This window comes from Pseudomonas sp. NPDC089401 (assembly GCF_044749485.1).
In the GTDB taxonomy this organism is placed as follows: Bacteria; Pseudomonadota; Gammaproteobacteria; order Pseudomonadales; family Pseudomonadaceae; genus Aquipseudomonas.
In genome coordinates, this window is record NZ_JBIVIA010000013.1 from 1 (window position 1) to 57,412 (window position 57,412).

The following is a 57,412-nucleotide window of genomic DNA, read 5'->3' on the forward strand; positions in this document are numbered from 1 at the left end:
TGACCCGCTTCGACAAGCTCGCGAAAAGTTATGCCGCCATGGTCTCACTGGCTTGCTCCATGCGGTGTTTGCGACATCTCTTTTCGTACAGAGCCAGCCTCGTCATCCCACGTTGTCTGAGTGCTTTCCGATCACTACGGTTTGGATATCTTGCCTGCTGCTTTACAGGCCTTCCGATCAGCTTCAGCGTTCGCCCCAAGCTCCTCGGCAAGAAGATCAATTAGCCCACGGACGGACGGAAGCAATCCGCGTTTGGAGGGGTAGACAGCATGAATTAACCCGCTAGGAGGTCGATACGCCGGCAACACCTCCACTAGCATGCCAGCCTCTAGATCATGTCTCACCATAACCTCTGGCATCTGGACGATCCCGACACCCTGGACCGCAGCTCGATGTAATGCATCTAGGTCAGCGGTGACAAAGCGTGGTGTATGAGGTACCTCTACTCGATCCCCAAAGGGATCGATAAAGGCCCAGCGGTGGTCGCGGTTGGCTGGAGCCAGGTCCATGCTCGGTAGACCAATCAGATCGCCTGGCGCTTCCAATTCAATGTCTTCAACCAGTGAAGGCTTCGCCACAAGCTTCTGGTAGCTTTCGCCGAAGACTTTAAGGAATAGGTTTTCGTCTTGAAGTGGTGGAAAGCGCACTCGCAAGGCAATGTCGAAGCCCTCCCCCAGAACGTCTACTCTCCGGTTCGTGCTCTCTACTTGGATCTGCACCTTCGGATGGGCAACCATGAATTTCGCCATGGCATCACTCACGCCCATAGCTGCTAACGCAGGCGGACAGCTGACGCGTATCAAACCATGAGGCTCGGACCGCGACTCCTCGATGACCTTCTCGGCAGCATCTGCCTCAACGAGCATGGCGACGCAGTGGCGATAGTAGTCCTGGCCAATCTCAGTTACGGTGAATTTGCGGGTGGACCGCTGGATCAGACGTACACCCAGCCGCTCCTCGAGGGCCAGAACTCGACGGCTTAGCTTGGACTTTGGGATGCCAATCTTTCTGGCGGCCGCGGCAAAACCTTTGTGTTCAACCACTTGGGCAAAGAAGTACAGCTCATTGAAATCGAACACTGGTGTGATCCGGGCAGGAAAGGACGGTCTCATTATTACATAGACGTCCTCACTGCCCTGAAAGAAGCGATTCCAAAACCTAATTGTCCAGCTAGCTATCCGGGATGGGCAGGTAGCAACCTGCGAAAAACCTTAGCGATAGAGGTTTTTCCGCAGTTGTTGCGTTCAACGATCAGCGTTGTGCGCTCTTCAAGACCTAGACTCACATTCTGGAGCAGCTTGAAATTCTCAATCTCGACTCGTTCGATCCGCATGATTTCCCTGCCCTGAAAGCGCTTGGCCATCACTGTAGATCGAAGCTTGTCGTAGTCAAAAAAATGAGTATCCCACCTCACTTCCTACCCGCCTTTCGGGCGCTACGAGGGTAACTGAATACATTCAGCCAACAGTCCCGAAAAACAGAAAGTCCGCTAGGTCAGTGCGTTCAGCGAGTAGATTTGACAATCCCAAGGCCACAACATTGGCTTTGACACATTCATAAAAGTCATTAATAGCGGCAAGAATATCCGTTTGTATCATGCCTGAAGGTCCGAGATCATCGGTGTCATTGCTGCTTAAGGGTCGATTCAATCATGTCTCGGCAGCAACAGTTCAACGCATCCGTGATTAGTTTCCTACAAGAGGCCATCCCCTGATGATCGCCCAGCTCTCGGCCAATGCACCTGCGCCAGACTATTCCGCTTTCCTCGACGCCCTGCGTGCCGCCGGCTTCCGAGGCCAGTTCAGTGCCGATTACGCCACTCGTACGGTGCTTGCGACCGATAACTCGATCTACCAGCGCCTGCCCCAGGCTGCGGTGTTTCCGTTGGACGCAGACGACGTAGCGCGAGTCGCCGCGCTAATGGCCGAGCCACGCTTCCAGCAGATCAAGCTGACCCCGCGGGGCGGCGGCACAGGTACCAACGGCCAGTCGCTGACCGACGGCATCGTTGTCGATCTGTCGCGGCATATGAACAAGATCCTCGAAATAAACGTTGAGGAACGCTGGGTGCGGGTCCAGGCCGGTACTGTCAAGGACCAGCTCAACGCCGCGCTCAAGCCCCACGGGCTGTTCTTCGCCCCGGAATTATCGACCTCCAACCGCGCCACCGTCGGCGGCATGATCAACACAGACGCCAGTGGTCAGGGCAGTTGCACATACGGCAAGACGCGCGACCACGTGCTGGAACTTGACACCGTACTGCTCGGCGGCGAACGCCTGCACAGCCAGCCGATCGACGACGCGGCGCTGGACAAGGCTTGCGCGCGCGCAGACCGCGTGGGTGCCATTTACCGTATGGCACGTGAAATTCAGGAAACCAAAGCTGATCTGATCGAGACCATCTTTCCGAAACTCAACCGTTGCCTGACCGGCTACGACTTGGCGCACTTGCGAGATGACCAGGGCCGTTTCAACCTCAACAGCGTACTGTGCGGTGCCGAGGGCTCGCTAGGCTACGTGGTCGAAGCCAAGCTGAATGTGTTGCCGATTCCGAAATACGCCGTACTGGTGAACGTGCGCTACGCCAGCTTCATGGACGCGCTGCGTGACGCTAATGCGCTCATGGCCAAAAAGCCGCTATCGATCGAGACGGTGGATTCGCGAGTACTGTTGTTGGCGATGAAGGACATCGTCTGGCACAGCGTCGCCGAATACTTCCCGGAGAATCCCGAGCGCGCGACCCTGGGTATCAACCTGGTGGAATTCTGCGGTGACGATCCGTCCGAAGTGAATGCGCAGGTGGCGGCGTTCGTCGGGCACCTCCAATCTGACAACAGCGTCGAGCGCCTCGGCCACACCCTAGCCGAAGGCGCCGAGGCGGTCACTCGCGTGTACACCATGCGCAAGCGCTCGGTAGGCCTGTTAGGCAACGTCGACGGCGAAGTGCGCCCACAGCCCTTCGTAGAAGACACCGCAGTGCCACCGGAGCAACTGGCCGACTACATCGCCGAGTTCCGCGCGCTGCTCGACGGCTACGGCCTGACCTACGGCATGTTCGGCCACGTCGATGCGGGTGTGCTACACGTTCGCCCGGCACTGGACATGAAGGACCCGGCGCAAGCCGCGCTGGTCAAACCGATCTCCGACGCGGTGGCGGCGCTGACCCACAAGTACGGGGGTCTCCTCTGGGGCGAACATGGCAAGGGCCTGCGCTCAGAGTATGTACCGGACTTCTTTGGCGAACTGTACCCTTCTCTTCAGGCGCTGAAGGGCGCGTTCGACCCACACAACCAACTCAACCCAGGCAAGATTTGCACTCCACAAGATAGTGCAGAAAGCCTCATCAAGGTCAACGAAGCGCCTATGCGTGGAGACCTAGATCGAACCATCGATGAGCGCGTATGGCAGAGTTTTGGAAGCGCGGTGCACTGCAACGGGAATGGAGCCTGCTACAACTACGACCCCAACGATGCTATGTGCCCATCATGGAAAGCTACCCGGGAGCGCCAACACTCTCCGAAAGGTCGTGCATCGCTGATCCGTGAATGGCTGCGCCTCCAGGGCGCTGCGGATATCGACGTTCTTGCGGCAGCACGTAACAAGGTCTCCTGGCTTAAAGGATTACCAGCACGACTGCGCAACAATGCTGGACGCGACCGCGGTGAAGAAGATTTTTCTCACGAAGTCTACGACGCTATGGCTGGCTGCCTGGCATGTAAGTCGTGCGCCGGACAGTGTCCGATCAAAGTCAACGTACCCGACTTCCGCTCGCGGTTCTTGGAGCTTTATCACGGTCGATATCAGCGTCCGGTGCGTGATTATCTGATTGGCTCGCTTGAGTTCACCATTCCATACATGGCCTACACACCAAGGCTGTACAACGCGGTGATGGGTTCCAAATTCGTCAGCCGCCTGCTAGAGAAGCAGGTTGGCATGGTCGACAGCCCGCTGATCAGCCGATTCAACTTCCAGGCAACACTGACTCGCTGCGGCGTGCGCGCTGCCAGCGTGCGCATGCTGAGCAAGCTGACCTTGGAAGAGCGCGAGCGTAGCATCGTGTTGGTGCAGGATGCCTTCACCCGCTATTTCGAGACGCCGCTGCTGGCTGCGTTCATCGAGCTGGCCCACCGCCTGGGTCACCAAGTGTTCCTGGCGCCGTACAACGCCAACGGCAAGCCGCTGCACGTGCAAGGCTTCCTCGGTGCCTTCGCCAAGGCGGCTATCCGTAACGCCACCCAGCTTAAAACCCTGGCCGACTGTGGCGTGCCGCTGGTGGGCTTGGACCCGGCGATGACCCTGGTTTACCGACAGGAGTACAAGAAGGTGCCTGGCCTGGAGGAGAGCCCGCAGGTGTTGCTGCCACAGGAGTGGTTGGTGAATGTGCTACCGGAGCAGGCACCGACCAAGCCAGGCAGTTTCCGCCTGATGGCGCATTGCACCGAGAAGACCAACGTGCCGGCCAGTACCCGGAAGTGGGAACAGGTGTTCGCTCGGTTGGGGCTGAAGTTGGTGACCGAGGCGACGGGCTGCTGCGGTATGTCCGGGACTTACGGGCACGAAGCGCGCAATCAGGAGACTTCGCGGACCATCTTCGAGCAGTCCTGGGCGACCAAGCTGGACAAGGAAGAGGAGGCGCTTGCGACCGGGTACTCATGCCGCAGTCAGGTCAAGCGGATGACGGACAAAAAACTAAGACATCCGCTGGAAGTGGTGCTGGAGGTTACCGAAGCCTGACTATTCGTGTCCGGTACTTGGACTACCAATGACCAGGAAGAGCAGTTATCTGCGTAGAGTCGGATGCGGTCCTATCGAAGGACAGCTTCCGACCCCAAGCACACACCGCCCAAAGCTGAGTTGTCAGCGCCATCGCCGCCAGCCGGAAACCAAAGGATTACCACTAAACTCCTTCACACTTGCGAAAGCCGAGCTTGCCGGGGCCGGCCCCAATATCCAGCGTTCGCCGTGGGTCGGATGCTTTCAGTAGGGGGATGTGGGCGTAGGATGGTGGCTTTCCCATCAGTTCAGAAAGAGCCGCCCCTTATGAATGAATCCATGCGGACAACCGTAAAATGCCAAGACCCCGTTGATGGTTCTGGGGATGCCATCATTGACCTCCCGGACGATATCCTCGAACGCATGGGTGTCAAAATTGGTGATTCCCTAAGCATAGAACTGATAGGCGGGAGCTTAGTGCTAAAGCCAATTCGCGATGCAAACGCCCAGCCCTAAGGCAGCTATCGCCCCATTCACAGAGTCAGCTGCCCTCAAGGCGGACTCCTGCCAAAGGTATTCCCGCCTACCTCAGCGCTTCGCACCAAGGAGAGCAAGTGCAATTCCTCCCAGCACAATCAGGGAGGCGGCCACCATTCGAGCAGAAAGTGGCTCGCTGAGCAGTACCACTCCCGCAATCGAGGCAAGCACTGGAACGCTCAGCTGTAGCGTTGCGGCTGTCTGCGCGCGAATCCGTTTCACGACCGCATACCACACGACGTAGCCTGCCCCGGAGGCAAGAACTCCTGAAGCAACAGCGTAAATGGCCCCCGTCGGAGTAATATGCAGGCTTGCCTTAGCAAGTCCTATAGCCGCGACAACTACCATTGGTGGCAGGCTGCGCAGGAAGTTTCCTGCGGTATCCTGGGCAGGGCTTTCTGAGCGTTTGCCCAGCACCGAGTAGCATCCCCAGGCAATGCCGGAAACGGCCATGAACAGCGCGCTTTCAAGATCCGGCGCACTGCCTCCTGGGGCGAGCAGGACTACCAGGCCAGAGAACGCCATCAGCATTCCCAGCACCACCCAAATTTGAAGCTTCTCCCCTCCTCTCATGCCCAGAGCGAACATCGTCATCTGCACCGCGCCAAACAAGATCAGTGCACCTCCGCCTGCGTCTAGTTGCACATAGGCTAGCGAGAAGAGGTAGGCATACACGAAGAGATAAAAACCACCCCGCCAAGTTCCACTGGAGGAACTGGTTTTCGATGGTTTGAAATAGAGCGGCAGAAGAACAAGTGCACCGCCCAGCAAGCGAATAACGGTGAAAGAGTCAGCGTCGATATCGCCGCTCCTCAGCGCCAAACGACAAAAGACAGAGTTTGCTGCAAAGGCGATCAAGCTGAAGATCGTCGCGGCAATCAACAGCCATGACTGTTCGTTTGTCTTCTGCACGCTATTTGCACCTCTCATATAAGTGCCGCCCCCATTATTTTTCAGTGTAGTAAAGCCGATGAGTCAGAAGCCTCGATTCGCAATTAGCAGTACTCCTGCTATCAGAAATGCAATACCAATCAACGGCATAAGTAGGTCCTGAGTGGCGATGCGGCCGGCGCCAAACGCGTCGACCAGCAAGGCGACGAGCACTTGGCTTGCAATCAAAACTGACGCCGTTGTTGCAGGCCCCAGACGCTGATAGCCAAGGAGACTGGCAAATACACAAAACGATCCCAGTACGCCTGGCAACAAGTGCCAGTATCGGAGCCCATTTAAGGCTTCACTGATGCCAGATAGTCCAGACCTGCCAACGAGCAGTAGCAGGAGAAGCATAAAGCCGACTGCTGAGTTGATTAACAGCGCAATGAGGGCAGTGGATACTCCCCCCATGATTTGCACCATCAGCAAGTTTTGCGCGACTAAAGCTGCACCTGCCGCAATGAGTAACCCCAAGATTATGTAGGTCATGGCATTGAGATCAACGGTTAGCCGGCAGGACGAGTGTCCAGCTTCAATTGGAGGAAGGTCAGATCTAGCCAAGTGCCAAATTTCACCCCCACCTCTTTCAATGTACCAGCATGCTCAAATCCAAGCCGTTCATGCAGACGAATCGAGGCAACGTTTTCCGCCTCTATGCCTGCCACCATGACATGCTTACCAATGCTGCGTGCCCTTTCTATGAGAGCAATCAGCAGGTGCTTGCCGATTCCATTGCCACGTTGATCAGCACGAACATAGATGGAGTGCTCAACGGTATGACGGTAGCCATCCCACGCCCTCCAATCACCAAAGGATGCGTAGCCCAAAACGCTGTTATCAGGATCGATGGCTACCAATACCGGGTAGCCTGCTCTCGCTCGATCACCAGCCCAAGCCCGGCGGTTGTCAGCATCTGCCTTTACGTCATTCCAGATGGCAGTAGAGTGCTCCACCGCCTCGTTGTAGATGGCAGTGATCCCCTCAATATGGCTTTCTGCTGCGTTTACAATTTCCATGGCAAACCCTCAGTCTACGGCGTCACTATGATGGATAGACTGTGACACCATAGTAGACGCCTTGGCAATATATTTTACTCGCAGAACCGAACAAAGTCCGACAGATTGCTCATGGAATCTGGTAATGCGCGGTCAACCCGGCTCAACGCCGTTGTGGCGGCATCCCTATCGTACTACTATAGTGTCACACCTACCTTCTGAAGCGAATTCCTTGATGAGTAATGACATTGACCTGCAAATTGGCGATAGGGTGAGGATCGAGCGAGAAAGCCGTGGATGGTCCCTAACAGACCTGGCAGCCAAGGCTGGTGTATCGAGGGCGATGATCTACAAGGTAGAGCGTGGAGAAAGCAGTCCAACAGCCAACCTGCTAGGGAAGCTTTCCGGCGCCTTCGGCCTGAGTATGTCTACACTCATGGCGCGCGCGGAACTGCGCCAAGGCAGGCTACTCCGAGCAGCAGATCAACCGCTTTGGATTGACCCCGATACCGGATACGAGCGCAGGCATGTCTCTCCACGCTCCGAAATGCCGCTGGATCTCGTTCAAGTGAAGCTACCGGCGGGTAAGCAAGTACCGATGCCGGCATCCGCCTATGCGTTTTCACGGCAGCTGATATGGGTAATTAAAGGAGAGCTAGTGTTTACGGAGGGCACCGTGCAACACCGCATGAGCGAGGGTGACTGCCTAGAGTTAGGTCCGCCCACAGATTGCACATTTTTCAACGACAGTGGTGAGCTATGTGTGTACGCGGTCGTCGTTCTTAAAGCCGCCTGATTGCTATCAATCTCTACACGCATGCAACGTGCGGGGCGCCCCCGGGTACACATAGGTATTGAACGCCCCCTCGTCATACCCCTTGTTGAACAGGTTCCTCACATCCAGGTTCAAGCGCACGTGCTCGTTGACCTTGTAGAGGCTCAGCAGGTCGACCACGCTGTAGCGCTCCATGATGCCAACCCCCAGCCCCAGCCCCTTGGCCAGCCCGTCCTGGAACTCGTAGGTATTGAGCAGGCTGAAGCTGTTGCGCGGGATGTTCGCCAGGCGGGTGCCGGTGGGGATGCTGTTGTCCTTGGTGACCTCGGCGTCGACGTAGGCATAGCCGCCGATCATCCGCCATTCCGGCGTCAGGTTGCCGGCGATGTCGATGTCCAGGCCGCGGCTACACACTTACCGGCAGCGACGCTGTAGGTATCGCTCGAGTCGTTCGGGTCACGGGTCAGCACGTTTTCCCTTGACGATGTGGTAGATCGCCGCGTCCACGCTCAGCTGACGGTCCAGCGCCTCCCATTTCACGCCCAGCTCGTATGACTTGCCTTTTTCCGGGTCGAACTCACTGCCTTGCAGGCTGGCACCGCTGTTGGGCTTGAACGAACGCGCGGTTTTGGCGTAGACGGCAACGGTGTCGGTCAGGTCGTAGATCAAGCCGAAGCGTGGGGTGATGCCGTTTTCACCGTTGTTGAAGTCACCGGCATTGTTGAGCTTGTTGTCCTAGTCATGCTCGAAGCGCTCAGTGCGGAGCCCGGCGAAGGCTTTCAGGTGCTCGGTGAGGGCCACCTGATCCTGGATGAAGGCCGCCCAGGTCTTGAGATTTTCCTTGTCGTGGGTGGTGGTGCGGTTCAAGGCAGGACGCGGCTCTCCCAGCACCGGGTCGAAGATGTCGATCGGGTAGGCGCCGGCACCTGCGGCCGAACGCTGGATGATCAAGTTGTAGTCGTAGTCTTAGTATTCGATGCCGGTCAGCAGGGTGTGGGCGAAGCACAGTGCGGCTTCGCCGCACCGAACACTGCGATCTCCCGGGCCAATGCCACTTCAGTTCCGGCGCGCATGTCCATCGGCTCGGTGGCCAGCCAGATGGCATTGATGCGGATCATTGAGCGAAAGCCCGAATGAATTGCGCGCAGCCCTCGGGATCCAAGGCTGGCCACTTCACCGAGATCAATTGCCCGGCCATAGGCAATTCAATTATCACTGACGTTTCGGCGAGCCGTTTAGGTGCAGCCTCCAGCGGGACTAATGCCGGCAGCGAAGTTGTTGCGGTATGGTCTCGATAGAGCGGCAGCCATTTGCGGATGACGTTGGCATTGATGCCGTGGCTGATGGCGACACGGGACACCGTTGCGCCAGGTTGCAGGCATTCCTGAACGACCTGGGCTTTGAATGGTTTTGGATAGGCGGTTCGTTGGCGAATGGAAATCCTGGCGATAAGGGTGATCGCGTCCGCTTAAAAATACGCGGACACCATCGCCCTTAATGCTGGAGTTCGGAAGGTGAGTTCGCCGGACGCTTACCCTTCGGGAGCCAAGGCTCTGTCTGGCTACTCCTGAGATGCGTACTTCAATAATTTCTCAAATGAGAGCGGCATATTTATCGTTCATTTGGGTAGCACACCTAAATCACTTAGTTTCTACGGCACTTCTCATAGATGGACGCTTTCTAGCTGGGAGGATGCCTGAGACTCCATGACAGCGGTTGGTGAAATTAAATCTGCATTCGAGAACAAGCTACGGGTGAGGCTGTACGCTGTAATCATCATATAAATTGCGATAGGCAATCCAACCACAATGCTTGCCAGCTGAATCGCTGTTAAACCACCCGCCACGATAAGGCTGCCCGCAATCGCGCCCTCCAACACACACCACATTACCCGGTTCCATTTCGGTGAATTAATCGCCCCGGATGAGTTGAGTGTGGAAATCACCTGAGTGCCCGCATCAGCGGCCGTGACGAAGTGAACGGCGAGCAAGAAGCAGATCGCAAGGCTCAAGATCCCACCTATAAAAGGGCCGTCCAACCTGCCGAGGAAGGTGAACATCGCAGTGGTGGTTTCTCGGCGAGTTTCCTCTAGGATTGGGCCACCTTGAAAAGGACCTGCGACGGCTTGCTCTGCAACTGGAAGGCTGGCGTAAGCATGACGTGCCTGTTGCTCATCCTTCAGGGCGGTTCCACCGAATACAGACATCCAGATCAGGGTTACCAAGGTAGGCACTATCAATGCCCCACCAATCAGTTCACGGACAGTGCGCCCGCGCGAAATACGGGCGATGAACAGCCCTACGAATGGCCCCCAGGTCATCCACCACGGCCAGTAGAACGCCGTCCAAGTCTTCTGCCATGGAGTATTAGCCTGAGCATCGGTCCAGAAACTCAGGCCCACGATGTGCTGAAGGTAGTCACCGGTCGTTTCGAACATCAGGTTCATGATGTAGTTGGTCGGCCCCAGCGCCAGAACAATTCCCATCAGAGCAAGCGAGAGCCACATGTTCAGCGTGCACATGCGCTTCATGCCCTTAGAAACGCCAACCAGCAGCGATACAGAGGCGACGAGTGTTACGACCACGATGATGCCAAGCTTGAATGAAAGGCTGACTGGGAAGCCAAACACGTGGTTCAGGCCCATGTTGATCTGCTCGACCCCCAGCCCCAGTGCCTGGGAAACACCAAAAGCGGTCACCACAGCACCGATGATGTCGACTGTGTGCCCGATAGGGCCATAGATTCGATTGCCAATCAGTGGATAAAGAATCGACCTCAGCGCCAGCGGCAAGCCTTCACGGTAAGCGAAGTAAGCCAATCCCAGGCCGATGATGGTGAAGATTGCCCACGGGTGCAGTCCCCAGTGCAGCATCGTAATGCGCATGGACACGGTGGCGGCTTCGTCGGTGAAGCCCGGCACAAAAGGGTTATTGGCGTAGTGAAGTACAGGTTCGGCCACCGACCAGAAGATCAGACCAACACCCATCCCGGCACTGAAAAGCATGGAGATCCAGGCAGGGAAGCTGAACTCCGGCTTTTCCTCTGGCCGCCCAAGCTTCAAGGAGCCGTATCGGCTGAAGCCGATGACAATCAGCACACCCAACACACCGCTCACGAGTGCGAGATAAAACCATTTGAAGTTATCAAGGATGGCATCCGAAGCGGTTTTGAAAACCCCGGCAGCTTCTACTCCATAGGTGGCGCAGAAGGCGACGAAAGCCATGACGATAGAAAGCGACCACAAGGTCACGGTCGGGTTCAGGCCCTTTAACAGGCCTTGTTTTGCACGCATCGGCTATATCCTTCTTATTTTTGAAGCGCTGGTAAGCCCAGCTCGGCGTATTCGATGACAGCTATTTACGAATGAAAAAAGGCCGGTGCTAGGCGCAAGCCATGCACCAGCCAACAACCAGGTAATTAGCACCTGGAGGACAACGCAGACGTCTCCTTAGGAATTTCATATTGACTGGCGCCCACGCCTTCATAGCTGGGCGCCGCTTAAGAGTTAGAGGTCGACCACCAGATCTGATGTCGGCCGGCTGCAACACAGTAAACGCAGCCCTTTGTCGATCTCCCGCTGGCGGATACCGCCGTTGTGCTTCATCTCGACAGTGCCCTCAAGAATGGCTGTCTTGCAGGTTCCGCATACGCCTTGGCTGCAAGACGAGGGAACCACTGCCCCTGCCTTCTTAGCGGCGCTAAGCACGGTCTGGTCGGGAGTCATGGTGAACTCTTTTCCAGATCGGGCGAGTCGAACGGTGAAAGTGTCTTGTGCAACGCCGGGTGCTGCCGGCTCGGCGAGCGCCTCGACAACCTCCTCGGCATTGATATCAAAGCTTTCCTGGTGATAACGCTTGAGGTCGAACCCGGCAGTACCCAGCAGGTTTTTCAAGGCGTCCATGTAGCCCTTAGGCCCACAGGTAAACACCTCCCGATCTTTGAAGTCGGGGATCAACCTTTGCAGTCCTTCGACCGAAAGTCGGCCGACGGGCCCCGTCCAATCGGGCTCATCGCCCAACCCTTCGCAGAAGAAAACGGTGCGAAGGCTTGGCATGGAGCGCTCAAGCCGCGCCAGCTCATCCCGGAAGATGATGTCTTTCGGCGTACGAGCACTGTGGACAAATACAATATCCAGGTCAGCTTGAAGATCAGCTGCTGCACGGGTCATCGCCATTACCGGCGTCACGCCTGAACCTGCCGAGAGGTACAGCAGTTTCTTCGCCGGTGCGGCGACCGGAGTGAAAATCCCCGCTGGCCCAGATGCCGCAAGAGCATCCCCAGCACGAAGGTTATCGTGCAACCAATTAGAGACCGCGCCTCCCGGTACACGCTTAACCGTGATGGAGAACGTGAACGGCCTTGTAGGCGTCGACGACAAGGTGTAGCAGCGGGAGACGCTCTGACCTTCAATCACAGGGGAGATGGTCAGGAATTGCCCTGGCTCATAAGCCAGAGCGTGATAGTCCGGACAATGGAAGATGAAAGTCTTCACGTCGTGCGTTTCATCCACAACGTTGAGGCATTCAATCCGCTTGCTTTCGCCGCTTGCCCACTGCACACCGAAGGCAGCCCAATGGTCAGTGTCGGCAAAACGCTGATCAGCCCGGAGGCTAGCAATATTCTCGACCATACCCATCACCGTCAAATCCCGTTAGCTGCGAGACGAGTGGAATACCAGCGAGCAAACTGGTCCACGTACGGCTCAGTGAATTCTGAATAAGGACCAGGCACGAAGCCAGGATCTTGGGTACCGCTGTGAGTAATGGCAACCAGGCTTGCATCCTGCTGCGTGGTAGCAATCCACACCTCGGTCAGGCGTTGCAGATCGTAATCCACACCTTCTACAGCATCCTTGTGCACCAGCCACTTGGTTCGCACCATGGTGCGATCCGGCGACAGAGGGAAAATCCAGCTGATCATCGCGTGGTCGCTCATCACATGGGACCAGGCATTGTTGCCCCACATGTGCGTATCACCAAGGTCACGACGAGTCAGGTTACCGAGCAGCTTGGTACAGGCCACTTTGGTATCCAGCGTCTGCGATTCACCACTACCGGCAATGATCATGCGCTGAGTGCGGAATTGCGTAGGCGCATCGTCTGCCAGCTGCTCGTATGTTTCATAGAGCAACCCTTCGCTCTCCCAGTTAGCTTCGATGCCAGCTTTGCGAACCTGATAGGCATCGTAAGAGGCGCGCTGCTCTTCGTTCATCTCTTCAAGGCTGACGCCCAGGTCTTCCGACTGATAGGAGACGATCAGCTCAGGATGAGTACCTTCGCAGTGATAGCACTCGCGGTTGTTCTCCATTACCAGCTTCCAGTTACCGTTCTCGACGTAATCGAGTTCGTAGGCAATCTTGGTGTTGGTAAGGTCGAACGGTTCAAAGCGTGGACGCATGACTTCAGCCATGACGTTGATATCTTCAGGCGGGTTGTCGCTCAGGCACACAAACACGTGAGTACCGATGACTTCGCAGTGCACGGGGATCAGGCTGCGACACTCAGGGTCGAATGCCTTACCCATGTGCTTGGCATGCTTGAGGCTGCCATCCAGGTCATAGGTCCACTGGTGGTATGGGCACACCAGCATGCCGACCGTTGATTTACCCGCCTCTTTCAAGCGAGCACCACGGTGACGACATACGTTTCGGAAGGCGCGCACCTGCTCGTCGTCATCCCGCACGACGATGATCGAGGCTTTGCCAATGTCAACGGTGTAGACATCGCCAGGCTCTTCCACGTCAGCGGTGACGGCAACAAGAATCCAGTGGTTATGGAAGAAGACGTTGAGGTCGTTTTCAAATACGTCCTGGCGACTGTAGAGTTCGCCAGGCATACCGAAACCAGGCTTGCGCGAATCCAGCAATTCGCGATGCGATTTGATAGGGGAAGTGCTCATTATAATCCTCACGGGCTCTTATTTTTAGTTCGCCAGGAACGACTAAATTATTCGAGCCCAAGAGAGTTAAGTCAAAGCACTATTTTTCCAAAATGCATAACCTAAGGTTATTCACGAACAAGTTGATTTGTGACTGGCACTGCTTTGCTCTGCAACCACTGGACAATCGCAGTGACGTTAGGAGTGACCGTGTGACCGTTGGGGAGAACAAGATAGTAGGATTCATTGGGCCGAACGACGAACGGCTCCAGCTTTACCAATGCGCCACTGTCGATGTAGTGATCTACCATTCGCCCCCAGCCCAATGCAATCCCATAGCCATTCAAAGCCCCATGAATCACATCGGTATACAGGCTGCTGCGCAAATTAATGTTCAATCGCCCAGAAGGCATCCCCAGCTCTTTAAACCAGCTCGGCCAGGTTACCCACCCTTCGGAGGTCGAGTCGGCGTCCAGCAAGCCCGCTTTAGCTAGCTCCTCAAGGGTGGAAGGCATAGGGTTTCGCGCAAGCCAAGCAGGGGAGCAGACCGGGAACACCTCTTCCTCAAAAAGCAAAATAGACTCACCATCAGGCCAGTGGCCGTTGCCGAACCGGATGTCCATATCATAGTCAGGGGCACGCAAGCCGCCCGAAAACATCTGAGTAGACAGGCGCAACCTCACATGGGGCAAAGCGTCAACCAAGGTGTTGATGCGCGGCATGATCCGGAATTGTGAAACCGGCGCCGTAGAGGCCAGCACGATCTCTTCTTTCTCGCTCCCTTGGACAACCTGATCGAAGCCACTGGCGATATTTTGCAGCGCATCAGAAATGATCGCAAAAAGCGTTTCCCCCGCCTCGGTCAGGTAGATATTGCGGTGCATGCGCTGAAACAGCTGCACCCCGACATTGTCCTCCAAGACCTTGATTTGCTTACTGACCGCGGCTTGCGAAACGCCCAACTCCTTGCCGGCCAAGGTGAAGCTGTTCAGGCGCGCGACCGATTCAAATTGCAACAACGCCGTCATGGACGGGATGATGCGCCGATACCCTTTTTGCTTAGCGCCAGACTCTTGATTGTTCATTGTTGTCTCGACAAGGGATGCCCTAACTCGCCAGACCAGCTCGCACCAAATGACAATGATTCACATTTACCGGTATCGAGCGGATCCATTCCGCTTATGATGAAATCAGTTTTTGACTGTTCTGGATATAGAAATAACCATCAGCAGCGATGGAAATGTGAATCTTTGAGTCGAGAACTTCACCAACTATAACCCCAAGGTTATTTAGGGATAACCCCAAGTTCTTCAAACTCGCATCGGAAATTTCGGACACCACTTGAAGACCTAAACGTTATATTTTTAGACCTCAATGTACAATTCCACTAGCCTTTTGTGGCCTAGAGTAAATTACGTAAAAGGTCAGTCAAGTTCACCTCCATCACGAGACGAAGCCCTCTTACTTACCCAGCCACCTATCAATCAAGTGCACCCATCGCACAACATTGCTTCACTCTGTAATAGCTCCTAAAAATGGAGCAGCCTGCCAGTCGTGTAACCTGTTTCATACCAGGGAGGGTTACGCTTGCTGATGACAAATATAATAAAGAGGGTCGTATGAGTGATAACAACGAAATCCTTTCGGTAAAGCACATCTATAAGGTTTTCGGGCCCGCCCCTAAAACCGCGATGGATATGCTCCGCCAAGGTGCAAATAAAGACGAAATCTTCAAGAAAACCGGGCATGTGGTTGGCGTATTTGACGCCACCTTTTCGGTCAAGCGCGGAGAAATTTTCGTAATCATGGGCCTGTCCGGCTCAGGAAAATCCACCATGGTACGGCTCTTCAATCGCTTGATTGAGCCAACCTCTGGCAGCATCCATCTGAATGGACGCGAGATCACTGGCCTCTCTGATAAAGCCCTCCTCGACGTACGTCGCAAAGGGATGGCAATGGTATTCCAGTCGTTTGCCCTGATGCCGCACATGAGCGTGCTGGAAAACACCGCGTTCGGCCTTGAGATCTCAGGCGTGCCCGCTAGCGAACGCCACGCTCGGGCACGAGAGGCATTGAGCCAGGTCGGGCTCGCTGCCCATGAGAATAGTTATCCCCATCAGCTTTCCGGCGGGATGCAGCAACGGGTAGGCCTGGCCCGGGCGCTGGCGAACGACCCCGATATCCTGCTGATGGACGAAGCCTTCTCGGCGCTTGACCCGCTGATCCGCTGCGAGATGCAAGGCGAGTTGATCAAGCTGCAAGCCGAGCAACAACGCACCATCATCTTCATTTCCCATGACATCGAAGAAGCCATCCGGATCGGCCATCGGATCGCGATCATGGAAGGCGGGCGCGTCGTGCAAATTGGCACTCCCCAGGAATTGATCAGTCAGCCCGCCAATGAGTACGTCCGCACCTTCTTCAAGGGGTTCGACAGCTCTCGGATCCTGCGAGCAGGCGATATCGCCAAGCTCGATCCAAAAACCGTGTGCCGAGTAAACGGCAAGGCGCCACAGCTCAACTCTGGCGTGCCCTTCAATTACCTGGTTGATGAACACAACCAGCTGCTGGGCGTAGTCGAGAGTCATAGCGTTATCGAAGATCGCTGCCGAGTGCACGAGCAACAACCCATCTACACCGATACCCCGCTACACGAAGTGTTGAGCCTTGCAGCCAACCTCCCTTACCCAGTACCCGTCCTCGATCGAAACGGAGCGCTGGCAGGGACTCTGTCCAAGAGCCAATTACTCCAGACCCTGAGTCGTAACTGAGCCCCTGTCAGCATGCGATGCGTGTACTGAAAAACAAAAAAGGTAAGCCGCGATGTCTGAGTTCAGCCTTCTTGATCCGTTTCAATCCGCGACCATCCCCCTGGGTGACTGGGTGCAAAGCACCCTCAACTACATGGTCCACAATTTCCGCGATGTGTTCCGCGCGATCCGCTGGCCAATCGACCAAGTGCTCAACAGCATTGAGTGGACGCTGCAAAGCATCCCGCCAAGCATCGGAATCTTGCTTTCTGCACTGCTTGGTTGGCAGCTGGCTGGCAAGCGAATGGCTGCCCTGTGCTTTGTAACCTTGACCTTGCTAGGGCTTATCGGCGTGTGGTCTGAGTCGATGACTACACTCGCATTGGTCCTGACGTCAGTTTTCTTCTGCGCGGTGATTGGTATCCCACTGGGAATTCTCAGCGCTCGTAGCAATAGAACTGAACGCATCGTTCGGCCTGTTCTGGATGCGATGCAGACATTGCCAGCATTCGTTTACCTGGTTCCAGTGGTGATGCTGTTCGGGATCGGCAACGTGCCAGGAGTGCTGGTGACGATCGTGTTTGCCCTCCCCCCGCTCGTACGTTTGACCAACCTAGGTATCCGGCAAGTCGCTGAGGAAAAAATCGAGGCTGCTCGTGCCTTCGGATGCACTCCGTGGCAGATGCTGGTGCGAGTCCAATTGCCGTTGGCGACATCGACAATCATGGCCGGCGTTAACCAGACACTGATGCTTTCACTCTCGATGGTCGTAATTGCCTCGATGATTTCCGTAGGCGGCCTCGGTCAGATGGTTCTGCGCGGGATTGGCCGGCTGGACATGGGTGTAGCTACTGTTGGGGGAATCGGCTTGGTGCTCCTCGCGGTGTTCCTTGATCGCCTGACACAGGCCATGGGTGAACGCAGTAGCAGCGACCCAAGCCGGCGCTGGTATCACACCGGCCCAATCGGCGTGGTTCTGCGAGTTGTTGGCGCAGGCCCGGCTTCAACTCCTCGCACGACCGCCTGAAAAAATCACAGATTCGATCAGTTGAACCGCAACAACAATCATAAAAAGGTATACGACGATGTCTCAGATCACCCTCCCCCGAGCATTCCTGAAGAGCCTCGCAGTCTGTGCAATCAGCTTCGCTTCGGTCTACGCCAATGCCTCCTATGAAAAACCGGGCGACGGCGTGACCGTCAGGCCGTCGTACCCGCTGGCCATGGAAGAGCGCGTACTCGGTGAAGTGGTCATCGCCGGCTTGAAAGAACTGGGCTACGAGGTAAAAACGCCGAACGAAACCGAGATCCCGACCATGCTGTTGTCGGTCAGCTACGGGGACGCAGACTACACGGTAAACCTGTGGGAAAAGCTACACGCGAGCTTCTACAAACGCGCAGGCGGCGACGACACCATGGTACGCGTGGGCGACATGGTGCCAGGACTGGTGCAGGGCTACATGATCGACAAGAAAACGGCTGAGGCGCACAACATCAAGTACCTCACCGACATGAAGAAGCCGGAAATCGCCAAGCTGTTCGACACCGACAATGATGGCAAGGCTGACCTCACGGGCTGCAACCCAGGCTGGGGGTGTGAGCTAGTCATTGAGCACCACCTCAAAGCCTATGGTCTTAATGGCTCCATCAATCATGTGCGCGGGTCCTACACCGCCCTGATCGCTGACACTATTGCCCGCTTCAATGAAGGTCAGCCTGTTTTCTACTATGCCTGGCTGCCACAGTGGGTAGGTGGAATTCTCGTCGAAGGCCGCGACGTGGTATGGCTGGAAGTGCCCAACACCGACCTTCCAGATGGCGACAAAAATGCCGCAGATACCACTTACGACGGGAAGAATCTTGGTTTCGCCAAGGACAAGGTTGAGGCGGCCATCAACAAAGACTTCGCGACCAAGAACCCCGCCTTGGTCAAATTCCTTTCCCAAGTCCAGATCCCAGCTGGTGACGTATCCGCAGAGAATTTCAAGCTGCACGAGGGCGAAGACAAGATTGTAGACATCCAGCGCCACGCCAAGGACTGGATTGCTGCACATCGACAAACCTTTGATGGATGGTTGGAGGCTGCGCGCAAAGGCGCGGCTGTCTCTGATCGCTAACCTGCGTGAATCAAGGCTTAGATCATTCGTCGGGTGCTCCCTACACAAGGTGTATGGGGCGCCTAAGGAATTGTTAGCGGGGGTATCCATGATGAGTTCGCCGTTTTCGATAGCTTCTGATGCACGCCGTATTGATCCTTCCAGACAGCGCGCTGCTCTACTTAAACGTGATGGTTCAGTTGACGATAACGACCGGGTTGAAATCGGCCCCACTCCCCTGGCATTTGCTGAATGGGAAGCTCTGGGACTGCAAACGCCCCATCTCCCAACCATGCGCGAATACCGGCTGCGACGCTTACAAGAAGAGTTGGTAAAGAAAGATCTGGCAGGGATTCTGTTGTTCGACCCGCTCAATATTCGCTACGCCACCGATACGACCAACATGCAGCTGTGGACCACCCATAACCCAGCGCGGGCCTGCTTCGTCAGCGCCAACGGCCATGTTGTGCTTTGGGACTTCCATGGGTGCGGGCATTTATCTGCACACCTGCCGCTGGTGAGCGAACTGCGCAGTGGTGCATCGTTCTTCTACTTCGAAACCGGTGAACATACCGAACAGCACGCCAAGCGCTTCGCGGCGCAAATTGACGAATTGATGCGTGTCCACGCGGGCAACAACCGTCGATTGGCTGTGGACCGAATCGAGGTTTCTGGCTTGCGGGCACTGGATGCCTTGGGTGTCGAAGTGCACAGCGGACAGGAAGTGACAGAGTTCGCACGAGTGATTAAGGGCCCGGACGAGATTTTGGCCATGCGCTGTGCAGTTGCGTCATGCGAGGCATCGATCGCTGAAATGCGCCAGGTCATGCGCCACGGTGCTACTGAAAACGACGTATGGGCAGCACTTCACGCGGGCAACATTCGCCGTGGTGGCGAATGGATCGAAACCCGCATCCTCAGTTCCGGACCTCGTACCAACCCTTGGTATCAAGAGTCTGGCCCCCGCGTCCTGAGCGATGGGGATCTGCTTTCTTTCGATACCGATCTGATCGGCGTTTACGGCTTCTGCGTAGACATGTCTCGCAGCTGGATTTGCGGCGAACGACAGCCTACTGCGGAGCAAAAACGTCTGTACCGCATTGCGCATGAACACATCACTTTCAACACCCAACTGGTACGTCCGGGTATCAGCTTCGCGGAACTCACCGCCAATGGGCACCGGCTGCCTGAGTCCTGCCGACAGCAGCGCTACGGCGTCATGTTCCATGGCGTCGGCCTATGCGATGAATACCCCTGCATCCGCTATCCAGAAGACTTCGAGTCTCATGGATACGCCGGCGTGCTTGAGCCCGGCATGGCGCTTTGTGTTGAAGCGTATATCGGTGAGGTGGGCGGGCGTGACGGCATCAAACTTGAGAATCAGCTCCTCGTTACCGAGACCGGTTGCGAGGTGCTGACTCATTACCCGTTTGAAGACAGCTTCCTGAAGGACTGAATTCAAATGGCTAGACCTTTGACGAAGGAGAAGTAAGTCATGAGTGCAAGCAACAGAGGCGTCGTGTATCTGGGCGCAGGTAAAGTCGAGGTTCAGCACATCGACTATCCGAAAATGCAGGATCCGCGCGGTAAGAAGATCGAGCACGGCGTCATCTTGAAAGTGGTTTCCACCAACATCTGTGGCTCCGACCAGCATATGGTCCGTGGCCGCACCACCGCTCAAGTTGGTTTGGTCCTGGGTCACGAAATCACTGGCGAAGTGATCGAAAAAGGTCGTGACGTTGAGCATCTGCAAATTGGCGACTTGGTTTCGGTGCCATTTAACGTCGCTTGCGGTCGCTGCCGCTCTTGCAAAGAGATGCACACTGGCGTGTGCCTCACCGTCAACCCTGCCCGAGCCGGCGGCGCCTATGGCTATGTCGACATGGGCGACTGGACCGGTGGCCAAGCCGAATACGTGCTGGTGCCCTACGCGGACTTCAACCTGTTGAAACTGCCGAACCGCGACAAGGCCATGGAGAAGATCCGTGACCTCACCTGCCTCTCCGATATCCTCCCGACCGGATACCACGGTGCCGTAACCGCGGGCGTTGGTCCCGGCAGCACCGTCTATGTGGCTGGTGCCGGTCCTGTTGGCCTGGCCGCAGCCGCCTCCGCGCGACTGCTGGGCGCCGCCTGCGTGATTGTCGGAGACCTCAACCCTGCCCGTTTGGCGCATGCCAAGGCCCAAGGCTTTGAAGTCGTCGATCTGTCCAAGGATACCCCTCTGCACGAACAAATTATCGATATCTTGGGTGAGCCGGAAGTTGACTGCGCCGTTGACGCGGTCGGTTTCGAAGCCCGTGGCCACGGCCACGAAGGTGCCAAGCACGAGGCTCCGGCCACCGTGCTCAACTCTTTGATGCAAGTAACCCGAGTCGCGGGCAAAATTGGTATTCCAGGGCTTTATGTGACCGAAGACCCAGGCGCTCATGATGCAGCTGCAAAGATCGGTGCGTTGAGTATCCGCTTTGGCTTGGGCTGGGCAAAATCGCACAGTTTCCACACCGGCCAGACCCCAGTCATGAAATACAACCGCGCATTGATGCAAGCCATCATGTGGGACCGTATTAACATTGCCGAGATCGTTGGTGTCCAAGTCATCAGTCTGGACCAAGCTCCCGAAGGTTACGGCGAATTTGATGCCGGGGTGCCGAAGAAGTTTGTCATCGACCCGCATAAAACGTTTAGCGCAGTGTAACTAGCCATCGGCGTACCACTCTCTTCGCCCTTCAGTGAGATGGGTGGTACACCGTAGTATTGACCAGACCATCTGCACTTGACGCGCGGCGGTTCGGCTATTCCCTGCGGGTAGATAAGCCTGTAGTCATGGTTTTTGAGATTTCATGACGACGTTTAGTATCCCACACTAAAATCTGCTCTGAGGATTTAACAATGATCCAACGTATCAACCCCGGAAAGCGGGCAAGCCAAATGATTCTGGTAGACGGTCGTATCGAAACCTCAGGCATTGTTGCCCAAGATCTAGATGGGAATATTTCGGAGCAAACGCGCTGTGTCCTGGGCCAGCTCGATGACTGGTTGGCTCAGATTGGCGCAACTAAAGCCGACCTGACGCGCATCCAAATTTGGCTCGCAGATATGAGCGAGGTTGAGAGCATGAACGAAATATACGATGTGTGGGTGGGCGACCAGCCCCCAGTACGCGCTTGCGTCGGAGCCCAACTAGCCCTCCCCGGTTATCGGATTGAAATCCAAGCGTTTGGTTGATTCACAAAAAAGCACCACAGAATTTCAACGTCCATTGAAGTCTAAAAATCTTGTTAATTATGAATTACCATTACTGAAACGCTTGATCGAGAAAATCCCCCCTACGACTACCAGCACCGAACCAACGATCAGAAAACCATCCAAAGCTTCCCTGAACCATACGACACCGATCAGCGAAGCGAATATCAATAGTGAATAATTGAAGGGCTGTAGAATGACCGCCGTCGTATATTTAAGGGCTTGAAGCAAGAGTAGTTGTGCGGCCACCCCTGTAACACAGAGAGTGAGCAACAGCCCCCACTCATGCGTAGTAGGCATTATCCACTGCGGCAAACCGGTTAAGGTCGAGGCTACGGCTCCCCAAAATCCCATGTAGAGCATGTTGGTGCCAAAGGAGTCAGTCTGACTGATCTTCCGCGACAAGATGTTGAACATAGCGAACATAAACGCGGCCAGCAAAGGGATCAGCGATGCCACGCTGAACACGCCCATGCCTGGCTGGAGGATGATCAGCGTCCCGATAAATCCAATCACCGCAGCAATAGTCTGACGTAGGGTGACATGCTCTCGCAGTACAAGACCGGCCAGGACCATTGTCAACAATGGAAAAATTGCATAAATCGCATGGGTTTCTGCAAGCCCCAGATAATGCAATGCCAGCCCGAACACGGCTATCTCAAACACGCCCAGCAAAGCTCGGACTATCTGAAGCATCGGATGAGCACTCTTGATCGCCCTCCTCATCTCACCCTTCATCGACACGAATACGATCGCGAAGAGCAAGAAAAACCAATACCGGACCATGACCAGCTGAGCAATTGGCAGGTCCTGGACCAGAGTTTTCGTAACACCGTCTTGCGCCGCGAAGATGAACATCGAGAGTAGGCACAGGCCGATCCCAATACGGATGCCTCTCCCCTGAGATGTCGCGCTGATGCTTCGATCCACAATGCTTTCCTGTATTTATTGTTATTGAACATCCGAATGGACATTGCATTTTTACATTGGCGATAGGCACAAAGTATACAAAAATTACGCCAAACTCTTAGCTGTCATATTTGTTGTCCGTAACGTTATATTTCGCTCTTTCAGCGGATGCGATAGTTGCCAAAAACAACACCCCAAGAAGAGTCACATGTACAGAAATACCTCGACACCCGCCGACGACAACGGTTGTGGGTGGTTTCACCTGAGCCCTCCTCGTACCGTAGAGCAAGCCCATAGCGGGCGTACTGAAGCACGTTGGGTTGTTCTGGGCGCGGGATTCACTGGTCTTGCCGCAGCGAGGCAATTGGCAATCCGCTACCCCGATGATCTGGTTGTTCTGGTTGAGGCTCAGCAAGTCGGGTTCGGCGCTTCCGGTCGAAATTCAGGCTTCGCAATCGACTTACCTCACGACATTGGCGCTCCTGACTACATCGGCGACCTTCCTACGGCCCGCATGAACCTGAAGCTAAACCTCCGTGCCCAAGCTATCCTCAAGATTTTGATTGAGCAGCACGGCATCGATTGTCAAATGCGACCAGATGGAAAATACCAGGCCGCGATTGAGCCCAAGGGACTAGCCGTTCTGGACGCATACCGCAGTGGTCTGGATAAGCTCGGCCAGCCCTATGAGATGATTGATGGTCCTGATGTCGCCGATCACTTAGGTACAGATTTCTACCGCAAAGCTCTCTTCACACCGGGAACATTGCTGCTTCAGCCAGCAGCTCTCGCTAAAGGGCTTGCCGAAAGCCTGCCTGATAATGTGATTCTGTATGAGAACACGGTGATCACCCATCTTGAGCAAGGACAGCGCACGACGCTGAAGCATAAGAACGGTGAAATCATCGCGGATCAGCTGCTGCTTACCAACAATGCCTTCGCAAGCCACTTCGGTTTTCTAACTGGTCGACTTCTGCCGATCTTCACCTATGCGAGCATGACCCGCCCCTTGACCCAAGAGGAGCAAACGCGTCTTGGGGGCAAGAGAACCTGGGGTATCATCCCGGCAGACCCATTCGGGAGCACCCTTCGCCGGACGCCCGACCAGCGCCTGCTGGTTCGGAACAGTTTTAGCTTCAACGCTGACGGTCGCGCACACCAGCGCTACCTTGATCGTGCCGGTCGACAGCACCGTGCTTCTTTCGAACGGCGGTTTCCCATGCTCGCAGGCATGCCCTTCGAGTACACCTGGGGTGGCTCAATGTGCTTGTCGCGTAACCATCTCTCGCACTTCGGAAGCTTGGCGCCGAACATCCACGCAGCGTTGTGCTGCAACGGCCTTGGCATAACCCGCGGAACGGCTACAGGCACACTGCTCGCTGACTGGTTAGCAGGCGAGAGTGATGAACTGATCGACTTCCTACTCAACTCTGACGGTCCCAACCGAAACCCGCCTGAGCCTTTCCTCAGCATCGGTGTAAATGCGAACCTCCGCTGGGGCCAGATGCGCGCTGGTAAAGAAAGCTAAGTACCCTAGCACTCACATGTTTCGCTTTGGATGAACCCTGGCGGGACATGTGAATGATGCTCTAGGGATGATCCAAAGCCTTCTTCCAGCATTTTTCCGGATCTTAGATTCCGAGGTTTGACATCGATCCGGACCGGCACTTTTCCAGGTTCGACTTCGACACCGTGATCCTGCGCGCCGGCTACAATTTGGAGAAGCGGATGGGATCCGCGCAATATCGCTTGTACGGCAACGCCACCAGTATCGATAATCCGATGGCATCGGCGGCACCGCCTTCTTCGAGCATCCCTGGATAAACTACAAGTTTTTCCCCGCGCACCAGCTCCAGATTGGCCAAACCGACATATCCCTCGGCTTGGGCAACTACCTCGGCAACACCTTATTCGAGATCCTCAGCAACGTAATCGGTCTAGAGGACAGCCAGTACTCAGCCTCAAGGACGTTGGTAGCGTTCGACCGCTATGACTTCAGCGCGGCCTACTATCCAATTACCGCGCAATAGGGCCGCGGCACCAGTCAGGGCGGCCGCTTGGCTTGGCGCTACTCTCCTCGACCTTACACAGCAATGACACAGATCGCGATGGCCAGCGCTTGGCTACTGCGCTTCATACGTGGCCCGCTCGGTACCCAGACAATGGCGGCTCACCGCCAGATGATCCGAGAAATCCTGGGGTCGATCTGGGTTGCTTTTGAGTGGCTGCACGGGCGCAGTGACTCTTACATCGGTGACTTCACACAGAGCTTGGGCGGGGGCAGTAGTAACCGCTAGGAGAACCAGGTCTACAGCAATGTGGGCTACTACTTCTGATAACTCATAAAAAATGGCGCGTTTTCAATTTGAAGACGCGCCCAAAGTGACACAACAAGAGCAGATAATTTAGGTACTAGGCTGCACTTGCCTGAGCAAGGTCAAGCGAGCGTGTTTCCGGAGCCATCAGCCAGGTAAAGAACAGACCGACCATCGAGATTCCGAAAGCAGCAATCATGGTGTTAGCAATACCGATAGAGGAAAGAGACATCGGCACAAGATAAGTACCAATCGCCGCACCGATACGCGACAGCGATGTTGCCAATCCAACCGCGGAACCACGAACCTCAGTAGGGAACAATTCATTGGGATAGACGTACTGGAGCACCTGAGCGCCACCGATGAACAAGGCGTAGCTACCGAACAGAGCGAGAGTTACCAAGCCTGCACCATCCGGATAAAGGCCAAGTAGCAGCAATGCCAATCCAGACCAAAGGAAGCTGTGGATGAGCATATTGCGACGGCCCATCGGGTTGATCAGCTTCACCCCAAGCAGGCAGCCGAAGACAAAGATAATGGTAATAGCCACCGCACCCCAGGCAGCCAAGTCTCCGGTGAGGCCCATGGCAGAGAGGATTTTAGGTGCAAAGGCATAGATTGCGAATTGCGGGATAATCGAACAAGTCCAGAAGATACTTACGAAGAAGATGCGCTTGCCATAGTGCGAGTGGAACAACGACGAGACCGAAACGCGACGCTCACTGACGGGTTCTGGCAGATCCGCAACAGAGAACTTGTCGCCATACACCTTCTTGATCACCTGGTCTGCCTCAGCGACTCGGCCTTTACTCAGCAACCAACGTGCGGACTCCGGGGTACCGGCGCGCATAATCAGGAAGAGTACCGCCGGTACGACTGCACTGGCCAAAGCCCAACGCCAAGCCTCCGGTCCCATGGCGCGAAGGATGAACTCACCCGCGACGTAAGCGACTGCCGCACCGACAAACCACATCATCACCAAACTGGCCAAAATTGAGCCGCGTTGCTTTTTCGGCAAGAATTCAGCGAGCAATGACGTCGCTAGTGGGTGGTCCGCACCAATAGCCACACCGAGCATCAAGCGCAGCACAATCAGGGCCGCAGCGGAGTTCACCCAAAATTGACCCAGGGAGAATACAGCCAAAGCAACCAGCACCAGCACGTAGAGCGTTTTCCGGCCCAGTTTGTCGGTGAAAAGACCACCTACGAACCCACCGAAGAACATGCCGACCAAGGAAGCCGCGGCAACCATGCCTTCTTCAAAGACACTTAGCTGAAGTGATTGGCTCAACTGAACTAGGACGACACCAATAATGCTAAGAATGTATCCATCCAAGAATGGCGCGCCTGAGGAGTAGACGGCAAGCTTCTTGTGGAAACTGTTGAGGGGGGCATCTTCTAACGAAATTTTTTGTTTATTTGACATTATTTTGCTGTCTCTTTTGCTGCTCGATGCTAAATAACTCACCTGAAGCTGACATTCCTGCACACTGGCACGCAAGCCCGAAACCTGGTGAATTATCGTATTGTTTTTGTATGACCTAGCTATTCGAACAAATGGCGCGAGTGTCCCTAGACCTCACTTCATTTATGCGAATGAATACAGCAATCCATGCCCATCGGCTCTCTGACGATCCTTAGTACATCGTACTCTCGTGATGAAACGAGCGGTCGCTGCGCTTGCCGAGCAAAATCCTAAGACGCGTTCAGATTAAGCTCGCATGAGTTTAAGAAATAGAAGGATTACCTCAAAGAATGCGAAATCTCGGCTATTTTACTCTGTCCGAATTACGATATTTTTGCCCTCCCCTCACAATGCCCATAGGCAAGCGGCTATGCGCCGCTTGCCTATGCTTCACTCAGCTTTTGCGGGCAACCCAAGCATTGAAGCGTTCCTGCAACTCCTCACCGTGATCGATCCAGAAATCGCTGCTGACGGCCATCGATTGCGCCATGTTTGCAGGCGCAGTGTTGAGCTGCGCCGCCAGCGCTGGATCAAGCAAGCTAGCAGTATGCAAATTGACTGAGCCGTATCCCAGCTGAGTGGTGTGCTTTTCCTGATTCTCTGGGCGAAGGGTGAATGCGATGAAGTCTTCCGCGAGGTCCTTGTTTTTGCTTCCCCGCGGTACGGCCCAGTAGTCGATAGCGTAAATGCTTCCATTCCAGATCGGCTTGATGTGCGCGCCAGACTGCTGGGCGGCATAGATCCGGCCGTTGAAGGCTGTGGTCATTACCACGTCTTTGCTGGCTAGGAACTGCATGGGCTGAGCACCGGCCTCCCACCACTGAATGTATGGCTTGATCTCATCCAGCTTATTGAAAGCCCTATCTACACCTTCGGGGGTGGAGAGAACCTTATAGATCTCCTCGCGAGGAACTCCGTCAGCCATCAGTGCAGCCTCAAGGGTGAACTTCGGCCCTTTGCGTAGAGCGCGCTTCCCCGGAAATTTCTTGATGTCCCAGAAATCTTGCCAGCCATTGGGGGTTACAGACAACGCGTCAGTGTTGTAGGCCATAGCCATCGACCATACCAACAATCCCGCGCCGCAGTCAGACAGTGTGCCTGGCACGAAGTCTTCCTCCTTGCCAAGTCGCGCTTGATCCAAGGGTTCGAATAGGCCCTCCTCGCATCCACGGACAAGGTCATCACCCTCTACCTGAACGACATCCCAGTTCACGCTGTTGGTGTCGACCATGACCTTGATGCGCCCCATCTCGCCATTGTATTCCCCGGCTATGAGCTTGACCTGATGAGCCGCCTCAAACGGCTGATAGAACACCTCGGTTTGCACCGTCTTACTGACTCCTCCATAAGAGATGACTGTCATCTCTGTAGCCGCTGCGTGTGCGGTCAGGAGGCAGGTGATTGCACCAGCGACAAATCCATTGTTCATAAAACCCTCTTTATTTATTGGTTTTGTTAAGAAGCGTTCTGCGTGCAACGTACTGCATGAAGAAAAAAGCGAGCACCGAACCGGTGAGGCAAATGCTCGCTGGATCCATAGGGATCAAAACTTTGGTCAGCGCGAAGCTGATGTGGGTGCATCCGCTCGGATGAGCGATCTGCGTTTAAGCTCATGCCAAAAATCGTCAGGAATCTCGCGCTCAAATGTCGAGATATTCTCCTTGAGCTGCTGGACGCTGCGCACACCAGGAATAATGCTTGCCACAGAGGGATGTGCGGCGATGAATTGCAACGCTGCCGATTTGAGTGGAACATCAAAGTCAATACATACGGCCTCGATGCGTCGCACATGCTCCAGCACATCAGCGTCGGCAGGTGCATAATTGTACCGCGCACCAGGAACCGCGCCCGTGGCCAGAATCCCGCTGTTGTAGCCTCCGCCCACGATGACCGAGACACCTTGTGCTTCACACTGGGGAAGAAAGTCGTTCAAGGCATCTTGCTCGATGAGCGTGTAGCGCCCTGCCAGCAGAAGACAGTCAAAATCGACGCGGCGGATGGCCTCATGAGCAACATCGCTCTCATTGACGCCGATCCCAATTGACTTCACAACACCCTGTTCACGAAGCTCAAGCAGTGCCCTACCAGCCCCCTTCATGGCGTAATCGAATACCTCGGGCTGCTGGCTGCCATGGGTGTAAACATCGACTTCATGAATGAGCGCAACATCAATGCGCTCTAGGCCCGTTCGCTGAAGACTATCTTCGATCGATCTCATCGTACCGTCGTAGGAGTAGTCAAATCTCCACTCGAAAGGTAGCCCTTTTATCCAGCAACCGAAGTCGATCGCTTCCCGTCGACGGGGGGTCAGCAACCGACCTACCTTGGTGGCCAGTACAAATTGGTCACGAGGCTTCCAACGCAGTCCTTGTCCTAAGCGCGCCTCGCTCAAACCATGGCCATAGCTCGGTGCGGTATCAAAAAATCGAATGCCCGCGTCCCAGGTAGCCTGGACCAGTCCCGCCGCGGCATCCTCACTGATAGGTGCCATGAAGTTGCCCAACTGGGCCGCCCCAAACCCCATCACACTGGTCTGAATGCCTGAACGAGACCACGTTCGTTGCTGCGAAGCTTGCATGGATGACGTTCCTTTCAAGAGGCCCGACCGAAGCCGGGCGTTAGTGAAACTGGTCTTCAGATGCTCAAGCACAGGTATTTGATTTCGAGGTAGTCCTCGATACCGTACTTGGAACCTTCGCGGCCCAGGCCCGAGGCTTTGATGCCGCCGAATGGCGCGACTTCGTTGGAGATCAGGCCGGTGTTGATACCGACCATGCCGTATTCCAGGGCCTCGGCGACACGGAACACACGGCTCATGTCACGGGCATAGAAGTACGAAGCTAGGCCGAATTCGGTGTCATTGGACATGGCAATAACTTCGGCTTCGTCTTTGAAGCGGAACAGTGGCGCCAGCGGACCGAAGGTTTCATCCTTGGCAACGGCGGCGGTGTTCGGGACGTTGACCAGGATAGTGGGCTCGAAGAAGTGGCCTTCGATCAGCTGTCCACCTGCAAGCACCTTAGCGCCCTTCGAGACGGCATCATCGATGTGCTCCTGGACTTTGGCGACAGCCTTGCCGTCGATCAACGGGCCAGTGGTGGTGCCATCTTGCAGACCGTTACCAATCTTCAACTTGGCAACCGCAGCGGCCAGCTTCTCGGCGAATGCGTCGTAAACACCGTCCTGCACATAGATACGGTTGGCGCAGACGCAGGTCTGACCGTTATTACGGAATTTGGAAATCATCGCGCCCTCCACCGCCTTGTCCAAATCGGCGTCGTCGAACACGATGAACGGGGCGTTGCCGCCCAGCTCCAGAGAAACCTTCTTGATGTCCTTGGCACACTCCTGCATCAGCTGGCGACCGATATCGGTCGAGCCGGTGAAGGACAGTTTGCGTACCAGGGAGTTGCCAGTCAGCTCGCCGCCGACTTCGCCAGCGCTGCCGGTAACGACGCTCAGCACGCCAGCCGGGATGCCGGCACGGTTGGCCAGCTCGACCAGGGCCAGGGCGGAGTACGGGGTTTGCGAGGCAGGCTTGAGCACCATGGTGCAGCCAGCGGCCAGGGCCGGTCCAGCTTTACGGGTGATCATGGCGGCCGGGAAGTTCCACGGGGTGATGGCCGCGGTGACGCCGATCGGCTGCTTGATGACGATCAGGCGCTTGTCTGGCTGGTGGCCCGGGATGGTGTCGCCGTAGACGCGCTTGGCTTCTTCGGCGAACCACTCGATGAACGAGGCGGCGTAGGCGATTTCGCCCTTGGCTTCGGCCAGTGGCTTGCCTTGCTCGGTGGTCATCAGGCGAGCCAGGTCGTCCTGGTTCTCGATCATCAGTTCGAACCAGCGACGCAGCTTGGCCGAACGCTCCTTGGCGGTCAGTGCACGCCAGGCCGGCAGGGCCTTGTCGGCGGCTTCGATGGCGCGGCGGGTTTCCGCGGTGCCCATCTTCGGCACGGTACCGATGACTTCACCCGTGGCCGGGTTCGTCACACGGATTACCAAGCTGCTATCAGCATCAAGCCATTGGCCATCAATGAAAGCTTGCTGGCGGAACAATTGTGAGTCTTTCAGTTGCATATCCAACTCCTTAGATGGCAGCGCTACGTTCGCGCAGATCCATGTTCAGAATGCGGTCGTTCTCGCTGTAATCCACCGGGCAGTCGATCACGTGTACACCTGGGGTATTGATGCAGTGCTCGAGAAGTGGCAGCAAGGCTTCTGCGCTTTCCACGCGGTGGCCGTTGGCACCGTAGGATTCGGCGTACTTGACGAAGTCCGGGTTGCCGTAGTCCAGGCCAAAATCGGCGAAGCCCATGTTGGCCTGCTTCCAGCGAATCATGCCGTAGCCGTCGTCACGCAGGATCACTACAGTGACGTGCATGTTCAGACGGACTGCGGTTTCCAGTTCCTGGCTGTTCATCATGAAGCCGCCGTCGCCGCATACGGAGATCACTGCGCGATCCGGGTACACCAGATGAGCAGCCATTGCCGATGGCAGACCGGCGCCCATGGTCGCCAGGGCGTTGTCGAGCAGCACGGTGTTCGGCTTGTGCGCCTTGTAGTTACGGGCGAACCAGATCTTGTAGATACCGTTGTCCAGGGCCACGATGCCTTCGGACGGCAATGCGCGGCGGATGTCGGCGACCAAGCGCTGCGGGTACACCGGGAAGCGGTTGTCGTCGGCGCCTTCGGCGATCTGCGCTTCGTTGGCTTCACGGATCGCCATCAGGCGGGTGAAGTCCCAGTGCGCGGTGTCGTTCAGCGCTTCGCTGATCTGCCACACGGCGTTGGCGATGTCGCCGATCACTTCCACCTGCGGGAAGTACACGGCATCGACTTCGGCGGAGCGGAAGCTGATGTGGATGACTTCGGTGCCGCCACGGACCATGAAGAACGGCGGCTTCTCGATCACGTCGTGGCCAATGTTGATGATCAGGTCGGCAGCTTCGACAGCGCGGTGGACGAAGTCACCGGACGACAGCGCAGCGTTGCCGAGGAAGCGCGGATGGCGCTCGTCGACCACACCTTTACCCATCTGGGTAGTGATGAACGGGATACCGGTCTTGTCGATTAACTGCTGAAGGACCTTGGCGGTCATCTTGCGGTTGGCACCGGCGCCGATCACCAAGATTGGGTTTCGTGCCGCGAGTAGTTTCTCAACAGCAGCTTCAATCGACTTGTGCTCAGCCAGTGGGCGGCGGTGCAGGCTACGCGGAACCGGTAGAGCATCGGTCTGCTCGGCGGCGATGTCTTCAGGCAGCTCCAGATGCACGGCACCCGGCTTCTCTTCTTCCGCCAGACGGAACGCTTCGCGCATGCGCGCCGGGATGTTGTCGGCCGAGGCGAACTGGTGAGTGTACTTGGTGATGGGGTCCATCATGCCGCACACGTCGATGATCTGGAAACGGCCCTGCTTGGACTTCTTGATCGGCTTCTGGCCGGTGATCATCATCATCGGCATGCCGCCCAGGTAGGCGTAGGCGCTCGCGGTTACCAGGTTGGTCGCGCCAGGACCCAGAGTCGACAGACTGACGCCGGTCTTGCCGGTCAGGCGGCCGTATGTGGCGGCCATGAAGCCCGCGGACTGCTCGTGGCGGGTCAGAACCAGCTTGATCTTCGACTTGCGCAGGGATTCCAGCAGGTCGAGGTTTTCCTCACCGGGAATGCCGAACACATACTCGACACCTTCGTTTTCCAGGCATTGCACAACGACATCGGCGGCCTTGGCCATTTTTCTTGTAACCTCAAATTCAGAGTATTAGGCGCAGCAGAACCCGCGGGGCCGCAAGCGGCCCCGTGGGTGGTCTTCGGGTAAAGGTGGGCTATCAGGCCAGTTGGTACGTGGTTTTAACGCGAGTGAAGAATTGGCGAGCGTGAGTACCTTGCTCGCGGGAGCCGAGGCTCGAAGCGCCATTACCACCAAACGGGACATGGTAGTCCACGCCAGCGGTTGGCAGGTTAACCATGACCATGCCTGCCGAGCTGTTACGTTTGAAGTGCTCCGCATAACGCAGCGAAGTGGTCACAATCCCGGCGGAAAGGCCAAACTGGGTATCCTCAGCGGCGGCAAATGCCTCCTCATAATCGCGGACCTTCAACACGCTCAGTACTGGTCCGAAGATTTCTTCGCGATAAATGCGCATTTCGGGGGTTACTTCGGTGAACAGTGCAGGCGTGAAGAGATAGGCACCCGCCTCATTCTCGATGCGCTCGCCACCACAGACCAACTTGGCGCCCTGCTCACGGCCGCTGGCTACGTAAGACAGGTTCTGCTCCAACTGGCGACCATCCACGACTGGACCGATGTCGGTGGAGGGTTGCAATGCATCCCCTACTTTCAGGGCACGGGTACGCTCAGCGAGGCGAGCCACGAAAGCATCATGAATGCCCTCGGTCACGATAACGCGAGAGCTGGCAGTGCAACGTTGACCAGTGCTGAAGAACGAACCATTCAGCGCGACGTCCACGGCTTGTTCCAGATCCGCATCATCAAGCACGATCAGTGGGTTCTTGCCGCCCATCTCCAGCTGAACTTTCTTCATGCCTTCAGCAGCAAGTTTGGCGATCTGGCGACCCGTGTTTTCCGAGCCGGTGAAACTGATGCCATCGACTTCAGAAGAACGAATAATGGTATCGCCGACGCTGCGGCCAGGGCCGATCAACATGTTGAAAACGCCAGCTGGCAAGCCCGAGCGACTGATGATTTCGGCCAGGGCCCAGGCCGAAGATGGAACCAGCTCAGCAGGCTTGAATACCACACAGTTGCCGAAGCACAGTGCCGGCGCGATCTTCCATGCCGGAATGGCGATCGGGAAGTTCCAAGGAGCGATGATGCCAATCACACCCAGAGGCTGAGTGAACACGTCAATGCCTACGTCCTGACGCACCGACTGGTACTTTTCACCGTCGGCGCGAAGGGCTTCCTGAGCGTAAAACTTGAACGAGCGGCCAGCGCGGTCAACTTCACCAAGTGCTTCGCGAACGATCTTGCCTTCTTCGCGGGCCAGCAGAGCAGCAAGTTCTTCACGGCGAGCGAGGATTTCGGTACCGATAAAGTCCAGAGCATCCGCACGTTGCTGAGGGTTGCTGCGAGCCCATGCTGGCTGAGCGCGGCGTGCAGCAGCAATGGCCTGCTCGGTCAGGTGCTGGTCAGCGCGCTCAAAGCGCTCTACCACTTCACCTGGATTGGACGGGTTGCGGTTTTCGAGAATGTCAGCGCCGCTACCCAGGGCAACGAAAGCGCCGTCAACGAAGCTGCTTTTAGTGGCAATGGTCATGCGGTACGGATCCTTTTCTCAGTGGTGTGACGGGCAACAAAATCAGTAATGTTGTCGACGGCGCGATCCATCAACTGCTGCATGGCATCCTCACTGCTCCAGGCAATGTGCGGATTGAGAATGAAATCATCGCGGTCGATCAACTGGAATAGAGGGTTGCTCGGGTGCAGCGGCTCGACTTCAACCACATCCAAGGCAACGCCACCCAAACGGCCATTTTGCAATGCATCGATCAAAGCGGCTTCGTTTACGATGCCACCCCGCCCGGTGTTGATGAGCAGCGCATCAGGCTTCATCAACGCGAGCTTGTCAGCGTCGATCAAGTTATAGGTTTCAGGCGTCAATGGCGCATTGATTGACAGGACATCACAGCTTTTGAGTAGGCTTTCCAGCGAGCGATTCTCAGGCCCAGGACGTTTGCCGCCTCGGTCTTCAAACAACACTTCCATGCCAAAAGCACGCGCCAGCTCGGCCAGGCGGATGGCAATAGGACCGCTGCCAATGATCGCCATCTGTTTGCCTCGCACATCACGGATGCGGTGGTCGAAATAGATGTTTTTGTACTCGGCCTGCCCTGCATGCACTTTACGCATAAGCCGGCTGAAAGCCGCCGGACGACGGAACAGCTCTAGCATCATCGCCATGCTGTGTTCGGCCACCGTGTTCGCAGCATACCCAGGGACGCTGGACACCTCGATGCCGTGAGCATCGCAGTAATCGACGTCGACAATGTCGCGGCCAGTTAATGCCAACGAAATCATCTTCAGTTTCGGCAATTGACGCAGGTGCTCCTCACGAAGCGGTACGCTGCAAGTCAGTGCAACCGTGGCATCTTTCAGGTGCTCGAGCACCTGGTCAGGATGGGTGTATGCAAACTGCTCCCAGGTATGTTCGCAGTCAGGGCGTTTCAGACGCGTCGAGGCCGCAAGACCCTCGTCGTCGAGAAAGACAATGTGTTCGCTCATAATCCTATTACTTATTTTTTCTGGGCGGGAACGTAGCCGGCCGGTGCCATGGCAACCAGTTGGCGAGTGATGAAACCTGCGTCCTGATCGTGGTCTTCAAGGGACTCCTTTCGCACCAGAGCGTCGCGCACCATATGTGCACCAAAGAAGCGGAAAGGCTCAGGCGGCAGTAGTTTCATCTTCTGATTGACCAAGCCACAGTTGGCCCACTCATCGTTCGCGTGGGTAGCCAGCGACTTGATGATGCGGCTGGCGAAGACCGTGGTGGCAACACCGTTACCCGAGAAGCCGATGCCATAGCTCACCGTCTGGTGGTGGTCCAGATAGCCGAAGTTCGGCAGGCCTTTCATGGCGCGGTCGATCGGGCCGGTCCAGCTGCTGACCACCGGCACGTCAGCCAGCTGTGGGTACAGGCGGCGCAGCTCGGCGGCGACCTTGTCAGCGGCGGGCGACGGCTTTTCATAGAGGTTGCCGATTCGCCCGGCGTAGGCGAACTGGCCCAGCGGCTTGCCGAACACCACACGGCCATCCGGGGTGTTGCGCCAGTAGTTGAGTACGGTGCGCGAATCAGTCATGCACTCGCCGCCGCTGAAGCCGATGGCGTCAAGCTTGGCCTTTACCGGCGCGGTGGCCACCATGTCACTGGACATGATCGCGATCATGCGACGCAGCTCGGGGAACTGAGCACCCCAAGCATTCAGAGCCAAGACAACGTGGTTAGCTTTCACGCGTCCCATAGCGGTATGCACCACCGGGTTTTTGCCGCGCTCCAGGTGAGTGAACGGTGATTTCTCAAAAATCTTCACCCCGAGCTTCAGCGCCACTCGGCGCAGGCCGCGAGCCAGCATGGCTGGCTGCACCGTGGCAGCATTAGGGTCGTAGATACCACCCAAGACGAGTGGCGAGCCAACGCGACCGCGAATGGTCTCGCGATCCAGCTCCTGGAATGGGTTCACATTGAGCTTTTGAAGGCCGTCAGTCAGAACTTTCCAAGAGCCCATTTGGCGCTGGTTAGTGGCTGTCCACAACCAACCATCTTTACGGTACTGAGCATCGATACCGTGCTCCTGGCAGAAGCTACCAATTTCGTCGATGGCAGACTCAGCAGCTTCACAGATACGCCGAGCTTCTACATCGCCGCAGATGGTGCGCACGGACAGATACTTGCCCCACCAGTTCGTGGCAACGCCGCCGTTACGTCCACTCGCGCCAGAACCGCAACGGTCGCGCTCGACAATAACGATAGTTTTTTCCGGGTGCGCCTGTTTCAGGCGGATGGCCGACCACAGGCCAAGGAAACCGCCACCGACGATACAGACGTCAGCTTGAATTGAATCCTGCAAAGCAGGGGCCAGATCGCTGTCCAGGTCGAGTGCCTGGGCATACCAGAATCCACGGTACATAGTATTGGTGCCTTTGCGTAAGAGCATGTTGGTTTTTGCAACATAATGCTCACCCTAGGGGCACTCTCGCTGTAACAAGCATGACAATTGATAGTAGAAGCACGCCTAGGGACTACCTTTTGTCCCGTTTTTTCTACTTGCTGAGATTGATATGATATTCCGGACCCTGCACTCCATCTAAAATGTAGGCAATCACGATGAGGTGAGGTATTCGTCCATGGTTCACCAAGAGCACTATGACGCTCCGCTCGAGGCGGATATCAAGCTGCCGGTCAAGCCCGAACTGAGGGTAGGCTTTGTGCTGCTGAACCAGTTCACCTTGGTACCGGTTGCCGGGCTGGTTGACTCGCTGCGCTTCGCAGCAGACAAGTCCTTCCGCAGCCAGCAACTGTTTTGCCAATGGGATTGGATGACGCTGAATGATCAGCCCATCACCGCCAGCTGCGGCATGCCAATCCATCCGACCAAGCCCCTAAACATGTTCGCCCAGTACGACTACATCGTCATTGCTGGAGGGCTGCTTGGAGAAACCAGGAATCCGCCCGACTGGCTGCTCGACGCGCTACGTAGTGTGAACGCTGCGCACATACCGATCATCGCCCTGTGCTCCGGCTCATTCGTGTTGGGAAAAGCAGGGCTATTAGACGGCCGTCGCTGTGCAGTTCACTTCACGTTGAGAGACGAGTTCAAGGAGCGGTTCCCCGCCTCAACAATGGTCATCGACAAGAGCTACGTCGATGATCGAGGAATCATCACCTGTCCCGGCGGCACCGCCATCGACTTGGCAGCGAACCTGATCAGACGTCACTGCGGCGCTGTGCGCGCCCAGAAAGGCCTTGAGTACCTGCTGGTCGAGGAGCGCCGAGAAGATGAGAGAGCGGCAGCAGCTAGTGAAAGCGTGTATCAGAACGACAGAGTTCAACGCGCCATCGAGTTTATGCGAGCACATCTGGACGCGTCGATGACCCTCCAAACGGTTGCGGAAGCGGTAGGGACTCACCCACGGCAACTCCACCGCGAGTTTGTCGCCAACACGCAGGAGCCACCTGCCAACTATTGGCGCAAATTACGCCTTGAGCATGCGCGCCGCTTGCTCGTGAATACCAGCCAGAACATCACCACCATCGCACTGGCCTGCGGCTTTTCCGATGCGTCACACTTTATTCTTTGGTTCCGCAAGCTATATGGGGAGACTCCCTACACCTTCCGCAAACGACGCCATGAGGTGGAGCGCTTTGACTGGCACGGAGACAGCGCAGGCTTGGATCCAGACCTGTAGCCAATGAAAAAGCCGCCGCAACCTGAGTTGCGGCGGCTTTTTTGTATTTCGAGCCTAGGACTAGAGCTGCCCGAACGCTTGAATCTCAATCCGATAGCCAGGCGCGGCAAGCGGCGCACCGACGCAAGCCCGCACAGGCGGAGCTTCGCCCACCCAGGCGTCATAAACCTCGTTCATGCGATCGAACTCAGCCATATCCGCCAGCCAGATCTGCATACGCGACAGATTGGCCTTGGTAGCACCCACCTGGGCCAACCACGCCTCCAGCTGACTCAAAACACAGCGGGTCTGCTCAGTGATATCGCCGTCGAGATTCTGTGCCACGATGCCGGAAGTCTCAATCCGGCCACCGATAACAACCAGCTGACTGGCACGCTTACCTGGGTTAATACGCTCAATCATGTACCAGCTCCTTAGAACAGGACGTAGGTCTTGCGCAGCGTCTCGTGGATGTTCCAGACGCCTTCACAGTTTTCCGGGAACAGCACAGCATCACCAGCACGCAACTCAACAGGCTCACCGCCGTCGGGGGTGAAGGTGCAGGAGCCGCTTACAATGTGGCTAAACTCACGGTTTTTCAGGTGACGACGGAAAACACCTGGGCTGCTTTCCCACACACCAATTGCTGCATTAACAGCTTCATCAGTCTGATGCTGACCAGTCGCTGCATGGGCGATTACGTCGCCGATTGGCAGCTTTGCCGGAGCCATCTCACCCAGCGGGGACTCAGCAGCTTGACGCACGACAGTAAGAACTTGGCTCATGAAAAAATCTCCGTTTGATTGAAATGTCTGGATCAGCGCGCGCCGGCGCAAACATCCAGAGAAGATGCTTGTTGCAGGTCGAGTTTCGCGGTCTCTGGAGCAAGCCACCACGACGCCAGAGCGCCGAACAGGGAAATCGCAGCAGCAGCCAGCATGGTGGGACCAATGCCGAGTGATGCCAGAGAAATAGGTACAAGGTACGTACCGGCAGCAGCGCCGATACGTGAAAGTGAAGTAGCCAGGCCAACACCAGAGGCGCGAATCTCGGTCGGGAAAAGCTCGTTGGGATACACGTATTGCAAGACCTGCGCACCGCCGATCACAAATGCATAAGCGCCGAACAAGAACAGGACTATCGCCGGAGCTGCATCAGGGAAGAAACCCAGTACTGCTAGCGCAACCCCCGACCAGAAGAGGCTATGTATGACCATAGGCCGGCGCCCCATGCTGTTGATGACACGTGTTGCCGCAAGACAGCCGACCACAAACAAGACGGTGATGGCGATCGAGCCCACACTTGCCATGTCATCCGAGAGTTTCAGCGCCTGCAAGACTTTCGGTGCAAAGGCGTAGATTGCGAACAACGGCACAATCGAGCAGGTCCAGAACAAGGTCACGAAAACCATGCGCTTGCCGTACCCAGAATGGAACAACGAAGCAACAGACACCTTCTTCTTGCTGGCCGGCTCCGGCAGATCACGCGACGAGTAATCCGGACCGTAGATCCCTTTAATGATCTCGTCCGCCTCAGCAATACGGCCCTTGCTAATCAACCAGCGCGGCGACTCTGGGGTAAGCATACGCGGTATAAACAGGAGCAGCCCTGGCACAGCGGCACTGGCCAGCACCCAGCGCCACGCATCGGCGCCACCTAGGCGCAGAAGCATCTCCCCTACCCCATAAGCTACCGCGGCCCCTACGAACCAACTCACAACCATACTCGCCAGCAAAGGACCTCGAGCCTTCCGCGGAAGGAACTCGGCGAGCAAGGAGGTGGCAATAGGCAGGTCCGCCCCAACCACCACACCGATCAACAACCTGAACAAGAACAGCATCCAGGCAGAATCCACCCAGAACTGGGCAATCGAAATCACTATGATCACGGCGATGTCGATCACGTAGAGCAACTTGCGACCGTAACGGTCAGTAAACCAACCGCCTAGAAAACCGCCGAAGAACAGTCCAATCAGCGCAGCGGAGGCGATCAGACCCTCCCAGAACAGATTGATCTGCAAGGCAGAAGACAGGTGCGACATGATCACACCGATGATGCTCAGGACATACCCGTCCAGGAACGGACTGCCAGAGGTAGAAAACGCCAATTTCTTATGGAAGCCATTAAGGGAAGCGTCTTCAATGGATCGTTTACAACTCGACATTGAAGTTTCCTTTTATATTTGTTATTGCAGTAACGCCCAGCTAATCACTGTGACGCAAGGTCCAATATTACAAGTTTACGGGCACGCCAAAGTTGCGCGCTGACGATTGTCGCGTGCTTGCTCTGTACAACTCCCTCTCCTAAATCAGTCACTTAGAGCTGCGACCATGCGTCGCGCGCCACCTGTGAATCACTATGTCACTCCTGCACGCATACCCATATAACAATTATGACAAGTAGTCGTATGAATCCCCTGGCGCTCGAAAAACCAAGGCCGCACACCCAGCTCGTCAGCAGCCCTGCCCGATCATCACATGAGATGTCCCAAACGTTATAGGGCCTTGATCAACAAGGGTGAGAGAGTGCGCGCATACGGAGACGCGCACAGCCTGCATTTGATGCTTTCCGTACAATGTTGCCCTAACGCGTTGCGTGTCCCGACTCACTCAGAGCGCGCAGCGGTAGGGTGCGTGCTTGTCTGTATATATGAACAATAAGCTGGAGTTCCCATGGCCTTCAAAAGAACCATTCACGCGGTCGACACCCACGCTGGCACCCCAATGCGTGTGATTACTGGCGGCGTCCCGCACATTCCTGGCGACACCGTATACGCCAAGATGAAATGGCTGGAAGAGAATGATGACCAGTTGCGTAAACTGATGCTGCGCGAACCGCGCGGCTATCCAGCACACTGCTGCAACATTATCGTGCCGCCCTGCCATCCTGAGGCTGACGCTGGCTATGTCATCATGGAGCAGATCGAGTATCCAGTGATGTCTGGCGGCAACACCATCTCGGTAGTGACCGTGCTGCTTGAGATGGGCATGCTGCCGATGACCGAGCCGGTGACCGAGCTTACACTCGAAGCCCCCGCCGGCCTGATCCGAATCAAAGCCCAGTGCGAGAACGGCAAGGTCAAAGGCGTTACTTTCCAGAACGTCCCCGCCTTCGCTGCTCATCTCGATGCCGTCATCGACGTACCCCACTTGGGTAAAGTCCGCGTCGACGTCGGTTGGGGTGGCATGTTCTATGTCATCGCCGATGTACGTCAGTTCAAAGGCCTGGAACTCAAACCTGAGCACGGCGGTGAAATCGCCCGCGTTTCGTCGATGATCCGCGAGGCCGCCATTGAGCAGTTGCCGGTCGCTCACCCAGACTATCCTGGCGTAGGCATCACCATCTCTCAATTGTCCGGCCCGTCCGACGATCCAAAAGCTGATTGGAAAAACACCGTCACCATGTCCTCTGGCACCTTCTCGTGGGACGACCCTGCCACGTGGACTGGCGCATTGGACCGCTGCCCATGCGGCACTGGCACCAGCGCCAAGATGGCGACCCTGCACGCTAAAGGTGAACTGCCGCTGAACCAGGATTTCCGCCACCAAGGCATCCTCGGCAATATCTACACCGGCCGCCTGATCCAAGAAACTACTATTGGCCAGCACAAGGCCGTGGTACCGACCGTTACCGGCACCAGCTGGATTTATGGCCTGAACACCTTCGTGCTGGATCACGACGATCCATTCACCGAAGGCTTCACCATCGGGGATATCTGGGCTTGACCTGATGGGTGGCGTCGACTGACGCGCTCGAAGACAAGGCTTCCGATTGCGTGGATCAATCGGGAGCTTTTTTTTGGCCAATAATAATTTCCAAAGGGTCAATCATGAACATAAAAAACAAGCTGACCTTAGCGTTCGCGGGCATCGCCTGCCTGCCAGTCGTGCTGGTTGCGGTCATCGTGCTGATGAACATCCGCACACAGGCGCAAAACAACTTCATGGATAGTACCTCCCGTGAGATGCGCCAAATTGAAAACGCCATGGCGATTTTCTTTGATGGCATCTCGCAGAACGTGAATGACTTCGCCAGCAATCCCCAGGTAATCGGCGCTAGCCCATTGAAGAATTACACGTCGGCCGAAGCACGCAGCATCTCGCTATCCCCTGATCACCAGCGTCTGATGCAGGTACTCGGGCAGTTTGCCCATTCACATCCCAGTACCGCATATCTGTCCTATGGACGTGATGACGGCACCTTCGCAACATGGCCTGAAGACCCTCAGCGGCACAGCTATGACCCCCGGCAGCGTCCGTGGTACCAGCTTGCGATGTCTCAACCCGGGAAAACACTCCGCTCCAACGCCTATTATTGGCCAGCCGACAAAGCCATCCTGCTCAGTACCGTTCGCACCATCAGCGACGACCAAGGCAACCCCAAGGGAGTGTTCGCCTTGGACGTCTCCATCAATCAACTCACGGATATCATCCGCAAAATCAAGCTGGGCAAGACCGGATACCTGATGCTCATCGAGGGTAATGGCAACGTATTGGTCGACCCGACCAACGATGAGCACAATTTCAAGCCACTCGGTAACCTGGGCCCCGGCTACGCGGAATTGGTAGGACTCGATGGGCTTGGGAAAGTCCAATTGGGCGGGCGCAATTTCATGGCCAACAGCTGGCGGTCCGAAGCATTAGGCTGGCAATTCGTCGGTCTGATCGAGGAAGACGAAGTCAAGGCAACTGCTAGACAGCTCACCTGGTTGGTCGTAGCGATTGTGGTCATCCTTTCGATCGTATTCGCTGCACTGGGAGCATGGTTCGCTAACCTGATTGTTCGCCCCATCCTGACAGTTTCAGGCGGCCTGGCAGATATCGCACAGGGTGAAGGCGACCTCACCCGCGATCTCAAGGTTCAAGGGCGGGATGAGACGGCAACACTGGCCCGCTGGTTCAACCAGTTCCTTGGAGCAATCCGCCTGCTGATACAGCGCATAAGCAATGCATCTTCCCTGCTGGACCAAGCATCATCATCCGCCACCCAAACTGCGGCTGAAATGAATCATGCCGCAGGGCGACAGCGCGAATCAGTAGAGCTGGTGTCTACTGCCTTCAATGAAATGGTGGCTACCGCCAATGAGGTCGCTCGGTCCTGCTCTGAAGCCGCAAACTCCGCCGATGATGGTCAGCGACAAGTACATGATGGCCAGAGCCGCATCGAGGAAGCCACCAGCAGCGTATCTCGGCTTAGCGAAACATTGCGCGACTCGACGATCGCTATGCAGCAGCTCGAACGCGACAGCCAAAACATCAATACCATCTTAGGAACCATCGGCGCCATTGCTGAGCAGACCAATCTACTCGCACTGAATGCCGCTATCGAGGCCGCCCGTGCAGGGGATCAGGGAAGAGGCTTTGCAGTGGTTGCCGATGAGGTACGCGCCCTTGCACGGCGCACAGGAGAATGCACCGGGGAAATAGACTCGTTACTCAGCGGCCTTGGGCGACGAACTCAGGATGTGACTCGACAAATGCAAACGTGCCTGAGCATTTCCGATACCAGCGTCGCAAATATCCGGCAGGCGCGTGAGAGCTTCGAATCAATACGTTTCTCAGTGGATCAGATCCGCGACCAGAATACGCAGATAGCAACGGCTGCGGAGGAGCAGCATCAGGTGGCTGAGGGCATCAATCGACACATCACACAGATCCATGAGGACGCATGCCTAGTCGAGCAGCTCGCTGGTGATGCCAAGACTGGATCTGAGCGCTTATCCGATGTATCCACTGAACTTCAAGGACTGGTAGGCCGCTTCCGCCAGTAATTCTCAACAGGGAGGAATGCGCGAGCGTTCCTCCCAAACGGTCCAAGTCACCTTATGGTTTCTGTGATTCCAGCTTCGAGCGGGTCAGCAGCGCATCCAAAACCACTTCGCACGCTGCCCCCCAACTGGCACTAACAGGCTGATGCATCAGCACCTCTAGACCGGCATAGGTAAACGTACCAGGAGTGGCAATCGATTGCCCAAGTTCGCTCAAGGACTGCTCAGGGTGGTACTGCGCCCTGGCGATACAGTCTTGCAAATTGCCTAGCACAAGCGTTCTCGCATCTTGCGCAGAGAGGCCCTTTTCACTCAGCCACTGCTGCAAATCGTGAAGCAAGAAGTAGAACCAGCCATTCATGCATGCCGCAACCGTTGCCAGCTCGAATGATGACTCATCGTTAACCACCACCAATTGCCCAAGCGGCTTCAATAGCTCCTCAGCTCGAGGGTCAGGCGGGCAAATGACAATAGTGGATTGATTGAACAGCGCGGCATAAGACAGCATGACACGCACACAGCTGGCACCTGGGAATGCTTCGGATAGCTGCTCTAGAGAGATACCAGCCAATAAGGAAACAAGATGCTGCCCTTCACGGAATGAAACCTGAGCAGCCAACTCGTTAAGCGTTCGAGGCCGGACCCCCACAATGACGGTATCCGCTCCATCCACCACCGCCTGGTTGCTATCCATGATGCGGCAGTCACACTCATCTTCGAGCAGAGCGGCGCGCTCGGCGTTTCTAGAGGACAATAGGATGGTGCCGGAATAGCCACTACGACGCAGCCCTCTCACCAGCTTATCGGCAAGCTCTCCGACACCCAAGATACCCAAGACGCTCATGATTATCCCTCTACCATTCTGATCAGTTGCAAACTGACCGCGGTGCATAAAGGGGCTTTGACCAATAAATGCGCTGCGGCGTCATGCTTTCACTATGTCACCGTACAACCTTTGGGCATATAACGAGCGGGACGAGTAGTGGTAATTTCTATATCAATTCAAGGGCTGCGTGCCAAGCCGCCCGAGTTAGAGCACTTTGGGTGAGCACGACCTGATCTGGCTCACCCGAAGCCTGACGCGAGCCCGGCTACTTCGCGACAACCCGCAAGCTTGGTAACTCTTTGGCGTTGACCATCGCCTCTGCCAGCCGCCGGAACGTCACCACACCCAGAGCCTTACCATTTGGAGATACAACCGTCACATCTCCGTCAGGTGCCGACACGAGCATACGAACGGCCTCCTCCACCGTTGTTCCGGCGGCAATAGTAGCGCCGGTAGAAGCAGCCCCCGCTCGAACAGGAGTCATGACCGCTTCAACTTGGAGTACCCTTCCCCGGTTCACTTCCTTCACGAAATTGGCAACATAGTCGTCAGCGGGACGGAGGACAATGTCCTGGCTTGTGCCCTGCTGAATGACTTGACCGTCTCGCAAAATCGCAATCTGATCCCCCAGACGCAATGCTTCATCCAGGTCATGGGTGATGAACACAATCGTCTTTTTGATCTCCTTCTGGAGATCAAGCAGAACCGTCTGCATGTCCATACGAATCAGCGGGTCAAGCGCCGAGTAGGCTTCATCCATAAGGAGAACCGGTGCATCGTTTGCCAACGCTCGAGCCAGACCAACACGCTGCTGCATACCCCCGGACAACTGGTTCGGGTACTTCTTCTCGAATCCTTTGAGGCCTACGCGCTCAATCCAGCGCATGGCAATTTCTGTGCTTTTTGCACGTGGCAGCTTTTGGATATCGAGGCCGTAGACGGTGTTTTCCAGCACATTTCGATGAGGCAGCAAAGCAAACTTTTGGAAAACCATGGCCGTCTGCTGCCGACGAAAATCTTGCAACTGGTTGGGATTCATCTTCACCACATCGTCACCATTGACCAGCACTTCGCCAGACGTCGGATCAATCAAACAGTTGATGTGGCGAATCAAGGTCGACTTACCAGACCCGGATAATCCCATGATGACCTGAATACAGCCGGCCGGCATTTCCAGGTTAATGTCGCGCAAGCCGAGCACATGCCCATGCCGTTCCATCAACTCGGTCTTGGTCATACCCGACTTTACGGCGTCGATGTGGGTCGCGGCATGCGGGCCGAAGATTTTGTAGAGATTACGGATTTTGATACCGTCGAATTTTTGCTCAGCCATGGACCACCTCCAGGTGTTTCTGAAGTCGTTGCCCGTATGCCTGGCTGACTCGATCGAAAATGATGGCAATACCCACGATGGCAAGGCCGTTGAAAATCCCAAGGGTGAAGTATTGATTGGCGATGGCTTTCAACACTGGTTGACCAAGCCCCTGTACACCGATCATCGAAGCGATGACCACCATAGCCAGCGCCATCATGATCGTCTGGTTGATACCGGCCATGATGGTGGGCAGTGCCAATGGAAGCTGAACGTTCTTGAGCTTCTGCCAGTTAGATGAACCGAACGCGTCTGCGGCCTCTAGTACATCCTTGTCGACTAAGCGAATCCCGAGGTTAGTCATTCGGATCATCGGCGGGATCGCGTAAATGACCACCGCGATCAAGCCTGGGACCCTGCCGATGCCGAGCAACATCACCACTGGGATCAGGTAGACAAAACTCGGCATGGTTTGCATCACGTCCAGTACCGGATTGATTACCCTCTGAATACGCTCTGACCGCGCCATCAGGATCCCGATGGGCAAACCGATGATGATCGACAACACCGTACACACGAAGATCATGGAGATGGTACGCATCGAGTCATCCCACATGCCGAAATATCCGATTGCCAGCAATGCGACGAGTGCTCCGATTACTACCTTGATGCTTCTGCTAGCCGCCCAAGCGATGCCCAATATGATGAGCACAATGATTGGCCACGGCGTCTGAGTCATAAACTTCTCAGAAATAAGCAAAAACTTTTGTAGCGGCGCGAAAAAACCCTCAATGGTTTCGCCATGACTACGCGTGAACGTTCTGAAGCCTTCATCAATTACTTGCTTCATGCTACGCAGAGCGTCTTCGTCCATTTGAGGAAAATCTTGAAACCAAGTCATATGCTTACCTATACCAGTTTACCAGGCTCTTTTTTGTTGTTCCCGGTTGCAGGGAGCGGCGCCATCAGGCGCCACACCGGTCAGCGATTACAAAGCGGACTTAACTTTCTCAGCCGCGTCTGCATCTACCCACTTAGTCCAGATATCAGGATTTTTCTTGAGGAACTGTTTGGCACCGTCTTCACCCGTTGCCTGATTATCCGCCATCCACGCAAGCATTTTGCTGACGGTCGCGTTAGGCCATGAGCGAGTCTTCAGATAATTGTAAGCAGAGCCAGCTCGATCAGCAAACGACTTGGTTACAATTGTGTTGACTTCATCTGCTGGCCATTCATTAGGCTTGGGATCGGCGCACTTCTCGACTTTGTTGCAACGGTTCCACTCAGCTTCGTCATATGGCGCACCGCTGGGCAGACGCACCATCTGGTATTTTCCGAGCAACGAGGTCGGATCCCAGTAGTAACCAATCCACCCTTTCTTACGCTCGTAAGCATGAATCAGAGAACCATCATGCCCAGCCGCGGAACCTGTATCCACCAAATTGAACCCAGCCTCTTTGCCTTTATAGGCCTTGTAGTACTGGCTTGCGATGATCGTCCCACCCCACCCCTGCTGACCAGCAGACCAGGCGCCTTTGGATGGATCCTCAGGATCAGGGAACAGTTCGGGATGCTTAAACGCATCAGCAATTGTCTTAATGTCAGGATGTTCATCGACGATGAATTTGGGGACATAGATGCCTTGCACCCCGCCTTCAGTGAACGCTTTGCTCGCGATGAGCAGCTTGCCCTCTTCAATATTCTTTTGGGTAATTGGCGGGCGCAAGCTCGTCCACGACTCGGGAGCCACGTCTGGTTTACCCTTCTCAGCCATCGATGTCAGTGTAGGGACGGTGTCACCTAGGACAATGCTCGCGTCGCACTCGTAGCCGTTCTGGAGAATAAATTTGTCCACCTCCGCGAGCAGCTCAGCTGAGGCCCAGTTCATGCTTGCGATCGTCACAGCTCCACAGTCCGCCGCGTGGGCTGCGGGTGACATCGCCGCAAAGCCAATCATAAAGGGCGTCGCTAAAAGAAGCTTCTTAAACCCGACCTGACTAACGCCAGCTTGGGAGACTACCATTCTCACACTGCTCATTCGCGACCACCCTCATTATTGATTTTATACTTGAGCTTATCTATCGGCACACAGATGCCCCAAGCTCAACTAGAGAGCAAGGTAATTATCTGTTAAACAGCGGCCGAATGCGCCGTTACTGCAAATTTTGAAACACAGAAACCTTCTCTCGCAGATGGCGAAAGATTGACTTGTAAATTTGATCAGCTGAGCTGGAGCGCAGCATCACCAACGAATGCTCGGAGCACTCGGAATGAAGGACACTGGGCTCAGGCAAATAAAAGGCAGGGAGGCCGTCCGTTCTAACGGAGCAACCTTGGGAACAATCGTCAGCCTGGTATTCTTGTAGTTTCATGGCGATCGACTCTTCGAGACGTAGATTGATTCTGGGGTCGGGCACAACGAACGTCTATAAAGAAAAGGACGATTAACAGCAGAATTCTACATTTCAGGAGCCGGCGGAGAGCCTGACACCAACACCCTCTTCCATGGGATCAGCCACTAGGAGAGGTGGAGAAGTTCGGGAAGCCAAGGCTCCGCCAGCTCCATGGTCCTAGCTGTAAGCTGTCTGGATAGGATAGACGACTCCCGATCAAGACACCCATCTCAGGGGTGCTTCCTTTTGATCAACCCAATCGTAGGAGATGAGAGGGATTCGAAGGCTGAAGGGGGGGCGGCAATTCTTTAAGGCCCTGTTATGAAGCAGAATAAGCCTACCGATGACGACCCACCCTCCGTTGCGGAGCTGTTTCAGCCTCAGCTCAGATCTCCTTCCAAGATAATCAACTCGCGGCTTGCTGCTCGGAGCGCGAAGCTTTTCGCTTCGGCATAAGCTGGATCTTCGTAGCAAGCTTTAGCGTCGGCGTAACTGGGGAATTCGACGACGAGCACCCGGCCGTCCGCCTTGACCTCTAGCTTGGCGTCCGGCGACAAAGTCTTGATCTTGGCGCCGTACCGTTCAGCGATAGGAGTCCAAAGCCGCCCGTATTCCTGCTGCGCCTCGGGGTCAGCAACAGCAGATCCGAAAATAACCCAGTAGCCCTTCATCCTTATCTCCTATGAATGTGTTGCCACGCCCTTCAGTGCCAGATGCCATCGAAGAGTCGCGGCTTGGAACGATTAGATAAAGCTGCCCACGGCGAGTAAAAGTAGCAGCCCGATGATGACCCTTCGGGCCACCTCTTCGTCTACCCGCTTTGCGATTCGAGAGCCTAGCCATACTCCAAGAACTAGTACAGGCAAGCTCATGAGACCGAGGTGAATAGACTCTCTCCCGAATAGATCCAGCGCCCAGAATGCGGGCAACGCTGCAACGTCCATCGCCAGGAATGCTGCAATGATCGACGCGCGCCCGGCCTCCAGCGCCAAGGGAGACCCAAGGAAAAAGACTATAACTGGGGGCCCACCCAAGCCCAGGGCGCCATTCAGGACACCTGCACCTGTACCTGTTGCCGCTGTTTCCATAAAAGACGGCATTCTTCGGAGCTTGAACCCCGTAATCATCGTAAGACAGCAAGCGATGATTAAGACGGCTAACACGACCTTAACGTAGTCCCCAGGGATTTTGACCAGGAGGTAGGCACCCAGGGGGGTCGCAATAATGGAAGTGATCACAAGCACACGTATGGAAGACCAATGGACTTGGCCCCAGATCGATGGCAAGAGCTTCACACCTGCGGCTATCTCAAGCACGAACATCGCCGGCACGATGGTCGACAGCGGCAACACGAAAGACAGTGACATGATCGCGAGTAACGTAAAGCCGAAGCCTGAAAAGCCGCGAGCGACCGCCGCTACAAACACGCAGCAAAGGGCGTATGCGGTGATTGAAGGTGAGACAAGTAGGAACTCAGATAACATGGGCGGTGCAACCTCTATATCCTTTGACGACTGCTACATTGAGGCGCTCAAGCTTGATTTCGTCAGGCGATACGAAGCTGCCACCGTGCTAGCCATTGTGCGGTCCGTCGTTTGTGCAGGATAGGAAGGAAGTGACTCAATACATGAGAATAATGCTGCCCGCCATCTCCCGCATGGGCATGCGCATAGCCGATTACCAGAGCTTTTGGTAAGCGATGCGATACCTCGTCGGCCCGAGCCAGTGTCAGCCCCGGAACAGGCCTTGAGACCCAATGCTGCTGAACTGAACCAACGTATGCCCATTCAGGGACAGGACAGCACCAGTATCCCCACTGCTCTCACCGCTGTATTGCCTCCAAAAAATCAGTGGATTCTGCATCCTGCTTCATACGCAGGTTTATACGCTGAATCGGTGTCCTAGATTTACGCGAGTAGAGCCTCGTCTAGGTGTTCAGTCCCAGAAAGTCATGGTGCATCCTTAACCCCCCAGGAGGAGGATGCATTTTGGAAGGACGTATCCATGGCTCAGCCCGCACGACGCCGCGAATTCGAGCCGAGCTCCAAGCGTCGATAGAGTCGAATCGAAAGCTTGCCGCCCGCTACCGACTGAACGTGAAGACCGTTGCCAAGTGGCGATCACGAACCACTACGCAGGATGCTCGTATGGGGCTTGCCAACCCGCGCGGTGCCAAGCTGACAGCCTCTGAAGAGGCGATGGTGGTGGAGTTCCGGCAGCGCACGATGATGCCCTTGGACGATATGCTGGGCCACCTACTTGATTACTTTCCGCAACTGACCCGTAGCGCCTTGCACCGCTGCCTGGTGCGCCACGGGATCAGCCAAGCTCCCAAAAGCGGAGCCGCAGCCAAGCGCGGTAAATTTGACAGAACGGAGATGGGCTACCTGCACATCGATAGCTCCGAGCTACGCCTTGAGAGTGGCAAGCAGCACCTGTTCGTGGCGATTGATCGCGTCACAAAGTTCACCTATGTCGCGTTCTTCGACTCCCCGACCAAGCGTAATGGCGCTGAGTTTCTACGTCAGGTCGTGCAGGCGTTTCCATACAAGATCCACACCGTCCTGACTGACAACGGTGTGGCTTTCACCGAGCAGCCCCGGTACCGCAACGGCGCGACCAATCGGTTTGGTGGACACATCTTTGATCGCGTCTGCCACGAGCACGCCATCAAACATCGACTGACCAAGGCCTACCATCCGTGGACCAATGGCCAGGTCGAGCGCATGAACCGGACGATCAAAGACGCCACGATCAAGGCCTTCCACTATCCCGACTTCGATGCGCTGAAGGCGCACGTACTGGCCTTCGTGATGGCTTACAACTTCGCCAGACACCTCAAGGCTTTAAGATGGCGCACGCCCTTCAAGGTGATCTGTGAGGCCTGGACGAAAAATCCAGAGCGATTCACTATTAATCCGCACCATCTCATTCCGGGACCGTACAGGCGACGAGGACCCGGCACTGGTCACCCGCCGCCTGCGCCAGGCGCAGATGCAACTGGTGGCGGCGCCGGGCTTTGCCGACCATATCCGCGAGCCCGCCGAGCTGGCCTCGCTGCCGGTGCTGGGTGCCGCCGAAGCCGACCGGCTGGTGCACTTCCGCCTGCTCGGCCCTGGCGGCCGGCAGCAGGAAATCGCCCTGGAACCGCGCCTGGCCATCGACGACTTCGTCGTGCGCAATGCCGCCGTGCGCGCCGGGCTTGGCTTCACTGCCCTGCCCGCGATGTTCTGCGAAGAAGAGCTGGCACGTGGCGAGCTCGTCCGGTTGTTGCCGGACTGGTCATTGCCGGGCGGCTACCTGCAGGCCGTCTACCCTCATCGGCGCGGCCTGCTGCCAGCGGTGCGGGCGTGGATCGACCACCTGGCGGCGTCCTTCGAGGCGTGTGGAGAGCGCTATGTCTAAACGCATCGGCGCTTAATGGTTGGTTGCTCGGAACTCGGCCTGGGCTTGCTCGCAGGTGAGGATGGAATACCGTGTGGTGCGCGACACCTTGTGCGATATGAACCGCTCGAACACCGGCGTGAACACACTACGGTCCAGATTTGGCTGTTCAGCGTTGAGATAAGCTTCGCAATATGCCCGATAATCCTCGATCGCAATAAACCGTTTGACCCAATAGTGATAGAAATAGCCCATCAGGAAACCCAGGCTGAAATCCCGATTGATCACTGTATGAGCACAGCATTCGAAATCGATAAGCTTCAATGAGCCATCCGGCGCGATCAGAATGTTTTTGGGATGGGGGTCCATGTGCACGAAACCTTCCTCCAGCATTCGGCTAAAGAGCGTGAATACCTTGCGCATAAGGACCGCAGCTTGCTCAGGGTGAGCGGTAAGACGCTCATCGACGTTACTGTGGTTCTCAAGGAAATCGACCAGCAGGTATTCGTCCCTGAGGAACGGGAAGCGTGCCCTGTAGCCGAACGCTACCACCTTGGGGGCAAGGTCCGACTTGGCGCCAACTGCGGACAGGTTGATGAATTCATTGGTCAGGTCGTGCACGCCATAGGTCTTTTTCAAGCCAAAGTAATTCTGAAACCGTTTCTTCCAGTGAATCAACGCGTTGTATTTAAGAACGACTTTTTGGGCTGCCCCCAGAAGGTAAACGCCGCGTGTTGCTTCAGGAATGTCGAGGGTTTTATGCTTCCCAGGTTGCAGCAGGAATGCCGTGACGACTTCTGTTAGTTCGCTGCTCCTGAGCGGGTCAACGAACATCACCACGCCATTGATATCCTTTTTAACGAAATGGCGAGTGAGATGACTCAGATGGTGCACGTAATCCCCCTGATGAGATTCGAAGCTGATTCAAGTAGCCCTGCGGTGAGGGCAAAATAAGGCACTATGCTATCACCCTTGCCATTAGTGCGCTTCGCCGATCTACGGAGAAGCGTGTGGAGAGCGATATGTCGAGGCAGAAGATGACCGAAGAGCAGGTGGCAGCGTTCTGCCTGGGCCTGCCGGGTGCGCGGGAAGACTACAAATGGGGCGGTATCCGGGTGTTCTCGGTGGCCGGGAACAAGATGTTCGCGGTGCTCGACCTGGCGGGGGCGGGGTTGTCGTTCAAGGTTTCCGACGAGTTGTTTCTGGGCTACTGCGATCGGCCTGGGGTGCGACCGGCACCCTATCTGGCGCGGGCGAAGTGGATCAGCATGGAACCGCCCTACCCCATGGGCCGGGATGAGCTGTGCGACCTGTTGCAGCGGTCGCACCAGTTGGTGGTGCGGCGCCTGCCCAAGCGGATGCAGATAGGCCTCCGGTAGGAGCAAACCCGAAGGTGGTGCAGTCCCTGTGGGAGCGGGTTCACCCGCGAAGGGGCCCGCCCAGGCAACCTTCAAGCAAAGGGCAGAAACCGCGCCCCAAGGAACAGGTAGTCAATCCAGACCACCTGGTGCACCAGCACGATCCCCCAGAACACCAGCTGATAGGACAGCTTGCGTGTCTTGTGCCGAAACAGCTGCTGGGCCACCAGCGCCCCCGGCCAGCCACCGAGCAGCTCGCTGGCATGCAGCACCTTCTCCGGCGTGCGCCAGGCATTGTCTTGCGCCTGGCGCTTGTCCTGCCAGTACAACAGAAGGCTGATCAGGCTCACCAACGGGTACAACGCCAACGGCACCCAGCTCTGCCCGCTCCAGCCCAGCTGCAACGCGCCCAGCCCTGGCAGCAGGCACAGCACGGCCAGGGCCAGCCACTTCAGGCGGGCATTCTGCACACCCTCACCCCGCTTGACGCGCTGCGATGCCGTATTCCGAACCCGTGCCATGTCAGCCGTGCGCCGTCGACCAGTCGATCCAGCCAAACTGCCAGGTCGCCAGGATCAGCAGCCCGAAGGCAATGCGGTACCAGGCGAACGCCGCGTAGCTGTGGTTGGCGATGAACTTGAGCAAGGCGCGCACGGCGATCATGGCGAAGATGAACGAGGTCACGAAGCCGATGGCGAACACCGGCAGGTCGCTCGGCTGGAACAGGTCACGGTACTTGTAGCCCGAGTACACCGCCGCACCGACCATGGTCGGCATCGCCAGGAAGAACGAGAACTCGGTGGCCGCCTTGCGCGACAGCCCGAACAGCAGGCCGCCGATGATGGTCGAGCCAGAGCGCGAGGTGCCCGGGATCATCGCCAGGCACTGCACGAAGCCGATCTTCAAGGCATGGCTCCAGCGCATGTCATCGACATGCTCGACGGCCACGGTGTGGGTGCGCCGCTCGGCCCAGAGCATGATCACCCCACCGATCACCAGCGCCGTCGCCACGGTGATCGGGTTGAACAGGTATTCATGGATCAGGTCGGCGAACAGCACGCCCAGCACCACCGCCGGCAGGAACGCCAGCAACAGGTTACCGGTAAAGCGCCGCGCCTTCGGTTGGCTGGCCAGGCCGAACACCACTTCGAGAATCTTGCCGCGAAACTCCCATACCACCGCCAGGATGGCCGCCAGCTGAATGATGATGTTGAACGCCATGGCCCGTTCGCCACCGAAGTCGATCAGGTCGGCGACAATGATCTGGTGCCCGGTACTGGAGATCGGCAGGAACTCCGTGAGCCCTTCGACCACACCCAAGATGATTGCCTGGAAGGCAGTCCATAAATCCATCATTCCCCCGATGGAGCACTGCTCGGTGCAGGCCCCTTGTTCTTGATTTGCTTTGATTACCGCACGCGGCGCGCCTTTTTACAGCGACTTCTGGGACCGGCGCCAGTGGAAAAGTTCACCCTGCCTAAAGGTTTCATCTCGCACGGCCGAAATCCTATCAAAGCAGCATGGCAAACGCTCGCGCGCCCACGGCAGAGTAGCCAATAACTAGCACTTAGCCATTAGTCGGGTGCATGCCGCTGGCAAAGCATGTTTCGATGCAACCTGAATAAAAAGAACAAGGCAGGAGTGGTTTCGATGAAGACATTGAGGTCGATGTCGATCAGCCGTCGTCTGTGGCTGATCCTGGTGGTTGCGGTAGGCATGCTGGTGCTGCTGGGCCTGTTGATGTTGCGCCAGATCCATGGCGGCCTGTACCAGGCCAAGGCAGAAAAGACCCGCCACGTGGTGCAGACCGCCGCCGGCGTACTGGCCTACTACCAGGGCCTGGAAGCCGCCGGCAGCCTCAGCCGCGAGGCGGCCCAGCAGCAGGCCCTGCAAGTGGTACGCGCCCTGCGCTACGACCAGAACGACTACTTCTGGATCAACGACCTGGGGCCGACCATGATCATGCACCCGGCCAACCCCAAGCTAGATGGCCAGGACCTCTCCGCCATCCGCGACCCCGACGGCTTTGCCGTGTTCAACGAGATGGTCGCCCTCGCCCGCGCCCAGGGCGCCGGCCCGGTCAACTACCGCTGGCCCAAGCCAGGCGCCAGCGAGCCAGTGGCCAAGACCTCGTATGTGCAGCTGTTCAAGCCCTGGGGCTGGATCATCGGCTCTGGCGTGTACATCGACGACGTACAGGCCGAATTCGCCCGCCAGTTGCGCGACGCCTCGCTGATCGGCGTGGGCATCGCCCTGTTGCTGGCCCTGGTGGTCACCTTGATCGCACGCAGCATCGCGCGCCCCTTGCAACAAGCGGTGCAGGCCATGGGCAACATCGCCAGCGGCGAAAGCGACCTGACCCGGCGCCTGGACACCCACGGCCGTGACGAAATCGCCCACCTGGGCGAGCACTTCAACCGTTTCAACGGCAAGCTGCAGGGCGTGGTCGGCCAGTTGCAGGGCGCCGCCCATGCCCTGGCCCAGTCCGCCGGGCAGGTGGGCGACAGCGCCGGCGCCGCGCAGCAGCACAGCGCCCAGCAGTCGCTGCAGATGGACCAGGTGGCCACCGCGGTGAACGAAGTCACCTATGCCGTGCAGGATGTGGCCAAGACCGCCGAACAGGCAGCCGGCGAGATGCGCGCCGCGCAGCAGCAGGTGCAACACGGCCAGCAGGCCATCCACGGCAGCCTGCAACAGATCGACCGGCTGTCGGCGACCATCGACCAGGCCGTCCAGGTGATCCGTGACCTGGCCGGGCACAGCACCCGGATCGGTGGCGTGCTGGAGGTGATCCGCTCGATCGCCGAGCAGACCAACCTGCTCGCCCTCAACGCCGCCATCGAAGCGGCCCGGGCCGGGGAACAGGGCCGCGGCTTTGCCGTGGTCGCCGACGAAGTGCGCCTGCTGGCCCAGCGCACCGCGCAGTCGACCGCCGAGATCCACACCATGATCGAGCACCTGCAAGGCCAGTCGGATGCTGCGGTCAGGGCCATCGACACCAGCAGCGAAGCCTCGCGCCAGACGGTCGAGCAAGCCCGCCAGGCCGGCACCAGCCTGGACGCCATCAGCCAGGCACTGCACAACCTCACGGCACTCAACGCCTCGATCGCCAGCGCCACCTTGCAACAATCGCACGTGGTCGAGGAGATCAACCGCAACGTGCTGGATACCGCCGGCCTGTCGCAGCAGACCGCCGATGCAGCACGCCTGTCGAGCGATGCGGGTACCGCCCTGGGGCAATTGAGCGAAGGGTTGGAACAGTTGCTGCGACAGTTCCGGGTGTAATGGGCGCTCGCGCGATTCCCCCGGGTATCGCGCCTACTCCTTGCCGCCGCCACAGGCTACAATCGCGCCCCCTTTCGTTCCAAGGATCGCCGATGTCCGGCCTCGAACTCATCGCCGCCGTGCTCGGCGTCATCGCCGTCTGGCTCACCGTCAAACAAAACGCCTGGTGCTGGCCGATCGGCCTGGTGATGGTGCTGATCTATGGCTGGCTGTTCTTCGACGTGAAGCTGTACTCCGGCATGCTCCTGCAGCTGGCCTACGCGGTGCTGCAACTGTATGGCTGGTGGCAGTGGAAGCGCCCCGAGCGGGTCGAGGATGCGCGCCTGGTGTCGCGCCTGGCGCTGCCGGCAGTGCTTGCCGGGCTGGCCTGCGGCGGGCTGCTCAGCGTCGCCCTTGGCGCCGCCATGGCCCACTGGACCGATGCCGCGATGCCATGGCTGGATGCCACGCTCACCGGCTTCAGCCTGGTCGCGCAGCTGTGGATGGCCCAGAAGCGCGTGCAATGCTGGCCGCTGTGGGTGGTGGTGGACGTGATCTACGTCGGCCTCTACCTGCACCAGCAGCTGTACTTCACTGCGGGCCTGTTCGCCTTGCTGACCCTGATCGCCGTGCGCGGCTGGCTCGAATGGCGCCGTGACCCGGCGTTGGTGGCGGCATGAAGATCCTGGTGCTGTGCGGCCCCGAGTCCAGCGGCAAGAGCTGGCTCAGCGGCGAGATCCAGGCCCATTTCGGCGGCATCGTGGTGGCCGAGTACGTGCGCCATTTCATCGACCAGGAATGCCGCGACACCTGCTTCGCCGACGTCGCCAGCATTGCCCGCGGGCAACTGGGCTGGGAGGACCTGGCGCGGCAGCAGGCGCCGGAACTGCTGATTCTCGACACCCACCTGCTGAGCAACATGCTGTGGAGCCGTGCGTTGTTCAATGACTGCCCACCCTGGCTGGAACAGGCCTTGCTCGCCCGCCACTACGACCTGCACCTGCTGCTGAGCCCGCTGGACGTCGGCTGGGTTGCCGATGGCCAGCGCAGCCAGCCGGCGCTGGCAGAGCGCATGGCGTTCTTCGACGACAGCCTCGCCTGGCTGCAGCGCCATCGCCAGCCGGTGCAGGTGATCGGCGGCAACTGGCCACAGCGCAGTGCCGCGGCCTTGCAGGCCGTGCAGCGTCTGCTGGCCGGCAAAAGCCCGGTCTGCGCCACCGAGTGTTAACCTGCTGACACACCGCGCCCGGGCGTATACCCCCTATTTCGGGCTTCCCCGGCATTTGCGGGGTCACTGTCAAGCGGGTGAAACACTCATGAAAAGTGATCAACGGCAACGCAGTGGCTGGGATTGCGGCCTTGTCACGAAAAAAGTGTCTCAGGGCTGATACAAGATATTCACACAGTCCTCAGGCAGTGCATGCAAACTGTTGATTAACCTCAATAAATCAAAGTCGGCACGACTTTCGCTCTCCTCCTTCGCAACGCTGAACCACGCCAGCGCCCGAAGAAGGAGTAGCCGCCATGGGAAAACTGGATAAACGCATCTGCCACCTGCTGCTGGCCGGATGTGCACTAGGCACTGGCCTGGCGG

Annotated in this window: 51 protein-coding genes and 5 pseudogenes (1 of these 56 cut by a window edge); 21 read left to right on the top strand and 35 right to left on the bottom strand. The window is 56.6% G+C overall.

Features of this window, described 5'->3' with window-relative positions; all coding sequences use genetic code 11:
• Positions 1 to 92 (top strand): annotated as a pseudogene (locus tag ACIP21_RS24230) (IS5/IS1182 family transposase); the annotation flags it as partial.
• Between the two features lie 42 nt (positions 93 to 134).
• On the opposite strand, the gene ACIP21_RS24235 reads toward ACIP21_RS24230, so the two are convergent.
• On the bottom strand, positions 135 to 1,079 hold the full coding sequence (locus ACIP21_RS24235; RefSeq protein ID WP_400693090.1) for a LysR substrate-binding domain-containing protein: 945 nt from the start codon (positions 1,077 to 1,079) through the stop codon (positions 135 to 137).
• Between the two features lie 95 nt (positions 1,080 to 1,174).
• Positions 1,175 to 1,363 (bottom strand): AAA family ATPase, encoded by a 189-nt coding sequence (locus ACIP21_RS24240; RefSeq protein ID WP_400693093.1) that lies wholly within the window; start codon positions 1,361 to 1,363, stop codon positions 1,175 to 1,177.
• A gap of 350 nt (positions 1,364 to 1,713) precedes the next feature.
• On the opposite strand from ACIP21_RS24240, the gene ACIP21_RS24245 reads away from it, so the two are divergent.
• Positions 1,714 to 4,734: an FAD-binding and (Fe-S)-binding domain-containing protein gene (locus ACIP21_RS24245; protein WP_400693096.1), complete on the top strand. Its 3,021-nt coding sequence runs from the start codon at positions 1,714 to 1,716 to the stop codon at positions 4,732 to 4,734.
• Between the two features lie 567 nt (positions 4,735 to 5,301).
• Here the strand turns inward: ACIP21_RS24245 and ACIP21_RS24250 are convergent.
• The 3 genes from ACIP21_RS24250 to ACIP21_RS24260 are packed head-to-tail and all read right to left on the bottom strand — an operon-like array spanning position 5,302 to position 7,199.
• The gene (locus ACIP21_RS24250; RefSeq protein WP_400693098.1) at positions 5,302 to 6,180 is read right to left on the bottom strand and encodes a DMT family transporter; all 879 of its coding nucleotides are present in this window, start codon (positions 6,178 to 6,180) and stop codon (positions 5,302 to 5,304) included.
• Positions 6,181 to 6,225: 45 nt separating this feature from the next.
• A complete protein-coding gene (locus tag ACIP21_RS24255) occupies positions 6,226 to 6,672 on the bottom strand; it encodes a DMT family transporter (RefSeq protein ID WP_400693101.1) in 447 nt (148 codons plus the stop codon).
• Positions 6,673 to 6,689: 17 nt separating this feature from the next.
• Entirely contained in the window at positions 6,690 to 7,199 is a 510-nt protein-coding gene (locus ACIP21_RS24260; RefSeq protein WP_400693103.1) for a GNAT family N-acetyltransferase, read from the bottom strand.
• A gap of 214 nt (positions 7,200 to 7,413) precedes the next feature.
• Here ACIP21_RS24260 and ACIP21_RS24265 point away from each other — a divergent pair, with 214 nt between their 5' ends.
• Positions 7,414 to 7,974, top strand: a complete 561-nt coding sequence (locus ACIP21_RS24265) for a helix-turn-helix domain-containing protein (protein WP_400693105.1) — start codon at positions 7,414 to 7,416, stop codon at positions 7,972 to 7,974.
• Between the two features lie 6 nt (positions 7,975 to 7,980).
• On the opposite strand, the pseudogene ACIP21_RS24270 reads toward ACIP21_RS24265, so the two are convergent.
• From ACIP21_RS24270 to ACIP21_RS24305, 8 genes and pseudogenes are all read right to left on the bottom strand, one after another.
• A pseudogene (locus ACIP21_RS24270) lies at positions 7,981 to 8,661 on the bottom strand (TonB-dependent siderophore receptor); the annotation flags it as partial.
• A 27-nt stretch (positions 8,662 to 8,688) separates the two neighbouring features.
• Positions 8,689 to 8,904, bottom strand: coding sequence for a hypothetical protein (locus ACIP21_RS24275; protein WP_400693107.1), 216 nt, complete (start codon positions 8,902 to 8,904; stop codon positions 8,689 to 8,691).
• A 32-nt stretch (positions 8,905 to 8,936) separates the two neighbouring features.
• Complete coding sequence (locus tag ACIP21_RS24280) at positions 8,937 to 9,071, bottom strand: hypothetical protein (RefSeq protein WP_400693109.1); 135 nt, start codon at positions 9,069 to 9,071, stop codon at positions 8,937 to 8,939.
• The gene (gene tnpA, locus ACIP21_RS24285) at positions 9,068 to 9,412 is read right to left on the bottom strand and encodes an IS66-like element accessory protein TnpA (protein WP_400693390.1); all 345 of its coding nucleotides are present in this window, start codon (positions 9,410 to 9,412) and stop codon (positions 9,068 to 9,070) included. The genes ACIP21_RS24280 and tnpA overlap by 4 nt, the downstream gene beginning before the upstream one ends.
• Positions 9,413 to 9,616: 204 nt before the next feature.
• Positions 9,617 to 11,245, bottom strand: coding sequence for a BCCT family transporter (locus tag ACIP21_RS24290; protein WP_400693111.1), 1,629 nt, complete (start codon positions 11,243 to 11,245; stop codon positions 9,617 to 9,619).
• 213 nt (positions 11,246 to 11,458) lie between these two features.
• Positions 11,459 to 12,589: an FAD-binding oxidoreductase gene (locus ACIP21_RS24295; RefSeq protein WP_400693113.1), complete on the bottom strand. Its 1,131-nt coding sequence runs from the start codon at positions 12,587 to 12,589 to the stop codon at positions 11,459 to 11,461.
• A gap of 5 nt (positions 12,590 to 12,594) precedes the next feature.
• Positions 12,595 to 13,851: an SRPBCC family protein gene (locus ACIP21_RS24300; protein ID WP_167277898.1), complete on the bottom strand. Its 1,257-nt coding sequence runs from the start codon at positions 13,849 to 13,851 to the stop codon at positions 12,595 to 12,597.
• Between the two features lie 107 nt (positions 13,852 to 13,958).
• A complete protein-coding gene (locus ACIP21_RS24305) occupies positions 13,959 to 14,915 on the bottom strand; it encodes a LysR substrate-binding domain-containing protein (protein WP_400693117.1) in 957 nt (318 codons plus the stop codon).
• A 534-nt stretch (positions 14,916 to 15,449) separates the two neighbouring features.
• Here ACIP21_RS24305 and ACIP21_RS24310 point away from each other — a divergent pair.
• From ACIP21_RS24310 to ACIP21_RS24335, 6 genes are all read left to right on the top strand, one after another.
• Positions 15,450 to 16,601, top strand: coding sequence for a glycine betaine/L-proline ABC transporter ATP-binding protein (locus tag ACIP21_RS24310; protein ID WP_400693120.1), 1,152 nt, complete (start codon positions 15,450 to 15,452; stop codon positions 16,599 to 16,601).
• A gap of 52 nt (positions 16,602 to 16,653) precedes the next feature.
• A complete protein-coding gene (gene proW / locus ACIP21_RS24315) occupies positions 16,654 to 17,607 on the top strand; it encodes a glycine betaine/L-proline ABC transporter permease ProW (RefSeq protein WP_400693122.1) in 954 nt (317 codons plus the stop codon).
• 58 nt (positions 17,608 to 17,665) lie between these two features.
• A complete protein-coding gene (gene proX / locus ACIP21_RS24320) occupies positions 17,666 to 18,697 on the top strand; it encodes a glycine betaine/L-proline ABC transporter substrate-binding protein ProX (protein WP_400693125.1) in 1,032 nt (343 codons plus the stop codon).
• 88 nt (positions 18,698 to 18,785) lie between these two features.
• Positions 18,786 to 20,132, top strand: a complete 1,347-nt coding sequence (gene dddP / locus ACIP21_RS24325; protein ID WP_400693127.1) for a dimethylsulfonioproprionate lyase DddP — start codon at positions 18,786 to 18,788, stop codon at positions 20,130 to 20,132.
• Between the two features lie 39 nt (positions 20,133 to 20,171).
• Positions 20,172 to 21,374, top strand: a complete 1,203-nt coding sequence (gene fdhA, locus ACIP21_RS24330) for a formaldehyde dehydrogenase, glutathione-independent (RefSeq protein WP_400693130.1) — start codon at positions 20,172 to 20,174, stop codon at positions 21,372 to 21,374.
• A gap of 194 nt (positions 21,375 to 21,568) precedes the next feature.
• Positions 21,569 to 21,904 (top strand): RidA family protein, encoded by a 336-nt coding sequence (locus ACIP21_RS24335; protein WP_400693133.1) that lies wholly within the window; start codon positions 21,569 to 21,571, stop codon positions 21,902 to 21,904.
• A 57-nt stretch (positions 21,905 to 21,961) separates the two neighbouring features.
• Here ACIP21_RS24335 and ACIP21_RS24340 read toward each other — a convergent pair whose 3' ends face one another.
• Positions 21,962 to 22,852, bottom strand: a complete 891-nt coding sequence (locus ACIP21_RS24340; protein ID WP_400693136.1) for a DMT family transporter — start codon at positions 22,850 to 22,852, stop codon at positions 21,962 to 21,964.
• Between the two features lie 187 nt (positions 22,853 to 23,039).
• Here ACIP21_RS24340 and ACIP21_RS24345 point away from each other — a divergent pair, with 187 nt between their 5' ends.
• Positions 23,040 to 24,359 carry an NAD(P)/FAD-dependent oxidoreductase gene (locus tag ACIP21_RS24345; RefSeq protein WP_400693139.1) on the top strand — a complete coding sequence of 440 codons (1,320 nt, stop codon included), beginning with the start codon at positions 23,040 to 23,042 and terminating at the stop codon, positions 24,357 to 24,359.
• A 181-nt stretch (positions 24,360 to 24,540) separates the two neighbouring features.
• Here the strand turns inward: ACIP21_RS24345 and ACIP21_RS24350 are convergent, their stop codons facing one another.
• The 9 genes from ACIP21_RS24350 to ACIP21_RS24390 all read right to left on the bottom strand — a co-directional run bounded on the left by ACIP21_RS24350 (position 24,541) and on the right by ACIP21_RS24390 (position 36,256).
• The gene (locus tag ACIP21_RS24350) at positions 24,541 to 24,696 is read right to left on the bottom strand and encodes a hypothetical protein (RefSeq protein ID WP_400693141.1); all 156 of its coding nucleotides are present in this window, start codon (positions 24,694 to 24,696) and stop codon (positions 24,541 to 24,543) included.
• A gap of 547 nt (positions 24,697 to 25,243) precedes the next feature.
• The gene (locus tag ACIP21_RS24355) at positions 25,244 to 26,572 is read right to left on the bottom strand and encodes an MFS transporter (protein WP_400693392.1); all 1,329 of its coding nucleotides are present in this window, start codon (positions 26,570 to 26,572) and stop codon (positions 25,244 to 25,246) included.
• A 433-nt stretch (positions 26,573 to 27,005) separates the two neighbouring features.
• Positions 27,006 to 28,040 carry an ABC transporter substrate-binding protein gene (locus tag ACIP21_RS24360; RefSeq protein WP_400693143.1) on the bottom strand — a complete coding sequence of 345 codons (1,035 nt, stop codon included), beginning with the start codon at positions 28,038 to 28,040 and terminating at the stop codon, positions 27,006 to 27,008.
• 126 nt (positions 28,041 to 28,166) lie between these two features.
• The gene (locus ACIP21_RS24365; protein WP_400693146.1) at positions 28,167 to 29,189 is read right to left on the bottom strand and encodes an aldo/keto reductase; all 1,023 of its coding nucleotides are present in this window, start codon (positions 29,187 to 29,189) and stop codon (positions 28,167 to 28,169) included.
• Between the two features lie 56 nt (positions 29,190 to 29,245).
• Complete coding sequence (gabD, locus tag ACIP21_RS24370) at positions 29,246 to 30,688, bottom strand: NADP-dependent succinate-semialdehyde dehydrogenase (RefSeq protein WP_400693149.1); 1,443 nt, start codon at positions 30,686 to 30,688, stop codon at positions 29,246 to 29,248.
• A 10-nt stretch (positions 30,689 to 30,698) separates the two neighbouring features.
• Positions 30,699 to 32,342 (bottom strand): acetolactate synthase large subunit, encoded by a 1,644-nt coding sequence (locus ACIP21_RS24375; protein WP_400693152.1) that lies wholly within the window; start codon positions 32,340 to 32,342, stop codon positions 30,699 to 30,701.
• 94 nt (positions 32,343 to 32,436) lie between these two features.
• The gene (locus tag ACIP21_RS24380; protein ID WP_400693155.1) at positions 32,437 to 33,888 is read right to left on the bottom strand and encodes an aldehyde dehydrogenase family protein; all 1,452 of its coding nucleotides are present in this window, start codon (positions 33,886 to 33,888) and stop codon (positions 32,437 to 32,439) included.
• Positions 33,885 to 34,853, bottom strand: a complete 969-nt coding sequence (locus tag ACIP21_RS24385; RefSeq protein WP_400693158.1) for an NAD(P)-dependent oxidoreductase — start codon at positions 34,851 to 34,853, stop codon at positions 33,885 to 33,887. The genes ACIP21_RS24380 and ACIP21_RS24385 overlap by 4 nt, the downstream gene beginning before the upstream one ends.
• A gap of 11 nt (positions 34,854 to 34,864) precedes the next feature.
• Positions 34,865 to 36,256 carry an NAD(P)/FAD-dependent oxidoreductase gene (locus ACIP21_RS24390; protein WP_400693161.1) on the bottom strand — a complete coding sequence of 464 codons (1,392 nt, stop codon included), beginning with the start codon at positions 36,254 to 36,256 and terminating at the stop codon, positions 34,865 to 34,867.
• 217 nt (positions 36,257 to 36,473) lie between these two features.
• Between ACIP21_RS24390 and ACIP21_RS24395 the strand changes: the two genes are divergently transcribed.
• Positions 36,474 to 37,535, top strand: a complete 1,062-nt coding sequence (locus ACIP21_RS24395) for a GlxA family transcriptional regulator (protein WP_400693164.1) — start codon at positions 36,474 to 36,476, stop codon at positions 37,533 to 37,535.
• Between the two features lie 60 nt (positions 37,536 to 37,595).
• Here ACIP21_RS24395 and ACIP21_RS24400 read toward each other — a convergent pair whose 3' ends face one another.
• Genes ACIP21_RS24400 through ACIP21_RS24410 form a run of 3 tightly spaced genes read right to left on the bottom strand, consistent with a single transcriptional unit; the run spans position 37,596 to position 39,678 of the window.
• On the bottom strand, positions 37,596 to 37,937 hold the full coding sequence (locus ACIP21_RS24400; RefSeq protein WP_400693167.1) for a RidA family protein: 342 nt from the start codon (positions 37,935 to 37,937) through the stop codon (positions 37,596 to 37,598).
• 11 nt (positions 37,938 to 37,948) lie between these two features.
• Complete coding sequence (locus ACIP21_RS24405; protein ID WP_400693171.1) at positions 37,949 to 38,299, bottom strand: cupin domain-containing protein; 351 nt, start codon at positions 38,297 to 38,299, stop codon at positions 37,949 to 37,951.
• A gap of 32 nt (positions 38,300 to 38,331) precedes the next feature.
• On the bottom strand, positions 38,332 to 39,678 hold the full coding sequence (locus ACIP21_RS24410; RefSeq protein WP_400693174.1) for an MFS transporter: 1,347 nt from the start codon (positions 39,676 to 39,678) through the stop codon (positions 38,332 to 38,334).
• A 508-nt stretch (positions 39,679 to 40,186) separates the two neighbouring features.
• Here ACIP21_RS24410 and ACIP21_RS24415 point away from each other — a divergent pair.
• A complete protein-coding gene (locus ACIP21_RS24415) occupies positions 40,187 to 41,239 on the top strand; it encodes a proline racemase family protein (RefSeq protein WP_400693177.1) in 1,053 nt (350 codons plus the stop codon).
• A 104-nt stretch (positions 41,240 to 41,343) separates the two neighbouring features.
• Positions 41,344 to 43,284 (top strand): methyl-accepting chemotaxis protein, encoded by a 1,941-nt coding sequence (locus ACIP21_RS24420; RefSeq protein ID WP_400693180.1) that lies wholly within the window; start codon positions 41,344 to 41,346, stop codon positions 43,282 to 43,284.
• A gap of 52 nt (positions 43,285 to 43,336) precedes the next feature.
• Here the strand turns inward: ACIP21_RS24420 and ACIP21_RS24425 are convergent, their stop codons facing one another.
• The 6 genes from ACIP21_RS24425 to ACIP21_RS24450 all read right to left on the bottom strand — a co-directional run bounded on the left by ACIP21_RS24425 (position 43,337) and on the right by ACIP21_RS24450 (position 49,296).
• Entirely contained in the window at positions 43,337 to 44,125 is a 789-nt protein-coding gene (locus ACIP21_RS24425; protein ID WP_400693183.1) for an NAD(P)-binding domain-containing protein, read from the bottom strand.
• A 247-nt stretch (positions 44,126 to 44,372) separates the two neighbouring features.
• Positions 44,373 to 45,440: a glycine betaine/L-proline ABC transporter ATP-binding protein gene (locus ACIP21_RS24430; RefSeq protein WP_400693185.1), complete on the bottom strand. Its 1,068-nt coding sequence runs from the start codon at positions 45,438 to 45,440 to the stop codon at positions 44,373 to 44,375.
• Entirely contained in the window at positions 45,433 to 46,293 is an 861-nt protein-coding gene (locus tag ACIP21_RS24435) for an ABC transporter permease (RefSeq protein WP_400693187.1), read from the bottom strand. Before ACIP21_RS24435 ends, ACIP21_RS24430 begins: the two co-directional genes overlap by 8 nt.
• Positions 46,294 to 46,407: 114 nt before the next feature.
• Positions 46,408 to 47,457, bottom strand: coding sequence for an ABC transporter substrate-binding protein (locus ACIP21_RS24440; protein ID WP_400693190.1), 1,050 nt, complete (start codon positions 47,455 to 47,457; stop codon positions 46,408 to 46,410).
• Between the two features lie 735 nt (positions 47,458 to 48,192).
• A complete protein-coding gene (locus ACIP21_RS24445) occupies positions 48,193 to 48,483 on the bottom strand; it encodes a DUF1330 domain-containing protein (protein ID WP_400693193.1) in 291 nt (96 codons plus the stop codon).
• A 72-nt stretch (positions 48,484 to 48,555) separates the two neighbouring features.
• Complete coding sequence (locus ACIP21_RS24450) at positions 48,556 to 49,296, bottom strand: sulfite exporter TauE/SafE family protein (RefSeq protein WP_400693195.1); 741 nt, start codon at positions 49,294 to 49,296, stop codon at positions 48,556 to 48,558.
• A 504-nt stretch (positions 49,297 to 49,800) separates the two neighbouring features.
• On the opposite strand from ACIP21_RS24450, the pseudogene ACIP21_RS24455 reads away from it, so the two are divergent.
• Positions 49,801 to 50,757, top strand: a pseudogene (locus ACIP21_RS24455) (IS481 family transposase); the annotation flags it as partial.
• 1 nt (position 50,758) lies between these two features.
• Positions 50,759 to 51,217 (top strand): annotated as a pseudogene (locus ACIP21_RS24460) (LysR substrate-binding domain-containing protein); the annotation flags it as partial.
• 12 nt (positions 51,218 to 51,229) lie between these two features.
• Here ACIP21_RS24460 and ACIP21_RS24465 read toward each other — a convergent pair.
• A complete protein-coding gene (locus ACIP21_RS24465; RefSeq protein ID WP_400693198.1) occupies positions 51,230 to 52,090 on the bottom strand; it encodes a lipopolysaccharide kinase InaA family protein in 861 nt (286 codons plus the stop codon).
• 128 nt (positions 52,091 to 52,218) lie between these two features.
• On the opposite strand from ACIP21_RS24465, the gene ACIP21_RS24470 reads away from it, so the two are divergent.
• Positions 52,219 to 52,575, top strand: a complete 357-nt coding sequence (locus tag ACIP21_RS24470) for an MmcQ/YjbR family DNA-binding protein (RefSeq protein WP_400693201.1) — start codon at positions 52,219 to 52,221, stop codon at positions 52,573 to 52,575.
• A gap of 71 nt (positions 52,576 to 52,646) precedes the next feature.
• Here ACIP21_RS24470 and ACIP21_RS24475 read toward each other — a convergent pair whose 3' ends face one another.
• Complete coding sequence (locus ACIP21_RS24475) at positions 52,647 to 53,075, bottom strand: DUF1294 domain-containing protein (RefSeq protein ID WP_400693204.1); 429 nt, start codon at positions 53,073 to 53,075, stop codon at positions 52,647 to 52,649.
• A gap of 1 nt (position 53,076) precedes the next feature.
• Positions 53,077 to 53,907 (bottom strand): undecaprenyl-diphosphate phosphatase, encoded by an 831-nt coding sequence (locus tag ACIP21_RS24480; protein WP_400693207.1) that lies wholly within the window; start codon positions 53,905 to 53,907, stop codon positions 53,077 to 53,079.
• Positions 53,908 to 54,294: 387 nt separating this feature from the next.
• On the opposite strand from ACIP21_RS24480, the pseudogene ACIP21_RS24485 reads away from it, so the two are divergent.
• The 5 genes and pseudogenes from ACIP21_RS24485 to ACIP21_RS24505 all read left to right on the top strand — a co-directional run.
• Positions 54,295 to 54,966, top strand: a pseudogene (locus ACIP21_RS24485) (cache domain-containing protein); the annotation flags it as partial.
• Positions 54,967 to 55,104: 138 nt separating this feature from the next.
• Positions 55,105 to 55,839, top strand: a complete 735-nt coding sequence (locus tag ACIP21_RS24490; protein ID WP_400693393.1) for a methyl-accepting chemotaxis protein — start codon at positions 55,105 to 55,107, stop codon at positions 55,837 to 55,839.
• Positions 55,840 to 55,931: 92 nt separating this feature from the next.
• Positions 55,932 to 56,498 carry a nicotinamide riboside transporter PnuC gene (gene pnuC / locus ACIP21_RS24495; RefSeq protein WP_400693210.1) on the top strand — a complete coding sequence of 189 codons (567 nt, stop codon included), beginning with the start codon at positions 55,932 to 55,934 and terminating at the stop codon, positions 56,496 to 56,498.
• The gene (locus ACIP21_RS24500; RefSeq protein ID WP_400693213.1) at positions 56,495 to 57,046 is read left to right on the top strand and encodes an AAA family ATPase; all 552 of its coding nucleotides are present in this window, start codon (positions 56,495 to 56,497) and stop codon (positions 57,044 to 57,046) included. The genes pnuC and ACIP21_RS24500 overlap by 4 nt, the downstream gene beginning before the upstream one ends.
• A gap of 296 nt (positions 57,047 to 57,342) precedes the next feature.
• Positions 57,343 to 57,412, top strand: the start of a protein-coding gene (locus ACIP21_RS24505) for a hypothetical protein (RefSeq protein WP_400693215.1). Its footprint extends 374 nt past the window's final position; 70 of the gene's 444 nt are visible here — the first part of the coding sequence; it begins with the start codon at positions 57,343 to 57,345; the stop codon falls past the right edge of the window.

Bases quoted from the DNA above. Each gene is read 5' to 3' on its own strand.
- ACIP21_RS24240 (WP_400693093.1), bottom strand. From the start codon at position 1,363: ATGGCCAAGCGCTTTCAGGGCAGGGAAATCATGCGGATCGAACGAGTC.
- ACIP21_RS24245 (WP_400693096.1), top strand. From the start codon at position 1,714: ATGATCGCCCAGCTCTCGGCCAATGCACCTGCGCCAGACTATTCCGCT.
- ACIP21_RS24250 (WP_400693098.1), bottom strand. From the start codon at position 6,180: ATGAGAGGTGCAAATAGCGTGCAGAAGACAAACGAACAGTCATGGCTG.
- ACIP21_RS24255 (WP_400693101.1), bottom strand. From the start codon at position 6,672: ATGACCTACATAATCTTGGGGTTACTCATTGCGGCAGGTGCAGCTTTA.
- ACIP21_RS24260 (WP_400693103.1), bottom strand. From the start codon at position 7,199: ATGGAAATTGTAAACGCAGCAGAAAGCCATATTGAGGGGATCACTGCC.
- ACIP21_RS24265 (WP_400693105.1), top strand. From the start codon at position 7,414: ATGAGTAATGACATTGACCTGCAAATTGGCGATAGGGTGAGGATCGAG.
- ACIP21_RS24280 (WP_400693109.1), bottom strand. From the start codon at position 9,071: ATGATCCGCATCAATGCCATCTGGCTGGCCACCGAGCCGATGGACATG.
- ACIP21_RS24290 (WP_400693111.1), bottom strand. From the start codon at position 11,245: ATGCGTGCAAAACAAGGCCTGTTAAAGGGCCTGAACCCGACCGTGACC.
- ACIP21_RS24295 (WP_400693113.1), bottom strand. From the start codon at position 12,589: ATGGGTATGGTCGAGAATATTGCTAGCCTCCGGGCTGATCAGCGTTTT.
- ACIP21_RS24300 (WP_167277898.1), bottom strand. From the start codon at position 13,851: ATGAGCACTTCCCCTATCAAATCGCATCGCGAATTGCTGGATTCGCGC.
- ACIP21_RS24305 (WP_400693117.1), bottom strand. From the start codon at position 14,915: ATGAACAATCAAGAGTCTGGCGCTAAGCAAAAAGGGTATCGGCGCATC.
- ACIP21_RS24310 (WP_400693120.1), top strand. From the start codon at position 15,450: ATGAGTGATAACAACGAAATCCTTTCGGTAAAGCACATCTATAAGGTT.
- proW (WP_400693122.1), top strand. From the start codon at position 16,654: ATGTCTGAGTTCAGCCTTCTTGATCCGTTTCAATCCGCGACCATCCCC.
- proX (WP_400693125.1), top strand. From the start codon at position 17,666: ATGTCTCAGATCACCCTCCCCCGAGCATTCCTGAAGAGCCTCGCAGTC.
- dddP (WP_400693127.1), top strand. From the start codon at position 18,786: ATGATGAGTTCGCCGTTTTCGATAGCTTCTGATGCACGCCGTATTGAT.
- fdhA (WP_400693130.1), top strand. From the start codon at position 20,172: ATGAGTGCAAGCAACAGAGGCGTCGTGTATCTGGGCGCAGGTAAAGTC.
- ACIP21_RS24335 (WP_400693133.1), top strand. From the start codon at position 21,569: ATGATCCAACGTATCAACCCCGGAAAGCGGGCAAGCCAAATGATTCTG.
- ACIP21_RS24345 (WP_400693139.1), top strand. From the start codon at position 23,040: ATGTACAGAAATACCTCGACACCCGCCGACGACAACGGTTGTGGGTGG.
- ACIP21_RS24355 (WP_400693392.1), bottom strand. From the start codon at position 26,572: ATGTCAAATAAACAAAAAATTTCGTTAGAAGATGCCCCCCTCAACAGT.
- ACIP21_RS24360 (WP_400693143.1), bottom strand. From the start codon at position 28,040: ATGAACAATGGATTTGTCGCTGGTGCAATCACCTGCCTCCTGACCGCA.
- ACIP21_RS24365 (WP_400693146.1), bottom strand. From the start codon at position 29,189: ATGCAAGCTTCGCAGCAACGAACGTGGTCTCGTTCAGGCATTCAGACC.
- gabD (WP_400693149.1), bottom strand. From the start codon at position 30,688: ATGCAACTGAAAGACTCACAATTGTTCCGCCAGCAAGCTTTCATTGAT.
- ACIP21_RS24375 (WP_400693152.1), bottom strand. From the start codon at position 32,342: ATGGCCAAGGCCGCCGATGTCGTTGTGCAATGCCTGGAAAACGAAGGT.
- ACIP21_RS24380 (WP_400693155.1), bottom strand. From the start codon at position 33,888: ATGACCATTGCCACTAAAAGCAGCTTCGTTGACGGCGCTTTCGTTGCC.
- ACIP21_RS24385 (WP_400693158.1), bottom strand. From the start codon at position 34,853: ATGAGCGAACACATTGTCTTTCTCGACGACGAGGGTCTTGCGGCCTCG.
- ACIP21_RS24390 (WP_400693161.1), bottom strand. From the start codon at position 36,256: ATGTACCGTGGATTCTGGTATGCCCAGGCACTCGACCTGGACAGCGAT.
- ACIP21_RS24395 (WP_400693164.1), top strand. From the start codon at position 36,474: ATGGTTCACCAAGAGCACTATGACGCTCCGCTCGAGGCGGATATCAAG.
- ACIP21_RS24400 (WP_400693167.1), bottom strand. From the start codon at position 37,937: ATGATTGAGCGTATTAACCCAGGTAAGCGTGCCAGTCAGCTGGTTGTT.
- ACIP21_RS24405 (WP_400693171.1), bottom strand. From the start codon at position 38,299: ATGAGCCAAGTTCTTACTGTCGTGCGTCAAGCTGCTGAGTCCCCGCTG.
- ACIP21_RS24410 (WP_400693174.1), bottom strand. From the start codon at position 39,678: ATGTCGAGTTGTAAACGATCCATTGAAGACGCTTCCCTTAATGGCTTC.
- ACIP21_RS24415 (WP_400693177.1), top strand. From the start codon at position 40,187: ATGGCCTTCAAAAGAACCATTCACGCGGTCGACACCCACGCTGGCACC.
- ACIP21_RS24420 (WP_400693180.1), top strand. From the start codon at position 41,344: ATGAACATAAAAAACAAGCTGACCTTAGCGTTCGCGGGCATCGCCTGC.
- ACIP21_RS24425 (WP_400693183.1), bottom strand. From the start codon at position 44,125: ATGAGCGTCTTGGGTATCTTGGGTGTCGGAGAGCTTGCCGATAAGCTG.
- ACIP21_RS24430 (WP_400693185.1), bottom strand. From the start codon at position 45,440: ATGGCTGAGCAAAAATTCGACGGTATCAAAATCCGTAATCTCTACAAA.
- ACIP21_RS24435 (WP_400693187.1), bottom strand. From the start codon at position 46,293: ATGGACGAAGACGCTCTGCGTAGCATGAAGCAAGTAATTGATGAAGGC.
- ACIP21_RS24440 (WP_400693190.1), bottom strand. From the start codon at position 47,457: ATGAGCAGTGTGAGAATGGTAGTCTCCCAAGCTGGCGTTAGTCAGGTC.
- ACIP21_RS24445 (WP_400693193.1), bottom strand. From the start codon at position 48,483: ATGAAGGGCTACTGGGTTATTTTCGGATCTGCTGTTGCTGACCCCGAG.
- ACIP21_RS24450 (WP_400693195.1), bottom strand. From the start codon at position 49,296: ATGTTATCTGAGTTCCTACTTGTCTCACCTTCAATCACCGCATACGCC.
- ACIP21_RS24470 (WP_400693201.1), top strand. From the start codon at position 52,219: ATGTCGAGGCAGAAGATGACCGAAGAGCAGGTGGCAGCGTTCTGCCTG.
- ACIP21_RS24475 (WP_400693204.1), bottom strand. From the start codon at position 53,075: ATGGCACGGGTTCGGAATACGGCATCGCAGCGCGTCAAGCGGGGTGAG.
- ACIP21_RS24480 (WP_400693207.1), bottom strand. From the start codon at position 53,907: ATGGATTTATGGACTGCCTTCCAGGCAATCATCTTGGGTGTGGTCGAA.
- ACIP21_RS24490 (WP_400693393.1), top strand. From the start codon at position 55,105: ATGGACCAGGTGGCCACCGCGGTGAACGAAGTCACCTATGCCGTGCAG.
- pnuC (WP_400693210.1), top strand. From the start codon at position 55,932: ATGTCCGGCCTCGAACTCATCGCCGCCGTGCTCGGCGTCATCGCCGTC.
- ACIP21_RS24500 (WP_400693213.1), top strand. From the start codon at position 56,495: ATGAAGATCCTGGTGCTGTGCGGCCCCGAGTCCAGCGGCAAGAGCTGG.